The organism is Leptolyngbya sp. FACHB-671, assembly GCF_014695745.1.
Taxonomy (GTDB): Bacteria; Cyanobacteriota; Cyanobacteriia; order Elainellales; family Elainellaceae; genus JAAUTN01.
Map to the genome: position 1 here is coordinate 115,343 of NZ_JACJOV010000095.1, position 57,422 is coordinate 172,764.

Annotated in this window: 53 protein-coding genes, 1 tRNA gene and 1 pseudogene (2 of these 55 running past the window's edge); 30 read left to right on the forward strand and 25 right to left on the reverse strand. The window is 50.0% G+C overall.

All coding sequences use genetic code 11. The annotated features are described in order from the left end of the window. Window positions 1–842: the 3' portion of a glycoside hydrolase family 57 protein gene (locus H6F93_RS13250; RefSeq protein ID WP_190681345.1), read on the forward strand. Its footprint begins 1,393 nt before the window's first position; the window shows 842 of its 2,235 coding nt (coding positions 1,394–2,235); its start codon lies off the left edge, out of view; it ends in the stop codon at window positions 840–842. A 129-nt stretch (window positions 843–971) separates the two neighbouring features. Here H6F93_RS13250 and H6F93_RS13255 read toward each other — a convergent pair whose 3' ends face one another. From H6F93_RS13255 to H6F93_RS34650, 3 genes are all read right to left on the reverse strand, one after another. After that, window positions 972–1,178 (reverse strand): hypothetical protein, encoded by a 207-nt coding sequence (locus tag H6F93_RS13255; RefSeq protein ID WP_190646311.1) that lies wholly within the window; start codon window positions 1,176–1,178, stop codon window positions 972–974. 331 nt (window positions 1,179–1,509) lie between these two features. Further along, the gene (locus H6F93_RS13260; protein WP_190681347.1) at window positions 1,510–1,785 is read right to left on the reverse strand and encodes a hypothetical protein; all 276 of its coding nucleotides are present in this window, start codon (window positions 1,783–1,785) and stop codon (window positions 1,510–1,512) included. Window positions 1,786–2,028: 243 nt separating this feature from the next. After that, window positions 2,029–2,163 carry a hypothetical protein gene (locus H6F93_RS34650; protein WP_277882846.1) on the reverse strand — a complete coding sequence of 45 codons (135 nt, stop codon included), beginning with the start codon at window positions 2,161–2,163 and terminating at the stop codon, window positions 2,029–2,031. A gap of 660 nt (window positions 2,164–2,823) precedes the next feature. On the opposite strand from H6F93_RS34650, the gene H6F93_RS13265 reads away from it, so the two are divergent. Both H6F93_RS13265 and serS read left to right on the forward strand, forming a co-directional pair. Then, window positions 2,824–3,774 carry a pentapeptide repeat-containing protein gene (locus H6F93_RS13265; protein WP_190681349.1) on the forward strand — a complete coding sequence of 317 codons (951 nt, stop codon included), beginning with the start codon at window positions 2,824–2,826 and terminating at the stop codon, window positions 3,772–3,774. 123 nt (window positions 3,775–3,897) lie between these two features. Then, on the forward strand, window positions 3,898–5,175 hold the full coding sequence (gene serS, locus H6F93_RS13270; protein WP_190681351.1) for a serine--tRNA ligase: 1,278 nt from the start codon (window positions 3,898–3,900) through the stop codon (window positions 5,173–5,175). Window positions 5,176–5,249: 74 nt separating this feature from the next. Here serS and H6F93_RS13275 read toward each other — a convergent pair whose 3' ends face one another. Together H6F93_RS13275 and H6F93_RS13280 are read right to left on the reverse strand one after the other, a co-directional pair. Further along, window positions 5,250–6,008, reverse strand: coding sequence for a carbonic anhydrase (locus H6F93_RS13275; RefSeq protein WP_190681353.1), 759 nt, complete (start codon window positions 6,006–6,008; stop codon window positions 5,250–5,252). 318 nt (window positions 6,009–6,326) lie between these two features. Continuing rightward, a complete protein-coding gene (locus tag H6F93_RS13280; RefSeq protein ID WP_190681355.1) occupies window positions 6,327–6,761 on the reverse strand; it encodes an HHL1-like protein in 435 nt (144 codons plus the stop codon). A 371-nt stretch (window positions 6,762–7,132) separates the two neighbouring features. Between H6F93_RS13280 and hbs the strand changes: the two genes are divergently transcribed. Continuing rightward, window positions 7,133–7,423, forward strand: a complete 291-nt coding sequence (gene hbs / locus H6F93_RS13285; RefSeq protein ID WP_190646305.1) for a non-specific DNA-binding protein Hbs — start codon at window positions 7,133–7,135, stop codon at window positions 7,421–7,423. 152 nt (window positions 7,424–7,575) lie between these two features. On the opposite strand, the gene topA is transcribed toward hbs, so the two are convergent. Then, window positions 7,576–9,834, reverse strand: coding sequence for a type I DNA topoisomerase (gene topA, locus H6F93_RS13290; RefSeq protein WP_190681357.1), 2,259 nt, complete (start codon window positions 9,832–9,834; stop codon window positions 7,576–7,578). Between the two features lie 319 nt (window positions 9,835–10,153). Between topA and H6F93_RS13295 the strand changes: the two genes are divergently transcribed. Beyond that, window positions 10,154–10,942, forward strand: a complete 789-nt coding sequence (locus H6F93_RS13295) for a TspO-related membrane protein (protein ID WP_190681359.1) — start codon at window positions 10,154–10,156, stop codon at window positions 10,940–10,942. Here H6F93_RS13295 and H6F93_RS13300 read toward each other — a convergent pair. Beyond that, on the reverse strand, window positions 10,939–12,276 hold the full coding sequence (locus H6F93_RS13300; RefSeq protein ID WP_190681362.1) for an ATP-dependent DNA helicase: 1,338 nt from the start codon (window positions 12,274–12,276) through the stop codon (window positions 10,939–10,941). The genes H6F93_RS13295 and H6F93_RS13300 overlap by 4 nt on opposite strands. Window positions 12,277–12,535: 259 nt before the next feature. Here H6F93_RS13300 and H6F93_RS13305 point away from each other — a divergent pair. Then, window positions 12,536–12,608: transfer RNA gene (locus H6F93_RS13305), tRNA-Phe, on the forward strand. 26 nt (window positions 12,609–12,634) lie between these two features. Here the strand turns inward: H6F93_RS13305 and H6F93_RS13310 are convergent. After that, complete coding sequence (locus H6F93_RS13310) at window positions 12,635–13,078, reverse strand: DUF1810 domain-containing protein (RefSeq protein WP_199313688.1); 444 nt, start codon at window positions 13,076–13,078, stop codon at window positions 12,635–12,637. An 888-nt stretch (window positions 13,079–13,966) separates the two neighbouring features. Between H6F93_RS13310 and H6F93_RS13315 the strand changes: the two genes are divergently transcribed. The 3 genes from H6F93_RS13315 to H6F93_RS13325 all read left to right on the forward strand — a co-directional run bounded on the left by H6F93_RS13315 (window position 13,967) and on the right by H6F93_RS13325 (window position 16,451). After that, window positions 13,967–14,173: a hypothetical protein gene (locus H6F93_RS13315; RefSeq protein WP_190646301.1), complete on the forward strand. Its 207-nt coding sequence runs from the start codon at window positions 13,967–13,969 to the stop codon at window positions 14,171–14,173. Between the two features lie 194 nt (window positions 14,174–14,367). Beyond that, a complete protein-coding gene (locus H6F93_RS13320; protein WP_524537944.1) occupies window positions 14,368–14,883 on the forward strand; it encodes a hypothetical protein in 516 nt (171 codons plus the stop codon). A gap of 128 nt (window positions 14,884–15,011) precedes the next feature. Beyond that, window positions 15,012–16,451: an MFS transporter gene (locus tag H6F93_RS13325; RefSeq protein ID WP_242043437.1), complete on the forward strand. Its 1,440-nt coding sequence runs from the start codon at window positions 15,012–15,014 to the stop codon at window positions 16,449–16,451. Window positions 16,452–16,496: 45 nt separating this feature from the next. On the opposite strand, the gene H6F93_RS13330 is transcribed toward H6F93_RS13325, so the two are convergent. The 5 genes from H6F93_RS13330 to H6F93_RS13350 all read right to left on the reverse strand — a co-directional run bounded on the left by H6F93_RS13330 (window position 16,497) and on the right by H6F93_RS13350 (window position 20,011). Then, entirely contained in the window at window positions 16,497–16,919 is a 423-nt protein-coding gene (locus H6F93_RS13330) for a DUF3037 domain-containing protein (protein WP_190681364.1), read from the reverse strand. Next, window positions 16,897–17,679, reverse strand: a complete 783-nt coding sequence (locus H6F93_RS13335) for a HipA family kinase (protein WP_190646299.1) — start codon at window positions 17,677–17,679, stop codon at window positions 16,897–16,899. Before H6F93_RS13335 ends, H6F93_RS13330 begins: the two co-directional genes overlap by 23 nt. Before the next feature lie 165 nt (window positions 17,680–17,844). Then, window positions 17,845–18,330, reverse strand: a complete 486-nt coding sequence (locus H6F93_RS13340) for a zinc ribbon domain-containing protein (RefSeq protein WP_190681366.1) — start codon at window positions 18,328–18,330, stop codon at window positions 17,845–17,847. Window positions 18,331–18,444: 114 nt separating this feature from the next. Then, window positions 18,445–19,086, reverse strand: a complete 642-nt coding sequence (locus H6F93_RS13345; protein WP_190681368.1) for a 2OG-Fe(II) oxygenase — start codon at window positions 19,084–19,086, stop codon at window positions 18,445–18,447. A gap of 4 nt (window positions 19,087–19,090) precedes the next feature. Next, a complete protein-coding gene (locus tag H6F93_RS13350) occupies window positions 19,091–20,011 on the reverse strand; it encodes an RluA family pseudouridine synthase (RefSeq protein WP_190681370.1) in 921 nt (306 codons plus the stop codon). Window positions 20,012–20,149: 138 nt separating this feature from the next. Here H6F93_RS13350 and H6F93_RS13355 point away from each other — a divergent pair, with 138 nt between their 5' ends. The 6 genes from H6F93_RS13355 (at window position 20,150) to H6F93_RS13380 (ending at window position 32,397) form a co-directional block, all read left to right on the forward strand. Then, window positions 20,150–23,620, forward strand: a complete 3,471-nt coding sequence (locus H6F93_RS13355; protein ID WP_190681372.1) for a two-partner secretion domain-containing protein — start codon at window positions 20,150–20,152, stop codon at window positions 23,618–23,620. A gap of 321 nt (window positions 23,621–23,941) precedes the next feature. Beyond that, window positions 23,942–25,507 carry an L-type lectin-domain containing protein gene (locus H6F93_RS13360; RefSeq protein ID WP_190681619.1) on the forward strand — a complete coding sequence of 522 codons (1,566 nt, stop codon included), beginning with the start codon at window positions 23,942–23,944 and terminating at the stop codon, window positions 25,505–25,507. Window positions 25,508–25,648: 141 nt separating this feature from the next. Then, window positions 25,649–27,559 carry a ShlB/FhaC/HecB family hemolysin secretion/activation protein gene (locus H6F93_RS13365; RefSeq protein ID WP_190681374.1) on the forward strand — a complete coding sequence of 637 codons (1,911 nt, stop codon included), beginning with the start codon at window positions 25,649–25,651 and terminating at the stop codon, window positions 27,557–27,559. Beyond that, complete coding sequence (locus tag H6F93_RS13370) at window positions 27,511–30,192, forward strand: CHAT domain-containing protein (RefSeq protein WP_190681377.1); 2,682 nt, start codon at window positions 27,511–27,513, stop codon at window positions 30,190–30,192. Before H6F93_RS13365 ends, H6F93_RS13370 begins: the two co-directional genes overlap by 49 nt. A gap of 50 nt (window positions 30,193–30,242) precedes the next feature. Further along, window positions 30,243–31,007 carry an MBL fold metallo-hydrolase gene (locus H6F93_RS13375; protein ID WP_190681379.1) on the forward strand — a complete coding sequence of 255 codons (765 nt, stop codon included), beginning with the start codon at window positions 30,243–30,245 and terminating at the stop codon, window positions 31,005–31,007. Between the two features lie 85 nt (window positions 31,008–31,092). Then, window positions 31,093–32,397, forward strand: a complete 1,305-nt coding sequence (locus tag H6F93_RS13380) for an ABC transporter substrate-binding protein (RefSeq protein WP_190681381.1) — start codon at window positions 31,093–31,095, stop codon at window positions 32,395–32,397. Between the two features lie 133 nt (window positions 32,398–32,530). Here H6F93_RS13380 and H6F93_RS13385 read toward each other — a convergent pair whose 3' ends face one another. Both H6F93_RS13385 and H6F93_RS13390 read right to left on the reverse strand, forming a co-directional pair. Beyond that, window positions 32,531–33,454: an EamA family transporter gene (locus H6F93_RS13385; RefSeq protein ID WP_190681383.1), complete on the reverse strand. Its 924-nt coding sequence runs from the start codon at window positions 33,452–33,454 to the stop codon at window positions 32,531–32,533. 16 nt (window positions 33,455–33,470) lie between these two features. After that, window positions 33,471–34,973 (reverse strand): phytoene desaturase family protein, encoded by a 1,503-nt coding sequence (locus H6F93_RS13390; RefSeq protein ID WP_190681385.1) that lies wholly within the window; start codon window positions 34,971–34,973, stop codon window positions 33,471–33,473. A 221-nt stretch (window positions 34,974–35,194) separates the two neighbouring features. Between H6F93_RS13390 and H6F93_RS13395 the strand changes: the two genes are divergently transcribed. The 3 genes and pseudogenes from H6F93_RS13395 to H6F93_RS34655 all read left to right on the forward strand — a co-directional run bounded on the left by H6F93_RS13395 (window position 35,195) and on the right by H6F93_RS34655 (window position 36,424). Next, window positions 35,195–35,362, forward strand: coding sequence for a hypothetical protein (locus H6F93_RS13395; RefSeq protein WP_190681387.1), 168 nt, complete (start codon window positions 35,195–35,197; stop codon window positions 35,360–35,362). Window positions 35,363–35,853: 491 nt separating this feature from the next. Further along, window positions 35,854–36,261, forward strand: a pseudogene (locus H6F93_RS13400) (FKBP-type peptidyl-prolyl cis-trans isomerase); the annotation flags it as partial. Window positions 36,262–36,301: 40 nt separating this feature from the next. Continuing rightward, a complete protein-coding gene (locus tag H6F93_RS34655) occupies window positions 36,302–36,424 on the forward strand; it encodes a hypothetical protein (RefSeq protein WP_277882847.1) in 123 nt (40 codons plus the stop codon). A gap of 4 nt (window positions 36,425–36,428) precedes the next feature. Here H6F93_RS34655 and H6F93_RS13405 read toward each other — a convergent pair whose 3' ends face one another. The 3 genes from H6F93_RS13405 to tmk form a co-directional block, all read right to left on the reverse strand. Then, on the reverse strand, window positions 36,429–37,235 hold the full coding sequence (locus tag H6F93_RS13405) for a glucose 1-dehydrogenase (RefSeq protein WP_190646284.1): 807 nt from the start codon (window positions 37,233–37,235) through the stop codon (window positions 36,429–36,431). 122 nt (window positions 37,236–37,357) lie between these two features. After that, complete coding sequence (gene holB / locus H6F93_RS13410; protein ID WP_190681389.1) at window positions 37,358–38,317, reverse strand: DNA polymerase III subunit delta'; 960 nt, start codon at window positions 38,315–38,317, stop codon at window positions 37,358–37,360. Next, a complete protein-coding gene (gene tmk / locus H6F93_RS13415) occupies window positions 38,275–38,958 on the reverse strand; it encodes a dTMP kinase (protein ID WP_190681392.1) in 684 nt (227 codons plus the stop codon). The genes holB and tmk overlap by 43 nt, the downstream gene beginning before the upstream one ends. A 469-nt stretch (window positions 38,959–39,427) precedes the next feature. On the opposite strand from tmk, the gene H6F93_RS13420 reads away from it, so the two are divergent. Then, window positions 39,428–39,775 carry a hypothetical protein gene (locus H6F93_RS13420; protein ID WP_190646281.1) on the forward strand — a complete coding sequence of 116 codons (348 nt, stop codon included), beginning with the start codon at window positions 39,428–39,430 and terminating at the stop codon, window positions 39,773–39,775. Between the two features lie 148 nt (window positions 39,776–39,923). Here the strand turns inward: H6F93_RS13420 and H6F93_RS13425 are convergent, their stop codons facing one another. The 3 genes from H6F93_RS13425 to H6F93_RS13435 form a co-directional block, all read right to left on the reverse strand. Next, window positions 39,924–40,346 carry an FHA domain-containing protein gene (locus H6F93_RS13425; RefSeq protein ID WP_190646280.1) on the reverse strand — a complete coding sequence of 141 codons (423 nt, stop codon included), beginning with the start codon at window positions 40,344–40,346 and terminating at the stop codon, window positions 39,924–39,926. A gap of 321 nt (window positions 40,347–40,667) precedes the next feature. Further along, window positions 40,668–41,102 (reverse strand): FHA domain-containing protein, encoded by a 435-nt coding sequence (locus tag H6F93_RS13430; RefSeq protein WP_190646279.1) that lies wholly within the window; start codon window positions 41,100–41,102, stop codon window positions 40,668–40,670. Window positions 41,103–41,437: 335 nt separating this feature from the next. Continuing rightward, on the reverse strand, window positions 41,438–43,894 hold the full coding sequence (locus H6F93_RS13435; protein WP_190681393.1) for a heavy metal translocating P-type ATPase: 2,457 nt from the start codon (window positions 43,892–43,894) through the stop codon (window positions 41,438–41,440). Window positions 43,895–44,234: 340 nt separating this feature from the next. Between H6F93_RS13435 and H6F93_RS13440 the strand changes: the two genes are divergently transcribed. Further along, the gene (locus H6F93_RS13440; protein WP_199313689.1) at window positions 44,235–44,759 is read left to right on the forward strand and encodes a pentapeptide repeat-containing protein; all 525 of its coding nucleotides are present in this window, start codon (window positions 44,235–44,237) and stop codon (window positions 44,757–44,759) included. A 200-nt stretch (window positions 44,760–44,959) separates the two neighbouring features. After that, window positions 44,960–45,799, forward strand: coding sequence for a pentapeptide repeat-containing protein (locus H6F93_RS13445; protein WP_190681397.1), 840 nt, complete (start codon window positions 44,960–44,962; stop codon window positions 45,797–45,799). Between the two features lie 166 nt (window positions 45,800–45,965). Here H6F93_RS13445 and dnaK read toward each other — a convergent pair whose 3' ends face one another. Then, window positions 45,966–47,888 carry a molecular chaperone DnaK gene (dnaK, locus tag H6F93_RS13450; RefSeq protein WP_190646275.1) on the reverse strand — a complete coding sequence of 641 codons (1,923 nt, stop codon included), beginning with the start codon at window positions 47,886–47,888 and terminating at the stop codon, window positions 45,966–45,968. 142 nt (window positions 47,889–48,030) lie between these two features. On the opposite strand from dnaK, the gene H6F93_RS13455 reads away from it, so the two are divergent. After that, a complete protein-coding gene (locus H6F93_RS13455; RefSeq protein WP_190681399.1) occupies window positions 48,031–48,294 on the forward strand; it encodes a hypothetical protein in 264 nt (87 codons plus the stop codon). Continuing rightward, window positions 48,246–49,415 carry a tRNA dihydrouridine synthase DusB gene (gene dusB / locus H6F93_RS13460; protein ID WP_524537945.1) on the forward strand — a complete coding sequence of 390 codons (1,170 nt, stop codon included), beginning with the start codon at window positions 48,246–48,248 and terminating at the stop codon, window positions 49,413–49,415. Before H6F93_RS13455 ends, dusB begins: the two co-directional genes overlap by 49 nt. Window positions 49,416–49,420: 5 nt before the next feature. Here the strand turns inward: dusB and chrA are convergent, their stop codons facing one another. Further along, window positions 49,421–50,686, reverse strand: a complete 1,266-nt coding sequence (gene chrA, locus H6F93_RS13465) for a chromate efflux transporter (RefSeq protein WP_190681401.1) — start codon at window positions 50,684–50,686, stop codon at window positions 49,421–49,423. A gap of 107 nt (window positions 50,687–50,793) precedes the next feature. After that, on the reverse strand, window positions 50,794–51,099 hold the full coding sequence (locus H6F93_RS13470) for a PadR family transcriptional regulator (protein WP_190646271.1): 306 nt from the start codon (window positions 51,097–51,099) through the stop codon (window positions 50,794–50,796). A 197-nt stretch (window positions 51,100–51,296) separates the two neighbouring features. Between H6F93_RS13470 and H6F93_RS13475 the strand changes: the two genes are divergently transcribed. The 6 genes from H6F93_RS13475 to H6F93_RS13500 all read left to right on the forward strand — a co-directional run bounded on the left by H6F93_RS13475 (window position 51,297) and on the right by H6F93_RS13500 (window position 55,867). Continuing rightward, window positions 51,297–51,938, forward strand: coding sequence for a DUF3318 domain-containing protein (locus H6F93_RS13475; protein ID WP_190646270.1), 642 nt, complete (start codon window positions 51,297–51,299; stop codon window positions 51,936–51,938). 285 nt (window positions 51,939–52,223) lie between these two features. After that, the gene (locus H6F93_RS13480; RefSeq protein WP_190681625.1) at window positions 52,224–52,673 is read left to right on the forward strand and encodes a MarR family winged helix-turn-helix transcriptional regulator; all 450 of its coding nucleotides are present in this window, start codon (window positions 52,224–52,226) and stop codon (window positions 52,671–52,673) included. A gap of 20 nt (window positions 52,674–52,693) precedes the next feature. Beyond that, complete coding sequence (locus H6F93_RS13485) at window positions 52,694–53,491, forward strand: ABC transporter ATP-binding protein (RefSeq protein WP_190681403.1); 798 nt, start codon at window positions 52,694–52,696, stop codon at window positions 53,489–53,491. Further along, on the forward strand, window positions 53,448–54,299 hold the full coding sequence (locus H6F93_RS13490; RefSeq protein ID WP_190646267.1) for an ABC transporter permease: 852 nt from the start codon (window positions 53,448–53,450) through the stop codon (window positions 54,297–54,299). Before H6F93_RS13485 ends, H6F93_RS13490 begins: the two co-directional genes overlap by 44 nt. A 419-nt stretch (window positions 54,300–54,718) precedes the next feature. Next, complete coding sequence (locus H6F93_RS13495; RefSeq protein ID WP_190646266.1) at window positions 54,719–55,219, forward strand: hypothetical protein; 501 nt, start codon at window positions 54,719–54,721, stop codon at window positions 55,217–55,219. A gap of 72 nt (window positions 55,220–55,291) precedes the next feature. Beyond that, window positions 55,292–55,867: a sugar O-acetyltransferase gene (locus H6F93_RS13500; RefSeq protein WP_190681406.1), complete on the forward strand. Its 576-nt coding sequence runs from the start codon at window positions 55,292–55,294 to the stop codon at window positions 55,865–55,867. A 14-nt stretch (window positions 55,868–55,881) separates the two neighbouring features. Here H6F93_RS13500 and H6F93_RS13505 read toward each other — a convergent pair whose 3' ends face one another. Continuing rightward, window positions 55,882–56,910: a YhjD/YihY/BrkB family envelope integrity protein gene (locus tag H6F93_RS13505; protein WP_190681408.1), complete on the reverse strand. Its 1,029-nt coding sequence runs from the start codon at window positions 56,908–56,910 to the stop codon at window positions 55,882–55,884. Window positions 56,911–57,317: 407 nt separating this feature from the next. Between H6F93_RS13505 and H6F93_RS13510 the strand changes: the two genes are divergently transcribed. Continuing rightward, a protein-coding gene (locus tag H6F93_RS13510) for a tetratricopeptide repeat protein (protein ID WP_190681410.1) crosses the window boundary here: on the forward strand, window positions 57,318–57,422 show its 5' end (the start). The gene runs 1,761 nt beyond the window's last position; the window shows 105 of its 1,866 coding nt (coding positions 1–105); the start codon lies at window positions 57,318–57,320; its stop codon lies off the right edge, out of view.

The window sequence follows — 57,422 nt, forward strand, 5'->3', positions numbered from 1 at the left end:
AAAACCGCGCCTGGGACTTGCTCACCGAAGCCCGACAGGTGCTAGCCAACCACCCCGAAGCGACCGAAGAAAATAACCCCGAAGCCTGGGAAGCCCTCTACGCAGCGGAAGGCTCTGACTGGTTCTGGTGGTTTGGCGAAGGGCATTCCTCTAACCAGGATGCGATGTTTGACCAGCTTTTCCGAGAACATTTGGCGGCACTGTATCAAGCATTAAATGAGCCAGTTCCCTTCAACGTGCGCCAACAGGTTGAAGTTCATGCTGAAAATGGCGATCGCCAGCCCCGCAGCTTTATTCACCCAACTGTAGATGGACGCGGAGACGAGCAAGACTGGGACAAAGCTGGGCGCATTGAGATTGGTGGCGCACGCGGTACCATGCACCGCAGCAGCCTCGCCCAGCGGCTTTGGTATGGCGTTGATCACCTAAATTTCTATCTGCGTCTCGACTTCAAGGCAGCTACTCGCCCCGGAGTAGACATTCCCCCAGAGCTACACCTGCTCTGGTTCTATCCCGGTCGCACCATGCACAACAGCCCAGCACCCTTGGCAGAATTGCCGGATGAGCCACCCGCAAACTACCTGTTTCACCATCATTTAGGGGTAAATCTGCTTACACAATCGACCTGGTTTCAGGAAGCCGGAGAAAATTTCCAGTGGCATTCGCACCCCTGCCGCGCTAAAGCTGCTGTTGACTCTTGCCTGGAAATTGCTGTGCCTTGGGCAGACTTGCACACCGTTGAACCGGACTGGTCTTTGCAGCTAGTTTTGATCCTGGCGGAGGACGGCTGTTATCGAAACTATTTGCCAGAAAATACTCTGGTGCCGCTGCAAGTGCCTTAGGATCGTGGACTAAATAACCTGCACAACCGTCCTACTGTAGGGGCATGGCAATGCCATGCCCCTACTCAAGAATTACGTGGGGTGGATGTCCCACCTGTCGGGACGGGCAAGATGCCCATCCTACAGTACTTAAACCATGATGCGATTGAGAACACACATCACCTTATCCGGGTAACGGGGAACTGGAATCGGTTTGCTCCAGGCGCTTGCTTCGGCAACGCCAAGGGTATGTTGCCGAAGAATGTGTGCTTTGACATTGTCTTCAGTGCCGATCACAAGTGTAGTGAGAATGCGCGGATCGGGGTTAATTTGAATCAGAGCAGAATTATCAGTCATGGCAGTTTTACTCCACTAAGGAAACGGGTTGAAGAGATACCCAAAACCAAAGCCACCCTGCTGCTTTTTTGCCATAGCAAAGTCAGGGTGGCTAGTGGAGTGATAAACTGCCCTCTAGCCCTCCGAACTGTTGTCGCAGTTTTGAGGGTTAGTCGCCTGGGGCTGTTGACGCAGCTTCCAGGTGACGCTTGGATAACGGATATGTTTTTGTACTGAGGAATCAGACTACTTGAGAATAGAGCTTTTCGCAAGTGGTTCTTGATACAGGTTTACAGGCTTGAAGTTTTGAATAGGGCGATCGCCTAGCTCTTCAAGAGAACTAACCTACCACTTAGAGATGGGTTAATACCAGGATGCCGCGAATGTGATTAGGCATGACCACAAATGTATCCAGATTAAGGTTTGAAAAATGGAAAGGTAAGCGTTGCCAACAGGCGTAAACCCTTTGACCCAATTGATTCAACCACATCTCACTATTGATGATTTCACCAAACAAACAGTTCCGCTGGTAGGGACAAATAGTAATGAAATACGTGCCTGCGGCGGTGTAATCATATCCTTCCAGCCGAATCGATCGCCGATGATGTTTGTCCGGGTCATATTTCATGAAATTCACCAATGCATCCGATCGGTAGAATTCCCAGTTAGGAGAGGTGATATATCGACAATAAATTGAAGTTATTTCAGTCTATTCTCTAACACCATGGGTTTGAAGTAACAGTAGAAAAGAATGCTTTGTCACCTGCTACATCCAATAATTTTAATGTTTATGCAGTGCGTCGGTCATGAACTAACTGAGTTGATGTAATTCAATTGGTGAATACATAAGTTAACTTCTGGTTGCATTGGGTCAACAGGCGATCGCAGTTCCAGCAAGGTTATCTATAACCATCAAATTTTGCCGTTGAACTGCCTCATTTCTAGGCAGGGGCAAATAGATGTAGGCTACAGCCCGCATGTTTCTCAGTTCTGTTGGGTCAAACATTCGCTTTACTCAAGCTACTACTTTTGTAAAGTATATTCAACGCAAGTATGAATATATATCAAAACTGATGCTGTTTTTTGATTGAATGTTTCACAATTAAAGCAAAAGATGGCTTTGGAATAGCCAGCTTATAAATTAACTAGCGCGCTCTAGAAAAGCCGTTCTTCCTATGTTTTAAACTTGGAAAACGGCGGGTGTAGAGGAGTGTGAATGCGATCGCCCACAAACGACTGCTCACAGCAAAGATCAGATCTGATTTTTAATTTCTTCAGCAAGAAAACATAGAACTTAACGTCAGCAGACTGTCGAATTGACGCTACAAGACTGGTTGACTGGCAAGCCTTTTAGGATGCCTATTTGCTCGAAAATTTACAGGACATAAAACGGCTTTTGACCGTTCTGGTGGAGGCAGAACGCTGTGCAATTCGCGTTTATCCGAAATCTGCAACATGACTTTTGGCAAGGTTTATCGCACTTATGAACTGGTGCTGGCGATCATCACGTTCATCACGTTCATCAAGTCCAACTAGGTCTGATGGTTGTGTTGTTTGTGGATGGAGGCGTTCTCACGGAGCATCTCTACTGTGGCTAGCCTGAGCGATCGCTAAATCAACCAGATTAATGCATTCATTAAAAGAATTTTAGGTTAGAGGTAATAATATGGACGCTCATGAACTCCTGGAACGATACGCTGCTGGGGAGCGCAATTTTGACACTGTAGACTTGAGCGGAACCTACCTGAGCGGCGCAGATTTGCGCGGCGTAGATCTTAAAAAAGCAATCTTATGTGAAGCAGACTTAAGCGGTGCCTATCTCGTTGGGGCAGAGCTAAACGGAGTTGTTTTGCGAGAGGCGAATCTAAGCGGCGCTCGCTTGAGCGGTGCACATCTAAATGGAGCAGATTTATCCAAAGCCAATTTAGTAGGCGCAGATTTGAGCAGCACAACGCTGTGGAGAGCAGTCCTAAAACGGGCAAACCTCGCTGGCGCAAACCTCAACCGGGCTAGCCTCAACGAAGCAAACTTGGCAGAAGCAAACCTGGCTACGGCAGACCTAAGAGATGCAAAACTAACCGGGGCAAATTTGACTGGGGCAAACTTAAGCGAGGCAACGCTGGTAAAAGCTACCCTATGCAAGGCAAAGCTGGTGTTAGCCAGCCTGTGTGGGGCTAACCTGGAGCGGGCAGATTTAGCTGAAGCGAATTTGTCAGATTCAGATTTGAGTTGGGTGAATCTAGATGGTGCAAATTTGCGGGCGGCAAATCTAAGTCGGGTCAACCTGGGAGAAGCGGAGCTAACAGGAGCTAACCTATATCGAGCAAATTTAACTGCTGCAAAGCTAATTGTGGCAATCTTGCGCGGGGCTAACTTGGAGCGAGCAGAGCTAATTAGTGCAAACCTATCAAGTGCGGATCTGAGTTGGGCAAATCTGGATGACGCAAACTTGAGCGGGGCCAACCTGCATCGAGCCATTTTGGAAGATACGCGACTGAGTTCAACCATCTTGCGCGGCGCAGACTTGAATGAAGCAAAGCTAAATTCAGAGATTCATGCTCTCAATTTTTTGGATTTTAGCTGGGCAACTATGCCCGACGGTGCAGTTCACAGCTAAATTGGAGTCTAGGTGTCATTAGTCCTTTGTCCATAGGTTATTGGTAGCTTTACAAATCACCCATGACAAGGGACAAAGAACTAGTGACAGAAGACAAACCGTTTAAGAAGCTGAGAAAAATCTGTGCTTGACCTGAAGCAAATCCGGGAAAAACCAGAGCAGATTCAGGAACGTCTGAATTTGCGAGGAGGTTATGATCTAAAGCCAATTTTGGAACTCGACCAGCAGCAGCGAGAGCTAGAAATGAAGCGATCGCAGCTTCAGGCTCGAAGCAACGAAATTGGCAAACTGGTGGGTCAGAAAATGAAATCGGGCGCTGACCCCAAAGGCGAGGAAGTTCAGGCACTCCGAGATGAGGGAAACCAGGTTAAAGCACACTTGAGTGAACTGGAACCTCAAGAAAGAGAGCTGAAAGCTCAGTTAGAAGCGTTGCTGCTGACACTACCCAATTTGCCCAGCGAGTCTACCCCCCTTGGCAAAAGCGAGGACGAAAACGTCGAGATTCGGCGTTGGGGCGACGAACATTTACCTAAAAACTCAGACATCCTGCCTCATTGGGAAATTGGCGAAAAGCTGAAGATTCTTAACTTTGAGCGATCGACTAAGGTGGCTCAAAGCCGGTTTGTGACGCTGATTGGAGCAGGGGCAGCGTTAGAGCGGGCGCTGATTCAGTTCATGCTCGATCGCCAAATTCAGGCGGGCTACGTGGAAGTGATTCCCCCGTTTCTAATCAACAGCCAGTCACTCACAGCATCGGGTCAGTTGCCCAAATTCTCTGAGGAAAGCTTTAAGTGCGATCGCGACGACCTTTGGCTCACCCCAACTGCTGAAGTCCCCGTCACCAACCTCTACCGGGACGAAATCCTCTCTGCTGAAGAGTTGCCCATTCACCATTGCGCTTACACCCCTTGCTTTCGTCGTGAGGCAGGCAGCTACGGGCGAGACACTAGAGGCTTGATTCGCCTGCACCAGTTCAACAAGGTAGAGCTATTCAAGTTTGTTCACCCTGATACCTCCGAGCAAGAGCATCAGACCCTAACGCAGAACGCGGAAGCAATTTTGCAAGCGCTTCAGCTTCCCTATCGGGTCATTGAGCTATGTACGGGCGATCTGGGTTTCTCTGCCGGAAAAACCTATGACCTGGAAGTTTGGCTTCCCTCATCGGGCAAATACCGAGAAATTTCAAGCTGCTCCAACTGTTACGACTTTCAGGCGCGGCGCGGCAACATTCGGTTTAAGGAACCTGGTAAAAAAGGAACCCAATTTGTTCACACGCTCAACGGCTCTGGGTTAGCAGTTGGCCGCACAATGGCGGCTATTCTGGAGAACTACCAGCAGCCTGACGGCACGATTCGTCTGCCAGAGGTGCTACAGCCTTATTTAGGACGCGAAACGCTGTAGGGCAGGTTTAGTTAACAAAGCGACGGTTAAGGGCAGAGATTCTGGCAAAATCTGCCCCTACTGAAGCCCTCAAACTAAGGCAAACTAAGCTTGTGGTGGCTTTGCTTCGTCCCAGATCCTCGATAGATCCGCTCAGATTGCTCCGGAGGTAGCCATCTGGCTCCTGGGAAGTGAACTTCAGGAGTCGCTTCATCCTCGACGTAAACCGTAAACTGACTTTGCGGCGGCACGTAGGCATGATGAACTGGATCGTAAGCAAAGACTTCGCCCGTTTCGATGTGGTAGATCCAGGCGTGGAGGCTGAGCTTATCCTGATAAAGCTTGGAGCGCACCACCGGATAAGTCCGCAGGTTCTCAATTTGGGTGAGCACGTTTTCAGCAGTCGCCAACTCTAGCAATTCCTCGCCGTGGCGATCGCTGTAATTTTCTTTCAGTACTCGCCGCGTTGCCTCAGCGTGTTTTAGCCAGTCACAGACCAGCGGCATTTCATCCTCAAGCTCGTTTAGCTTCAAAAGCCCCTTCATCGCGCCACAGTGAGAATGCCCGCAGACAATGATCTGCTCAATTCCCAAGGCATGAATTGCATATTCAATTGCGGCTCCTTCTCCCCCATTTGCGGCCCCATAGGGAGGAATAATATTACCTGCATTGCGAACCACAAACAGCTCGCCCACTTGAGCTTGAGTAATCAGATTAGGATCAACCCGCGAATCAGAACAGGCGATAAATAGCACTCGCGGCTTCTGACCGTGCGCGAGTTGCTCAAACAATTCTTGGTGCTGGCTAAAATAGCTGGTCTGAAAATCACGCAGACCTTTGATTAGTTTTCTCATGGCCCTCATCCCCGTAGGAATCCATCCTACCGTTTTGGCACCCTATTTTTCTGTTTGTGTAGCGAATCGTAGGAGCAGATTTTGCTTTAGCCCCAATTAACTAAACTTATGCTTGTGTCTGAATACTCATATCGAATCCTGCAAAATAACCGCAATACTGTGCGAGAGTACTGTACGGACGGGTTTAGCAGATAGACCTTGATGAGTTGAGGTTCAGTGGGATAAACCTCCCTCTAGCGAAATTACAACTAACGACAAAAGGGGCATTTTGCAAAACACCCCTTTGAAAGGTACAGCTAAACTGGGTCAGTTCACTCCCTAGCCGCGCTTTAGCAACGAAGAGAAGCGGTCTTTCACCTGGTTTAAAGCAGAGGCAATTCCGCCTGCTGCACCAGGCTGGGGTGGTACCGCTAGCTGAATTGGTTCGTCTTTGAACTCCTTCAGGCGATAGCCATATTCCAAATGCTGCTGATGCTTCCGCAAGACCGGATAGAGGCGGAAAGCTCCCTGAAGCAGGTCTGCTTGACTGCCAAAGATGGCCTCGCTGATCTGGCTGGAGCGCTTAACGGCGATCGCCCCCACGGGATACCAGCCTTTCTTGCCTTGAATGCGAATATAAACCTCAAATTCTGGAATTCCGTCAGCCCGCATCCGGTCAAGCTCTTGAGCTGCTTTAGCGCGTTCTTGCGATCGCTTAGAGACTTTAGCTTGAGACTGAGTCTGCGTTTTTCCAAACCCAAGATTGGTTGTCATAAACTCTATGCTATAAACCTTAATAAAAGTTTACAGCCTTTTCAGAAAATCCGACAGATTTGCATGAGGGGTTATTGGTAATTACTCCTCATACACCTTCTAGACCCTTTAGAATGAGTATTGCCGATTCATCTCAAGCAGGCAAACTGCTTGCCCCGCAGGAAATCAAGGTTTCCAGGTCTGTAGTTGCCTATGTCAAATCGCTCATCTCACAGTGAGTAATTGGCTGCTGATTGGTCAAAACCATTAACCACTGCAATTACCCCTGAAACCCGCTCTATATAAAAATTTCTGCGGAAAATGAGTCATTTCTGTACATTTGCACTACAATTCACTTCAAACAGTTGAAATGCTTGTGAGGACTGTATTTCATGAATAAAGGTGACTTGATCGACGCGGTTGCAGAAAAAGCAGGTGTAACCAAAAAAGAGGCCGATCAGATTTTGACGGCTTTGTTTGAAACCATTCAGGACGCTGTAGCCGAAGGTGAAAAAGTGACACTAGTTGGCTTTGGCACCTTTGAACCTCGCGATCGCAAAGAGCGTGAAGGACGTAACCCCAAGAGTGGAGAAACGATCAAAATTCCAGCAACCCGTGTTCCTGCATTCAGTGCAGGCAAACTGTTCAAGGAAAAAATCTCCTCGAACGGAAAAGTTGCATAACATTCGCTGTTTTAGGATTGCTCCAGTTGCCATTGCTTCAGAAAAGCAATCTTCCTAATCTGGAGTTTCCTAATGCAGCTTCAAAGCTGGTTTATGAGAAGGGGGATGCTGGCTTAGCCAGTATCCCCCTTCTCACTTCAATACAAATTCGCTCAGGTATTTAACACACCAAACTTGGGCGACCAAAAGCCATCCTTCCCCTGAAAAAAGGCTACATCCTTACACTTCCCTCTGCGGTTCTCAATTAAGGAACAGCGCAACATTACTTTTGCTTGTCCTTCTCTAGTGTAGGTATAGCGCTCTAGTAATGCACCACAAACTGGACAAGGATAGTCTGTAAAGGATTCTGGATCGGGAGTGCGTTGACTATAGGGCAACTCATATTTCTTAGCTTTTGAGTTCCAAAACATGACAGTGGCACAACCTGGTTTGATGCACTTGAGAAAGTGATTAGCCTTCAGCTTTTTGGAGCGAGAAGGGACTTTATGCATTAGCTCACCACAGCTTGGACAGGCAACCTTAGAAACCTGCTGAGCTGGGTTAGTTTGGACTGTTTTCGTTTGAGCTGTTTTCGTTAAAGATTTCTCAGGTTGAGCGGAAGAATTCTGCTGAGAGGGAGTCAGTTGGGCTTCTTTAAAGTGAGTTGCTTTAAGATGAGTTGCTTTAAAGTCATTTGACCCGATCGCCTGTCGTGCTTTCACGATCGCAGGTGCAAAATAATCTCGATGCCAGCTGGTGAGATAGGTTTGCCAGTCTTGTTGCCCAGAGGCGATCGCATCTAGAGCCGTCTCCATCTGCGCTGTAAACGCGGGTTGAATCAGGTCAGGCAAAAGCTTTTCTAAAGCAGCATCCAGATCTAAGCCCAATGCGGTTGGCTGGAGTTTGCCCTGCAAAAGCTGCACATAGTCCCGCTCCCGAAGTGTTTTGATGGTCGGTGCGTAGGTGCTGGGTCGTCCAATTCCCTGGCGCTCCATTAACTGCACCAGTTTTGGTTCGCTGTAGCGGGGTGGCGGTTGGGTTTGCTTTTGATCTGCCTGAGCTTTTTGAAGCTGTAACACTTGCCCGGTCTGAAGTGGCGGCAGTTGAGCGTCAGCACTGAGGTTATTCCAATAGCGGGTATAGCCTGCAAACTCTAAAACTTGCCCTCTAGCTTCCCAAAAAGCGGTGCCTGATTGCGTCACCACACGAGTTTTTTGTAAACGCGCCGGACAGCACTGAGAGGCGATCGCCCGATTCCAAATTAGCTCATACAGGTTCGCCTCATCTGCTGACGCTGCAAGCGGTGGAACGCGATTCACATCTGTTGGACGAATGGCTTCGTGGGCTTCCTGGGCACCCTTAACAGCACGATGTTTTGCAGTGCGTTGAGGCACGTTGGTCGGGTCATGCTGCTCTAGGTACTGCCGCACTGCTTGACAAAAAGGTGCAGCAAGGACGACCGAATCGGTTCGCATGTAGGTGATGTAGCCCGCTTCATAAAGCGACTGCGCCACTTTCATCGTTTTTTCGGGGCTAAATCGCAGCTTAGCGCCTGCTGCCTGCTGGAGAGTGGAAGTGATAAAGGGTGCAGGGGGTGATTGATAGACGACCTTTCCTTCCACCTTAACAACCTGGTGAGGCGTAGAGCGGGCGATCGCCACCAGTCGGTCTGCTTCTGCCTGAGTCGTGACTCGTTCCGACTCCTGTTTAGGCTTGCTGTCCTCATTTGTAGAAGCATCGTCTGAAGATTCTGCTGGAGGCTGACTTGAGGCTTGTCCAACTCTGCGCTGAGCCGTAGGCTTGCTGCGATAAAAAGCCTTGAACCCTTCCCGATAGCTTACCCAAACGCTCCAATAGTCTTCAGGCTTAAAGGTTTGGATTTCTCGCTCTCGCACACAGAGCAGATGCAGCGTCGCGCTTTGTACCCGCCCCATTGACTTCGCGCCGTTGTTGAGCTGCCACACCACATGCCTACTGCCTTTGTAGCCCACCAGCTTATCCAAACAGTCACGAGCCCGACCTGCGGCAATTAAGGCTTGATCTAAGGTGCGAGGATGAGCGATCGCCTGTTGCACTGCTGCTGGCGTAATTTCGCTGTATACGACTCGCCTGGGGTTCTTTAGCCGCAATTCTTGCTGGAGGTGCCAGCCAATTGTTTCACCCTCGCGATCAGGGTCAGTTGCAATGTAAACGGCGTTCGCCTGCTTTACCGCTTGCCGCAGTTCAGCCAAGACTTTCTTTGCTCGGGCATCTCTCGGTTCATAGCGGCAGTGAATTTGAGTTCCCTCTAGATCAAACCCCAGCGCGTCCTCTCCATCATTTGCCAATTCTCGAATGTGCCCCATACTGGCTTTCACAATCCAGTTGGGACCCAATATTTGACCTAGCTTTTTCAACTTGCCAGGACTTTCAATTAGCAGCAGATTTGCCATCTTCTCAACCACTTAAACCTGTCGCCTGACTCACTTGCCTTCGTAAAGCCGCTTCCAGAGATGAAACGAATCACGTTCCTACGATTTGGGGACTTGCCCAATCGACAAGCTAGTAAAAGTAAGTTCACCTGTACTATAGCATTCTGAACCTGATCAGGAATGAACTTGCAGAATGTTTCTTTGCAGCAGATCCAGTTGGGAAAGAGGCGAATAGAATTCGCCTCTTTCCCCAATCCCAAAACGCACTCGATCGCCACTTGGATAGGTGTGATTCATTGGAGAACAAGGCAGGATTAGAAGTAAAACTTAGTTGCAGCGTATGAAAGCATCTTCATCCGATCACTCTAGAATGGGACTGGCAATCGCCACGCTCCTTGCCATTCTTGCCACACTCACCGTGAATGCTCTATCAAACTTCTTTCCACCTGAGGGGTTAAACATTGGTGAAATTGCCAATACTGTCCTGCAAGGGGTACAAATCACGCCAGCAAACTATGCCTTTGCGATTTGGGGACTCATTTACCTGGGGTTAATTACCTATGGCGTTTACCAGCTTCATCCGAGTCGCCGGAGTGAACCACGGATTCGTCGTGCCAGTGGTTTTCTGATCGTTGCCTGCCTTGCTCAAATTATTTGGGTGTATCTGTTTACCACACAACTGTTTTGGTTGTCCGTGGTTGCCATGTTGGGCATTTTGGTGTCACTCATCGCTGCCTATCTCCAGTTGGGAATTGGTCATATCAGAGCTTCCAGAAGTCACAGATGGCAAGCGTTTGCACCTTTTAGTATTTACCTTGGCTGGATTTCGGTGGCAACGGTGGTGAATGTTGCCTCTGCGCTCTACAGCAACGGTTGGACAGGATGGGGCATCAGCGATGTGAGTTGGACGGTGATTATGCTGATCGCGAGTGCGATTATTGCTGCTATTGTTGCGGTTCAACGTGCAGATGTTGCTTTCACTTTAGTGTTTGTTTGGGCATACGTGGCGATCGCCATTCGTCAACTCAATACTCCTGCTATTTGGATTACCGCAGTAGTGGGAGCGATCGCCCTGATCGGGTTACTCACCTTTAGCAAGATGAATAGGCGCAAACTGGTGAATCACTAGTAAATAAATAGCCGCTGAGCAGCCCGTGTTACAGCAACATAGAGTAACTGATTGCGTTCTCTAATGTTGCGATTCCTCAAAGCGTTAGGCACATCCACAAACACGTTTTGAAAGGTCGAACCTTGTGACTTGTGAATCGTTAGACAGTAGGCATAACTCAAGTCTGCGAACAGTGCCTTCAAATCCCAAAACTCACGCCAGCGCTTTTCCTTGGCATAGAAATCTAGTTTTTGCACAAACTCAAGCTGACTCAACTCATGTAACACAGTTAAATTTCTCTCTTTGCCTTCATCCGTGATTACTTGCAGATACCAGACGTGCCACGGGCCATCCTTTCCTGCTGCAACCCCCTGTACCTCACACTCACCAGAGTTCTGTAGGAGCAGGCTGTCATAAAACATATAAGGCGCATTGGCAACCAGCCGTTCTCCTGGCACAAATCGTGCTGCATCCGCACCATAAATTGCTGCCCGAATCTTTTGGTTTAGCTGATCTACTCTCACGTTGGTGTAAGCCACTGCCCGCACATAGTCCGGGTCTTTGCGGTAAGACTCACTTTGAAAGGCTCGAATCAACAGTTTTTCCCACTCTCTCGCCTTCACCACAAACACACCTTCGGTGCGATCGCCATTGGTATCTGTCTCAAACCGGGGAAGCTGTCCACGAGTTAAGTCATTGCGAATCGTCTCAGCTAGAACGGCGATCGCACCACCATAGCGCACCACCTCAGTTAGTTCTGAACGCTCATAGATTTTGCTAAACACCAGTGATTCATGTTCATTGATGGGTGGCAACTGAGCAATGTCACCCACAAACAAAATTTGAGTCCGCTTATATAAATTGGTTACTGCCTCCATCAACAGCAGCCACATGTCCTCACTGATCATGGAGGCTTCATCCACAATCACCAAACGATACTTATCAAAATTATTTTCACCGTTGTAGTCCGGGCGAAAAATCTGTTTTCCTGTGTTCTGGTCAATATCTGGCTTTAACCCCAGCAGTTTGCAGCAGGTCATACAGTCAACGCCCAACCCCCACTGGTCAGACATTCGCTCCAATACCTTCGTCGCTTTGTTGCTAAAGGCTGTAAAGACGATGGTGTAGGGTTCACGCTGCTTTTTTTTGAGAGCGCCTTCCCGAATGCGTTTGATCAATGCCTGAAGCAGCGTTGTCTTTCCCGTTCCGGCATAGCCCGTCAGCAAATAGAGCTTTCGCTTACTGCACACAAAATCTTCCAGGTCTTGCAGCGCCTGCCACTGCTCCTGATTGAGCTTGACACCGGACAAAACTTCTGGAATCTCTGTCGATAGCTGCTCCGTTGGCTCAGACATTTTCCTGGCTTAGAACGTTCTTGACCGATGATGCTACTGACTCAGTTGAACAAGCTTGCTTGACGATAGCAAGCTATCCCAATTTAAAGCACAAACTGCTCAATGGACTTTTAAGCCATCACTAGAGCAATCCTGTCAAAAATCTAAGATTTGGGATGGCAATTAGATGAGGCGATCGCCCGTGTTAAATTTTTTGGGCGCAAACTCTTGCTAAGCATTGGCAAGTTTGTTACCCTAGTTAGGCGCTGAAGAACAGCTAGCCGGGATAGCTCAGTTGGTAGAGCAGAGGACTGAAAATCCTCGTGTCCGGGGTTCAAATCCCCGTCCTGGCATATTCAAGTGAATTAGAGCAGGTTGATTAGAGTAAACGAAGCGTTTTTTCGTCCCGTTCGCCTTGAAAAAATCTGTCAAGCAGTTGGTCAAACACCGATTTTTCAGTCGAAACATACGCAAACAGCGTTGCACAAGATTTTAGCTTCATATCGTCGGGAGAACCGAAGATCTCGTATGCAGTTCGTCCCTCTACACTCAGAACTGCCTCAACACATTCAATCAAGCGTGAGCCGAGAATAGGGTGGCTCAAGTATGCCTTGGCTTCCGCAACGCTTTTGATTGAGTATCTCTTGGAGGTTGGACTGGACCCTAACCCATCAAACTGGGGAAAAACGTACCACATCCAGTGCGATCGCTTTCGACCACTTTTGATTTCAGAGAGTGCCTGTTCGTAGTTGGCTTGCTGGGCTTGCAAAAAGCGGTTCAAATCATAAACATCACTCATTGCACCAAATTTAATATCTGTCATAAGCATCTCCTAGCATCTGATAACTAATCTTTCGCCAGCTTGCATGACGAAAGGAAAGAACAATAGACGGATTTAAGTTGTCAAATGTTTAAGCATAGTGACGCAACATGTTGAGAACAGTTTGTGGATTATTTATCATAACTCTTCCTCTAAATGACGAGTGTTTTAACACTTTCCGTCTTATACCAATTCTCCAGATTTAGATTACACATAGATACTTCTGTAGGGGCGTTTCGCGAAACGCCCCTACCCAATCTGTTGCTCTACTTTAGAGGATTGGTATTAGGAGAATGCGATCGCCCTCCACCCCTTACCTCTCAACCTCAAAACACAAATTTCCAACTTCAGAGCACGGAAGTTTGACTTCAAAGCATGAAACTTTGACCTCTGAGCCCGAAGTTTTGACTTCTAAACACGGAACTTCGACTTCAAAGCATGGAATTCCGACTTCAAAGCCTGAAACTTTGACTTCAGAACCCGAAGCTTTGACCTCTGAACTTGAAATGCCGTGATCAGAACTGCGATCGCCGAGCTCAAAACTCCAAGCCTGTAAACCTGTATCAAGAACTACTTGCGAAAAGCTTCATTCTCAAGTAGTCTGGTTCCTCAGTACAAAAACATATCCGTTATCCAAGCGTCACCTGCTGTTGCGACCAACAACAACAGGCGACTAACCCTCAAAACTGCGGTAACAGTTCGGAGGGCTAGAGGGCAGTTTATCACTCCACTAGCCACCCTGACTTTGCTATGGCAAAAAAAGCAGCAGGGTGGCTTTGGTTTTCGGAGGCAAATCTCAGGGGTTAGGAACTGGGGGTTAGGGGTTAAAGATGTTCTCCCTGGCTCACGGTTCCTAGCTCCTAGTCCCTCAACCTGGAGTTTTACACTGCCATGACTGACCATTCTGCTTTGATTCAAATCAACCCCGATCCGCGCATTGTCACTACGCTTGTGATCGGCACTGAAGACAACGTGAAAGCACACATTCTTAGGCAACATACCCTGGGTGTTGCTGAAGCAAGTGCATGGAGCAAACCCATTCCAGTTCCCCATTGCCCTGATAAGGTGATGTGTGTTCTCAAGCGCATCATGCTTTAAGGGACCCTATTGAAAGCTTGATGTCTCTTTATCCCTCTCCAGGCTTAACCCAATGAAGTTGGCTTTTAGTGAGCTATATCTACAGTGCTTTAGTTTGGGGCTTCACGCTTTCGATAGACGTAATTGAGGAAGCAGAATCATTAAGTTGTTGCTAGTTCCTCGTAATTTAATTGAGGTAATTTAATTAAGGTGAGATGATGAATTATCTTGTTGCTGTTTTATCCGATCGCATTCAAGCTGAGGCAGCTTATTCTGCTTTAGAGAACGAAGGTTTAGCCAATACTCAAGTTGATATTTTGGGTAATGGCTATAAAAGTGCAGACGAGTACGGACTCATTAACCCAAATCAGCAAGCCCGTAAAGGCGCAAAGCGATTGGCGTTCTGGTCAGTTCCGTTTGGATTTGTCGCAGGTTATGCATTTAATGTTCTAACAGGGATTGAGATCCTTTCAACGTCTCCTCTCTTGAACCACATTATTGGGGGACTGTTGGGAGCCGGTTCCGGTGCGTTGGGAGCCTATTTTGTGGGGGGTGGAGTTGGCTTAACCGTGGGCAGCGGAGATGCATTGCCCTATCGCAATCGCCTTGATGCAGGCAAGTACCTGATTGTGGTGAAAGGAACGGAAGAGTTAACTCGTCAAGCTACTCGTATACTGCGCCAGTTTGAGCCTGAGAACATTCAAGGATACACTGAGCCAACTAGCGCATAGCCTGAGTGACTTAGATGAGGTTGTAGCAAGTTTGTACTGTCTGTCTAACACGTCTATCTAGCACGTTCAACAGTTGACTCAGTACCCCACTACCTGGTTTTCTTCAGGTAGCACTTAATCACAACCTTATGAGTCTCAATCCATCCCCTTCAGCATCTCCCCAACCCACCCCTGCTAAATGGTGGGTCATGTTAGGGGTTGGGTTGGGCGTTTTGATGTTTACCCTGGATACCAGTATTGTCAATATCGCCTTGCCGACACTGGTGCAAACCTTTCAGACCACGTTTGCCACCATTCAGTGGATTGTGTTTAGCTACCTGCTGGTGGTTACTACTCTGGTCTTGGGTGCAGCGCGGCTGGGAGATATGATTGGCAAAAAGCGACTCTATCTGGGCGGGCTAATTGTATTTACCATCAGTTCACTGTTGTGTGGGTTAGCTCCAGATGTAGGCTGGTTGATTGGTTTCCGGGCACTACAAGGGATGGGAGCCGTCATGATTTCTGCCCTCGGAGCGGCGATCGTTACAGAAGCATTTCCAAGTTCAGAGCGGGGGCGGGCGCTGGGTATTATTGGCGCGGTCGTATCCTTGGGCATTGCGCTTGGACCGACGGTTGGGGGTCTGCTGATTGGGCTGTTTGACTGGCGCATGATTTTTTTAGTCAACGTGCCAATTGGTATCTTTGCTAGTTTTGTGGTTGTCCGCTACGTTCCCGCCAACCCGCATCCCTTTGTTGGGCAACGGTTTGATTGGGTTGGGTCGATCGTGATGACAATCGCCCTAGTCGCCTTTGCACTAGGAATGACCCACGGACAGGAGGCTGGATTTGTTAACCCAGTGACTTTGGGGCTACTTGCGATCGCCGGCATCAGTCTGGCAATTTTCCTCTGGCTAGAATCCCATATTGCCTCACCCATATTAGATTTACACCTGTTCTACAATCGTCAATTCAGCCTCAGTTTGTTGACTGGCATTCTCGTATTTATTGTCATTGCCGGAACGATTTTTATCATTCCTTTCTTCCTAGAACTGGTGTTGGATTACTCTACAACTCATACTGGCGTGTTGCTGGCAGTTTCCCCCATATTAGGTGGCATCGTCGCCCCATTTTCTGGGAATCTGTCCGATCGCTTTGGCACCCGCATCATCAGTTTGGTGGGATTGGTGCTGATGGTACTGGGTTGTTTGTGCATCAGTACATTCAATGCTGAAATGACCGACCTAGATTACATTATCCGCGTCGCTCCATTTGGAATTGGGTTGGGGATGTTTCAGTCGCCCAACAACAGCGCTATTTTAGGGTCGGTGCCTGCTGAACGGCTTGGGATTGCGTCGGGCTTACTGTCCCTGACTCGCACACTGGGGCAAACGACAGGCGTTCCACTATTAGGAGCCATTTTTGCCGGAATGGTGTTGGCGCAATCTTCTACTGCAATGGTGACGGATGCTCCCGCTGAAGCATTAGTGTTTGGGGTGCAAAGCACATTCAGGATTGCTGCTGCTATTCTGGCGATCGCAGCTTGTTTAATGTTTGTGTTGTGGCGATCGCAATTCCAAAAGACCGAGTGATAGACCTAATCAGCGATAGAAACCTGTAGGTCTAGAACATCACTGCTAAATCGTACGGGTTGCAGTAATTTTGTTTTGCTTGCACGGTCGCACCATTGTGTCGAGGAGATGCTCGATGACCTTGGGCAAGTTTGTGCAAAGCCCCGTATGAACTCGCGATGTCTGGATCGCAGTGCTGCGAGGAGCCACAATCCAGTAAAAGCGCTCCCTGTGAGGGAGTTGACCAATGGGTCCAGATAACTCTCCCCCCGCACAAATCAGTGGAATAGCTGCGAGATAGTCTCGAATAGTTTCAATATCAATGGTGGGGTCAAGTGCCATCAGCCGTTGCTCGTCAAGCTCAATCCGAGATTCTAGGAATTTGTGGCTCGCGCATGAAACGACTACCCCAGCGTTGACAAACTCTTCACGCTCGACCCTGGGAACCACGCGGATAATGGCGTAATCATACGTTAAGAGCTTGTGCACGAACTGCTTCCTCCAGAAAAACGCGCGGTGCTTCCAACCGCTTCATTAAGTACTCGATGTAAGCTTCTCGATATTGATCACTGTCAACAAATCGAGCATCTCCCTCCAGCCAAGCCTCAGGAATCAGTTGCACGATCTGCTCGATGATGCTTGATGTCAGCCGCTCAGTTATTTTCGCATCTACCTCTTGAAGAACGCTAGCGCCGTGGAGCAAAACATGGTCTTTGATCGCAGGAAAAGGAGAACGGCTACGTTCTAAATAATTGCTCCAGGTGTGATGGAAGTAGAGGGCAGCACCATGATCGATTAGCCACAGTCGTCGGTGCCACATCAGCATATTGGTGTTGCGCGCTGTCCGGTCGATGTTCGTCACGTAAGCGTCAAACCAGACAATTAAAGAGGCGAGAGCAGGGTCAGGTTTCGCGGCAATAGGGTCAAATGTGATCGAACCGGGCAGGTAATCGAGTGCTAGATTCAGACCCACACTTGCTCGAATCAAATCCTGTATTTCTGGGTCAGGTTCAGTGCGGGCAAGTTCAGAGTCGAGGCTGACCAAGACGATCTCAGGAACGAGCAGTCCTAGAGTCCGAGCAATTTCTCCTGCAACTAGCTCAGCAATCAGAGCTTTCGCGCCCTGTCCAGCCCCTCGAAACTTCAGCACATACATACCGTCATCATCAGCTTCCACAATGGCTGGCAGCGATCCACCTTCACGTAGGGGAGTGACATATCGGGTAGCAGTAATGGTTCGTAAACTCATCTTTTGTAACAACGCTCCAAGCTATCTTTGGTAGAGCAGTCAACTCATTAATGCAGCTTTAACAAGAGTGAAAGTATGAATTTCGTAGAGGCAATGCAATGCAATGCCCCCATAGAGGGAATTGAGATTCGTGAATCATACCCGCATTCGGCAACGCCATCTCTACTATCTGCGATCGCGATCCCAGCGGTAAATCGCATTTTGTAAAAGCTGGAGCCGATTTGAATTTGGGTTGCGCTGCTGCTCATATTGAATCAACCTTTCCACCAGCTTCTTATCCCCTTTTGCTCGCCTGAGAAGCTGCTGCTGGAGCTGTTTCTCCACTCCCCCGCTGCTGCTAGCGCCGCTCTGAGTTACAGCGTAAACAGCGCCAACCGCTAGAGCGATCAGAGGAATCACATACCAACTCCAAGTAAACCCTTGAGCGGATAGAAAAGCTACCAGCAGAAAAATTGCAACAGCGGCTATCAACCCTCTTTGCCAGGTCTTGGACTGAGAATTTTTATCCTCATCACCCCTGTCTGGAAGCAAATGCATGTAGCTTGCAGCTTCAGACCAACCTGTTTCCTTATCCGAACCACACTCAGGGCAAGCACGAGCCTTAAGTGGCACATCCGCTCCGCAGTTAGGACAGGTGAAGTATTTTGACACGCTTACTCGCGCTCCCTGATCAATTTCTGGTAAACGTTCATCTATTCCTTAGCATAATCTCCATTTGGTTCAAGGATTGCTATTGAGTAGGTTTCAAGAGCGATCGCCCTTCAATTACCTTTCAGATAGCGATCGCCGCTTCTTTCCACTCACTTTTGCAGCTTGGGGAATAGCTCTTGACTCTAGCGTGAATTCTGGAATGCTTTGCCGTTCAGACTCACTGAGGCTGTATTGTTCGCAAACTAGGCTAAGCCGATTCGTGGAACTGGTGACTGGATTAATGGAGTGCGTCAGGTCACCCTGAAACCATAGCAACATATTGGTTTGTGGCTGAATTTGAGCAACTTGACGTTTACCGTTTTGCAAAACTAACTCACCGCCCTGTAAATCCTGGGGCACGCGCACATACAAAACACTCACCAGTGCAGGTGGCTCAACCGTCTTGCAATAGGAGCGTAGCGATCGATCAATGTGTGGATCGACTCGTGAACCTGCTTTGAGTAGGAGTGGGTTGAGATAAAAGGCGTTGCATTCGGGCTGAAGGGCGATCGCCAAATATTGCTTAAAGAATGGAAACCGTTGCTCTACTTCTGCTAGACCAGAACGCTGAAACACGAGTGAGAATCCTTTGGTGTTGACGAAATCTCGGTTCAGGTTGTTAACCGCAAAGTAAGGACAGGCGAGAATTTGCCCCTCTAACTCACTCAGGTAGCTAACCGGAAAAACTGAGTACTGCTGACGATAGTAAGTGTTCATTCGATTAACTCAAGGCAGATGGGGCAGGGCAAGTGTAGCTTACAGGTTGACCTGTTGTGGGGTGAACAAATGATAACTGTAGCGCATGAAGATGATAGCCGCAGTCGCCAGGAATAGGTCTACTATGTGTCGTCGAGCCTGAATCGGCTAACGCAGAGGATAGGGGAACACCACCAACACCGTATAGTGGGTCGCCTACCAGCGGAAAGCCGCTTGCTGCGAGGTGAATGCGAATTTGGTGGGGTCGCCCTGTGAGAATGGTGACTTCCAGGAGTGTATTGTTTTCGTTGCGTCTAAGGACACAGCACTCACTGTGAGCAGGCGGTCCATCTGGGGTTGCGGCATAAAGATAGCCCAGCAGAGGGTAAGGAATTTTGCCAATCGGTTGGGTGATGGTGAAACGATCTGACATGGTCGTTCCACTCGCCAGAGCACGATAGGTTTTACGAATTTGGCGATCGCGCATTTGCTGACTTAGACTGGCTCGTGCAGAGGGCGATCGCGCCAACAACATTAACCCTGAAGTTCCCCGTCCTAGACGATGAATCGGTACGGGTGGCGAATCTAGATAGCGCTGCTGAAGCTGCCACAGGAGTGTGTTTTGCAGGAATCCGCCTCCAGGTAAAACCGGCAACCCCGATGGCTTGGCAATCACCAGCAAGTCTGCATCCTCGTGCAGCACAGCAAATTCTAAAGGAACTTCTGGTTCCTGCCAGGGTGGACGATGATAAGTGAGTTGGTTTCCCGCTTGCAAAACGGCTGTAGCGGTTGCCGGCACTCCGTTGAGCAGCACTTGACCGGACTCAATTCGCTGTTCCCATTCGGTGCGGCTGGAATGTTGATAGCGCTGGGTGTAATAGTCCAACACCGATAGGCTCTCGGTGTCGCGGTTGATGCGATCGCAATAAGTCCAGCCTTCGTTCACCCAAACAACTCTCTAACGCTTACCCTGCTTCAACCATTTTTAACGCTCTAGACTACCTAATTTTACGCCTTGCCTATATTCTGATGATCAGTGCATCGGGCTGGTCACATTAAATACCGTCATTTTGAGGTTGCCAGAATGCGTCATAGCGCGAGTAAAAGAAACGGTAGACTAGAATTTGCGCGTGTTTTGGCGATCGCCACCAGCATTATTATCTCTGCCGGAGGGATAGTTGATGATCGCGTTCTGGCTCAAATTACACCCGATAACACCTTAGGTTCTGAAAATTCTCAGATTTTTCGCGATGCCTCTGGTCGGCTGATTAACATTGGCGGCGGCGCGGCTCGAGGCGCAAATTTATTTCACAGTTTTACAGAATTCAACGTGGGCGGACGGCAGCAGGTTTATTTCACCAACCCGGTTGGAATCGAAAATATTCTCAGTCGCGTCACCGGAAATGACCCTTCCGAGATTTTAGGTACACTGGGGGTCAACGGCAACGCCAACCTGTTTTTGCTCAACCCCAACGGCATCCTGTTTGGACAGAGTGCCCGTCTGGATATTGCAGGCTCCTTTGTTGCCACCACTGCCGATCGCTTCTCCTTCAACAACGGATTGGAGTTCAGCGCAGTTGATCCAGAATTGCCGCCACTCCTGACGGTCACGTTAAATCCAGGTGTGCAGTTGGGTAGAAGCGTTGCAGGCGGCACGATCACCAACCGAGGCAGCTTAACTGTCGGGCAAGATCTGTCACTCATTGCAGAAACTCTAAACCTGAGCGGACAACTCCAGGCAGGTAAAACACTCACTTTGCGAGCGTTAGATACTGTTTGGATACGCGATCGCCCCAGTCAACCCTTCCTTGCTTCAGCACGAGGAAATTTGCAGGTACAGGGCGATCGCCGAGTCAACATCTTTGCACTCAATCACTCCAACAGCGGCTTTTTTGCAGGTGAAGATTTAGTGTTACGCTCTGCCAATTCCGTTCAGGGAGACGCTCACTATACCGCAGGCAATAACTTCCGCATTGAACAGTTAAATGGGCAGTTGGGCAGTTTATCTAGCCCCTACGATCCAGTCATTCGAGCCAATGGAAATGTAAGTTTTACCAGCTACACAGGTGCCTCTCTACACATCTTTGCAGGCGGCGCAGTAAACATCGGCAGGGTTGAAATTACGGGTGCAGATGCAACAAACTCGATTAATGAAACGGTAGTTCTCTCTGACGGCTCCACTTTACAGGTGAATGGCGCGGCGCAGCCTACACTGGATATCCGTGCAGGCACCACGGCAGTTGGAACTCCTTTAGGTGTGACAGGAATACCCTCTCCTACAGGGTTAAACTCATCTACTGCTACATCAGCCAATATCACTATTGACGAAATTATCCTGAATCAACCTGACGGATTGATTTTTCTCACTAATCAATATCAGCCCAACAACTCACTCAATGGCACGATTGAGATCGGATTTATTAATGCGATCGCCCCAACCCTCGCCAGTTCCGTCACTGTAGATGCTCGTAATGGAATTATTTTGAACGACATTGTAGATGTATCTGGAGTCGATCCAGCAACAAACTTGATCACGGGTGATGGTGGCAATGTGACATTTCTAGCTGATGGTAATATTCGCTTAAATGAAGGGGCTGCCATTTTTTCGGAGGGGCTATTAGGGGGAAATATTCAACTCAACAGTGAAGGCGCACTCACGATTCGTGGCACTGGCGACTCTACCACTTTTGCGATCGCCAGCAACACGTTTACAGATGTAGCTGGGGCAAACAGCGGTGATATCCAAATTACGGCTCAGTCCCTTTCTAGCACTAACGCTGGAAACATCGCCGCAATCACCTTTGGTGCTGGAGAAGCCGGAAACGTCACGATTAACACCGATGATTTTGTCTCCCTCAATAACAGTGAGATCGTTAGTGTTGTTGAACTAGGAGCAACAGGTAGCGGAGGTGATATCAATGTAATAACGCGATCGCTCTCCCTCAGCAACGTTTCAGGCTTAGTGGCAGTCACACTTGCGGATGGACAGGCCGGAAATGTTAATATCTTCACCAGCGAATCCACTTCGCTCAACGACAGCCAAATCGCCAGCTTTGTCAATCCTGAAGCAACCGGACAGGGAGGCAGCCTAAATCTCAACACCCAGTCTCTTCTGGTCACCAATGGCGCTCAGGTCAACGCTAATACGTTGGGGCTAGGAGATGCGGGGCAAGTCAGAATCAATGCGGCTGACTCCATTGTTTTAGATGGCATCAGTGCAAATGGAACCGTGAGTGGTGTGTTTAGCAATGTCTTTAATGAAAGGGATCAAGCTGGAAACATCGTTGGACTAACAGAGGGAAATGGCGGCAATATTGATATCACGACGCGATCGCTCTCCGTTTTGAATGGCGCTCAAATCAACGCCAGCACTGAAGGTAGAGGCGATGCAGGCAATATTAATCTTGATGCCAACTCCGTTCTCGTCACGGGAAGTGGGTTTGACAGTTTTCAAAACATCCTTTCTCCCAGTGCAATCGTGAGTGAAGTGTTGTTTGACGCAGACGGCGCAGGCGGCAATATTGGAGTAGCCGCAGCCAATCTTGAAGTGTCCGATAGCGGTCGAATTAGCGCCAGTACCGATGGCTTTGGTAATGCTGGAAGTTTAGATCTAGATATTACCGATTCTGTTACCTTAACAGGTGCAACCAGCGGACTTTTTGCAGATACCATTGCAGGCTCTAGTGGCAATGGCGGCAGCATTTTTCTCACCAGTCGCCAGGTGCTGATTCGAGACGGGGCAAGCATCGCAGTTGGCAGTGAAGGATTTGGCGTTGGCGGCAATATTCAACTTGAAGGCAACTCGCTATTTCTCAACAGGGGCTTAATTTCTGCTCGAACTGCCAGCACTACAGGGGGCAACATCACCCTAAATTTGGCAGATACAGTCGTGTTGCGCCGTGAAAGTGAGATTTCCACTACCGCAGGTACAGCGCAGACAGGCGGAGATGGCGGCAACATCACAATCAACACAGACTTTTTGACGGCGGTGGCTTCTGAAAACAGCGATATCACCGCCAATGCGTTTCAGGGACAAGGCGGCAACATCAACATCACGGCGATCGGCGTGTTTGGCATTGCTCCCCGCGAAGCGCAGACCGAACTTAGCGACATCACCGCCAGCTCAGAGTTTGGCGTAGACGGTGTAATCGAGATTAACCGTCCTGATGTAGATCCGAGTCGCGGCACCGCAGAACTGCCCGCCGATGTAGTGGATGCCTCTCGTCTCGTCGCCCAGGGTTGCTCAGCCGGAAATACAGCGATCGCCAACCAGATCGGTGAATTTACGATCACTGGACGGGGTGGCTTACCTCCCAGCCCTACCGAGCAACTCAACAGCGACGCAATTCTGGCAGATTGGGAAACGCTGGAAGAACCCACCAACCTTTCAACCACAAGTTCACCCATTCCCCCGACCCATTCTGCATCAGCCTCCACGGAATTGGTAGAAGCTCAAGGCTGGGCGATCGCCTCCAATGGTCAACTCATCCTCACCGCCCAAGCAACCGCGGTTCCTCATTCTCCCTGGGTTAATTCTGCGACCTGTCGGTCATAGGAATTGAGAATGGGGAATTAGCAAAGATTTACCCAACCCCCAACCTCTAACTCATAAGCTCCGACGTTTACGAAAGCTTTAAAGGAACGAAGTCAATTGTAGTCTTTCGCTGAAGCTCAGTATTAACACTGGAACATGTTGTGAAAATGACGTAGAAATGCAATATGTGAATCCGTGTATACGGCAATAGGCTTCTGCATTTACCGCTTCAGTTTTTTAATTTTTCTGGCAGGCGATCGCCCAATTGCATCGTTTCGCCAAGCAAACGCAACCCCATACGAAAAACAGACTTTGACCTAAAGCGTTAACTGACAGCGCTTTTTGATATCTATTGCTGCGATCGCCCTTCGTCTGGCAGATGGCATCGGATTGGTGCGTTTGCTCATCCACATTTTATCTCCTCTCTTCATCCTGCTAAGGAGCTTTACCGTGAGAAAACGCGACATAGTTAAAGTGGCGATCGCCACAACGGGTACAACGGTGGGACTCGTCGCACTCCCTACATCCGCCGAAGCAGTCACCTTTGACTTCCGCGACTTTTTTGATACCTCAAGCCTGACGCTTAACGGCAATGCGACAGTAGTAGACAATGTTCTACAGCTAACCCCTGAACTTCAAAGTCAAAGAGGTAGTGCGTTCCTGTCCAATCCCTTTAGCATTACAGCGGATACCTCCTTCTCAACCCGCTTCGACTTCTCCATTACGGGCGAGGGAGACGATAATTTTGGCAGCGGCGATGGCTTTACCTTTATGGTTCACAACGACCCAAGGGGCAGCAACGCTTTGGGCGTAGGCGGAGGTGGGTTAGGTTATAGTGGCATCTCGCCCAGTGTGGCGGTAGAGTTTGATACTTATGTTAATTCTGCAGTGGGTGATCCAGGAAGTGTGGGTGGTTCCTCATCTAACGATCATGTTGGCATAAACACCAATGGCTCAGTGAGATCTTTAAACCTGATTACCCTTCCAGAATCTTTTAACTTTGATCAGGCAGGAACATTTACAGCCAACATCAACTACAACGGACTCACTAACCTTCTTGATATCGTCATTGCCAATGATGAGGCTCCTCTGCAACAGCTTAGTAGCACCATTGATCTGTTTGATCTAGTCGGTTCACAAGCCTACTTCGGCTTCAGCGCAGGAACTGGCTCAGCGACAAACACTCACAGCATTCTCAACTGGACACTAGATACCGATGTGGCACCCGTTCCGGAACCCACCGAACGCACATTTGAATTTTCAGGGACTTTTGGCGAAGATGTCTTCGACACCTTTGAAACTTTCAATGGTGACACTTTTACTGGATCATTTTCCTTCTTCACCAACACGCCCGACTTAAATAATGCAGTTGGACGAGGCACCTACGCTTTAACGGATGTCAAACTCACCATATTTGATGATGAGAGCGGCGACGAAACAGATCTGATATTTGGCGAGACAACCGAGGCATTTATAGATTTAGACAGCTATATCCTTCGGGTACGTCCGGCAAGGGTAATTCGTCGCAGGGCTCCCAGGAGAACATCGTTTGCACTCCCACTCACAGCAAACGAAAATTCAAACTCTCGAACTTGTATAGCTGACACTGAGCCTGACTGGGCGAGTTTCGTGCTGACTTTTGATGATAATTTGGAAAACCCAGATGTGCCGCCTACCCGACCCCCTCAAGGTAATTTAGTGCCGAGCCAGTCCTTCTTCGAGTTCTTTGGAGAACTGTCTGGTCCGGACGATCTGTGCTTGATTGATCGAGTAGAAGTCGTTGAAGTGGACGTGACCGATCCAGACGCAGAGCCAGAACCCGTACCAGAGCCAGGAACCGCTTTGGGCTTAGGCGTGTTAGGTCTGGGCTGGGGTTTAAGGAAGCGGTTTGGACGCGCCAAGGGCTAATCAACAGCTATTGCCATCGCTGCAGCTTAAGAACACCAAAATTCTTACCTCCTCCCTCTATACGAACTCTGCCTTCCGCGTTTATTCTGATAGCGATGGTACTGAGGTTCATTTAAATACTGGGAACCAGTGGGAGGGAAAATGCCTCGCAGCGGTTGGCAATGGCGATCGCACTACCTCAGCGGTCTGGCGTTTGTTGTAGTGGGAACCACTTCAATTGAGCTATCTGAAGCAGGTCATCCTATTCGGCTAAATTTTGCTGCGCGGGCGATCGCCCAGGTAATTCCCGATACTTCAGCAAAAGCTGAGTTACCCAAAGCAAATTCATTCCCCACTCAAGAGGGGAAACCAGAATTTTGGCTTCCTTCTCTCAACGAAGAAGAGTTGGAGACGAGGGTAAATGATGCCCATCAGCCGATCGAGTTAGCCCAGGTTCCTGAGCCACCTTCCGTGGAACCGTTACCTGAACCTGAACCGCTTCCACTCCTGCCGCCGCCCGAAGAGTTACTAGAAACACCTCCCGCGCCTGCCCCCGATGAGCTACCGGGAGAATTGCCAGAAACAATCACGGTTAGTGCTTTTGAGGTGGTTGGCAGCACCGTTTTTGATGAAGAAACGCTGGCGGCTGCAACTGAGCCTTTTACCAATCGCCCCATTTCCTTTGCCGAATTGCTTCAGGCACGATCGGCAGTGACACAACTGTATATTGACGCGGGTTACGTCACCTCTGGGGCACTGATTCCACCTCAGACCTTAGAGGATGGAGTCGTAACCATTCAGGTGATTGAAGGCAGCCTCGAAGAGATTGTCGTAACCGGAAATCGCCGTCTCAACTCCAGCTACGTCAGAGAACGATTGGAGCTGGCGGCTGAGCCACCGCTCAACGTTCCTCGATTGCTAGAAGGACTGCAACTACTGCAACTTGACCCGCTCATTCAAAACATTTCAGCAGAACTATCGGCGGGTTTGCGTCCGGGCACCAGTCTGCTTCAGGTGGAAGTGACAGAGGCAGACACTTTTGGGGTGCAGCTAGCGTTAGATAATGGGCGATCGCCCACCGTTGGCAGTGTTCGCCGTCGTATCCAGGTGAGTGAGGCAAATTTACTTGGCTTGGGCGATGGCTTGAGCATTGGCTACAGCAACACTGAAGGTAGCGATGGACTGGATGCCAACTATACATTGCCGCTAAATCCTCATAACGGCACGCTCAACTTCAGCTATGGCACTACTTCTAGCGAAGTGATCGAAGATCCGTTTAACTTTCTCGATATTCAGTCAGAGTCGCGCTACTACGAAATTACCTACCGCCAACCGCTCACCCTCACGCCAACTGAAGAATTTGCCCTGAGCCTGACCGCCTCTCGCCGTGAAAGTGAGAGCGAATTTTTGGAAGAACTGATCGGAGAACCACTTCCCTTTCCTTCTCTAGGGGCAGACGAGCAGGGAAGAACCCGGGTTTCAGCTCTGCGATTTTCCCAGGAATGGACGCGCCAGGAGAGCCGTCAGGTGTGGGCAGCGCGATCGCAATTTAGCCTGGGACTGGATGCGCTTGACTCCACCATTAACGAAAATGCACCCGATAGTCGCTTTTTTACCTGGCGAGGACAGGGGCAATATGTGCGGTTGCTGGCACCTGACACGCTGCTGCTGGTGCGGGCAGACATTCAGCTTGCAGATGAGGGTGTAGTGCCGCTGGAGCAGTTTGGCATCGGTGGTCAGCAAACCGTGCGGGGCTATCGGCAAGATTTTCTACTCACTGACAACGGCGCGCTGTTGTCGGCGGAGGTGCGTCTGCCTATCTGGAGAGTCCGCGACATTGACGGACTGCTGCAAGTGGTGCCATTTTTCGACATCGGCACGGGTTGGAATTCGGGCAGTGAAGATCCCGATCCGAATACACTGATTGGCTTGGGTGCAGGTTTGCAGTGGCGGCAGGGCGATCGCTTTACCGCTCGAATTGATTTTGGGCTTCCGCTGGTTTCAGTTGACTCTAGGGACGTTACATGGCAGGAAAGCGGAATTTATTTTTCGATCGTTTACACGCCGTTTTGAGCGGGGAAAGGGGAAAGGGCGATCGCATCCTCTCAATTGCTCCTTTCGCCCATTACTTTCTGCTGGCTATTCTGACGACTCTTTGCGTCGTGGTCTTCCCGCTTGCCAAATTGCCGGGAACTGCTGCTGTTGGGCAGGATTTGCCCGGTCAGAGGCAAGGTTCTCCCACGGAGCTATTGCAGGCTGAAAGTCTGGTGCAGCAAGGGCAACGTCTATATGAAGCGGGGCAGTTGAGCGAAGCGGCGGCAGTGCTTCAGCAGGCGATCGCTACCTACCAAACGGGAAATCCGCTGGGTCAAGCGATGGCGCTGCGAAATTTGTCGCTGGTCTATCAGCAGTTGGGAGACTGGGGAGCGGCAACGGAGGCGATCGCTTCCAGTCTCAGCTTGCTGGAGTCGAACGATGAGCCCAACTATCAGGCGGCGTTGGCGCGATCGCTCGACATTCAAGGACGTTTGCAGTTGAGTCAAGGTCAGGCAGAAGCCGCCCTTGCTACATGGGAGCGGTCAACAGGAATCTATCAAGAGCTTGAGGATCAGGCTGCTGCCCTGCGGAGCCAAATCAATCAGTCCCAAGCGCTACAGTCGTTAGGATTTTATCGACGGGCGATCGCCCTACTCACGCCACTGACGCAAACGCTGGAGGAACAGCCCGATTCCTTAACCAAAGCAGTGGGGTTACGAAGCCTGGGCGATGCACTGCAGGTAGGCGGAAATTTGCCCCAATCCCGTGAGGTGTTGCAGTCTAGCCTGTCCGTTGCAGAACGGTTGCAAGATTCAGAAGCGATCGCAGCCGCACAATTCAGTTTGGGTAACACTGCCCGTGCTCAGCAGGAATTAGAAGTTGCTCTGGAGTTTTATCGGCAGGCGATCGCCACCTCCCCTTCTAACCTGACCCGCGTCCAGGCACAAATCAACCAGTTCAGTTTGCTCGTTGAAACCGACCAGATTCCAGCGGCACAAGCTCTGATCCCACTAATCCAATCTCAGTTAGGTGAATTATCCACTAGCCGCGCCAAGATTTACGCTCAGGTCAACTTTGCTCAAACTTTGAGCCATTTGGGACAGACAGAATCCACACAGCCCAACACCTATCCCGCTCAACTCTTAAGTATTGCTCGCACTGAAGCTCAGAATTTAGCAGACACTAGAGCCGAATCTTTTGCCCTGGGCAGCTTGGGAGCACTGTATGAGCAGACCCAGCAGTGGGCGATCGCCACCGACCTAACCGAGCAAGCATTAGGCTTGGCGCAAAATGCCTCAGCTTCAGACATTGCCTATCGCTGGCAGTGGCAGCTAGGACGAATTCTCAAAGCTCAGGCTGATACCGAAGGGGTGGAAAGTCAGAAATATCAGGGGGCGATCGCCGCCTACAGCGAAGCCGTTAGCACCCTGCAAACGCTGCGAAATGACTTGGTTGCAATCAATCCAGAAGTGCAGCTTTCTTTCCAGGAGAGCATCGAACCGATTCACCGAGAACTGGTCAGCCTGCTGCTGAAACCGGGCAGCGGCGATGCCAATACGGCAAATCTAGAGAAAGCCCGAACTGTAATTGAATCGCTGCAACTGGCAGAGCTAGACAATTTTTTGCGTGAAGCCTGCCTGGATGCCCAACCTATCCAAATCGACGAAATCGATCGCCGTGCTGCTGTAATCTACCCAATTCTGCTGGCAGATCGGCTAGAAGTTGTCATTAGCCTGCCAGGACAAACCTTACGCCACTACAGCACGCCCCTTTCCAACAGCGAAGTAGAAAGCGTCGTAGGACGGTTGCGCCAAGCGCTTGTCGTTCGCACCAGTCGCCAGTTTTTGCAGCTTTCCCAACAGGTTTACAACTGGTTGATTCGCCCCGTCGAGGCAGATCTAGCAGCTAGCGAGGTGAAAACCCTGGTGTTTGTCCCGGATGGCGTGCTGCGAAATATTCCAATGGCGGTGCTGAACGATGGTGAAAAATTTCTAATTGAGCAGTACAGCGTTGCCCTGACTCCGGGTTTGCAGTTGCTTGATCCGCGTCCAATTCAACTCCAGCAGCTCACCGTTCTTACCGCAGGGCTGTCTGAGTCACGGCAGGGATTCTCAGCATTGCCCAACGTTTTACCGGAGCTAGAGCAGATTCAGTCGGAGGTTCCCAGTCGCATCCTGATCAATCAGGAGTTTACCAGCAGCGCATTTCAGCAGGCGATTAACTCAGCCCCGGCACCCGTGGTTCATCTGGCAACGCACGGCAAGTTTAGCTCTGAGCTAACCGAAACTTTCATTCTCACCTGGGATGATCGAATCAATCTCAACCAGCTTAATAGTCTGCTGCAAGCCGCCGACTTGGGCAACGCCAGACCGATTGAGCTACTTGTTCTCAGTGCTTGTCAAACGGCAGTGGGCGATCGCCAAGCCGCACTGGGACTAGCCGGAGTAGCTGTCAGAGCAGGCGCACGCAGCACCCTGGCAACTCTATGGCAGGTCAGCGATGAGGCAACCGCTCTGCTAATGAGCCGCTTTTATTCCGAACTGGCAAACAACACCGTTACCAAAGCCGAAGCCCTGCGCCGCGCTCAGATCTCCATCTTGGAAATTGAACGCTTCCGCCGACATCCCTTCTATTGGGCACCTTATGTAATGGTCGGCAACTGGCTATGACGTGTCGTAACAATTCCTTACAATAGAGTCAGTTACTTCACGAAAGCGTCATGCACTTAACCTGGTTAGACAGCAATTCCTGGCTGATTGAGATGGGCGGAAAGCGAGTTTTGCTTGATCCCTGGCTAGTTGGTCCGCTAGTGTTTGGCAACATGAACTGGCTGTTTAAGGGAGAACGGCGATCGCCTCGCCTCATTCCTGACTCCATTGATCTGATTTTGCTGTCCCAGGGGCTAGAAGACCACGCCCATCCCGCCACACTTGAGCGGCTCGATCGCCAAATACCCGTCGTTGCTTCTCCCAGTGCCGCAAAGGTTGTGCAAGGTTTGGGCTATACCCAGGTGACAACTCTAGCGCACGGAAAAACCACAGCAGTCGAAAATCTGGAAATCCGCGCGACCCCCGGTTCACCCATCGGTCCTCTGCTAACTGAGAATGGCTACTTGCTAAAAGACTTAACCGCAGGCACCAAGCTTTACTACGAACCGCACGGATACCACTCCCCTTCGATCAAAGAATTTGCTCCCGTTGATGTAGTGATTACTCCCGTCGTCACTTTAGAAATACCGCTGCTTGGTCCCGTCATTCAAGGTAAAAAGACTGTTTTAGAGGTTGTGCAATGGCTACAGCCCAAAGTGCTTTTACCCACAGCAGCAGGCGGAGATGTCCAATTTGAAGGCATTTTACAGTCGCTCTTGCGCGCAGGCGGCAGCATTGAAGAGCTGCGATCGCTCTTAGCCCAGCATCAGCTCTCTACCCAGGTAGTTGATTTGCAACCGGGCGAGCGGTATGAGCCCTTGGCGATCGCTGTCTAGAAAGAGTTACAGGGTCACAACTATAGCCTCGTCCGTTCCACCCATAGTTGCGTAAGCTCTAAAGGAATGGACTTTCTTCATCGGCATGACTTTTTCTCCAAAAAGAACACTTTCTAGCATTGCCAGCGCGTTAATTGCTATTTGCCTCAGTGTTTGTCTGATTGCTCTAACGGGCTGTGCAGCAACCGACCCTGACGCAGATGGCGTGATTCATTTGACGCTTTGGCACGGGGTTAACCCGCCACCCAACCGAGATGTGCTGCAAGAGTTGGTAGACGAATTTAACCAGACTCATTCAGCCATCCAAGTGGAATCGCTCTATGTTGGGCAGGGTGACCAGCAAATGCCCAAAATTCTGGCGGCTGTCGTGGGCAATGCGTCGCCCGACATGTTGTGGTACGCGCCAACGATTACGGGTCAGCTGATCGAACTGGGAGCGATCCGGCCGATCGAGGAATGGTTGGCGGAGTCGCCTATGCGGGAACAGATCGATCCGGCGCTGTTTGAGTCGATGCAGTTAGAGGGTCACACCTGGTCTGTGCCATTTGGGACAAACAACGTAGGAGTTTTCTACCGTCCCAGTTTGTTTGAAGCGGCAGGAATTACTGAGCTACCGACGACTTGGGAAGAATTCCGGCAGGTTGCCAAAACGCTGACTCGCCAAGTGAATGGACAAACGCAACACGGCATTCTGCTACCTCTGGGAAAAGGGGAATGGACGGTATTTAACTGGCTGCCGTTTATGTGGAGCGGTGGCGGTGACATTACCGCTGACGATGCGGCTGATCTAAATCTGGTGAATCCGGGGGCGATCGCTGCTCTCCACTTTTGGCGCGATCTGATCGATGACGGTTCAGCCATTCTCTCGCAGCCCGAACGTGGCTATGAGCTAGATGGCTTTTTGGCAGGACGAGTCGCCATGCAGTTGACTGGCCCGTGGACGCTGGGTCAGCTTCAGGCAACTGGAGTCGATTTTGCGGTGATGCCAATCCCAGTGCAGGAAAGAGCAGCAACCAGCGTCGGTGGAGAAAACCTGTTCATCTTTAACACTACGTCTGCCCACGAACGAGCCGCTTTTACCTTTGCTGAATTTGTCGCCAGTGAGCAGTTTCAAACCCAGTGGGCAATTGGTACAGGCTACTTGCCCGTCAATTTGCGATCGCGCCAAAGTCAGCCCTACCAGGAATTTATTATTGAGCAACCTGCCGTTGACGTGTTTCTTAAACAGGCTGAGAATGGGCGATCGCGCCCCATCTTTGCAGGCTACAGTCGGGTTTCCGAAAACTTAGGACGGGCGATCGAGGCAACGCTACTAGGACAAAGCACTCCCGAAGCTGCCTTAGAAACGGCACAGCGGCGATTAAATTTGCTTTACAGCAATTCCAAGTAATACCACTTTTCTAACTCTGGGTTACACATCAATCATCCCTGTAAGGGCGTTTCGCGAAACGTCCTTACCCAGGCTGTTGCCTTACTTTAGGGAATTGTTATCACTTACATTCCCGGAGTTGGCGCTGACATCATCACCCAAACAGTAGCCAAACCCCGCCCAAAGTGATCAAAACGCCCAAAATTGCTCGTGGACTGACGCGATCGCCCATCCACATCGCCACGGGGATCACAAACAGCGGACTAGTAGCACTGAGCGCTTGAGCGATCCCAGCGGCAGTAAATTTGAAAGCGGTTTGCTGAAGCCAAATTGCTAGATAGGTACTGAAGAATGCAGCAAGGGTCAGAATTGCTAGCAAACGGGGCGATCGCAGCGGTCGAAAACCCTGCTTGCCACGCTGCTGAATCACTGCCCAGACCAACAGCACTACTACCCCCGCCACCAGCCGAATCAACGAACTCCAGAGCGGACTAATTTCCGTTCCTGCCAGAGCAGCTCTAGACATCACAGAACCGCCTGCCTGCCCCAAAGCTGCAATCATGCCAAACCCTATGCCTCGCAGCGGACGAAAGTTACCTTGCCCTCTGTCGGATAAACGTTCCACTCTATCGGGCACCCGTTCCACGATCACCCAGGAAACGCCTGCAACTGTCAGTCCAATTCCCAAATAAGACAAAGCGGTTAATTGTTCGCCTAAGAAGATCAGCGCCAGTAGCGCTGTGAGCGGGGGTGCCAGTGCCTCCATCAGTAAACAGCGTCTAGCTCCGAGGCAATTCAGCGCTTCAAAAAAAGCCGTATCGCCAAACCCAATTCCGATTACTCCACTTAGAATCAACAACCCCACAGCCGCAGGAGTTGTATCAGGCAAAAAATCACCGCGCAGTCCTAGCGTCAGCAAAATCAGTACAACGGCGATCGCACTTTTGCTCAGATTCAGCACCAGCGGCGACAGTTGCTTGCCCAAGCTGATGTAAACGACGGAGGCGAGCGCCCAAATCAAGGCTGCACTGAGAGCAGCCAGTTCACCCCGAAAATCAACAATAAGCGAATTTAACACTGCAACCCTGACTGAATTAGTGAAGCAACTCTGCGGTTTGCTGCGGCTTGATCAGCGTGTTAGCGCAGAGAATCCCAGAAGCGGCTACCGCTGGAACGCCGATTCCAGGCATGGTGCTGTCACCGACACGATAAAGTCCAGGAATTGGGGTCTGATTGCTGGGAAACATCCCCTGTCCCGCAGCGATCGCCGGACCGTATGTCCCCTGATGCCGACGCAAAAACCGAGCATGGGTCAGCGGCGTACCGATTAGCTCTAGAGTAATTCGCGATCGCACATCGGGAATCACTTGCTCTATCGCCTGAAAGAGAGATTGCGATCGCTCCTGCTTTTGCGCCTCATAGCCTTCGCCCCGTTGCCAGTTCGTGTAAGGCTCCAAGGTGTAGGCATGAATTACATGATGTCCTGTTGGCGCAAGGCTAGCATCCCACACCGAGGGAATCGAAATCATGCAGGTGTTTCCGGGGACGGTGATGTCCTGCTCAGCACTGTGGACAACCACATGGTGTCCCGTCAAGTCTTCCAGTCCGTCTGCCCGAATTCCCAGGTGCAGGTGCATAAAGCTATCCACTGTTGGCGTGGCGAGTGCCGCACGACGGTAATCGGCAGGTAAGTGTTCGGGCTTCAATAGTCTGGTGTAGGTGTCCCACAGAGTCGCGTTGGAGATCACGATGGGCGCTTTGAGCGTTTCTCCTGACTTGAGCCGAATTCCAACTGCCTTGCCCTGTTCAACTAGAATTTCTTCAACGTGAGCATTTAGCCGCAGTTTGCCGCCCCAGCGCTCCAGTCCACGCACGAGTGCCTGCACGATCGCCCCACTGCCGCCCACCGGGTAATCAATTACAGAGTGCGATCGCTCCCCAAACATAAAAGCAACTTCAGGGGCGATCGTGCCGTGCGCCTTTAGCCCCGACAGCAAAAAACATTCCAGATCGATCAGTCGCCGCACCCAGGGATCGCGCACCGCTTGATCCATTAAATCCCCAACCGATCCTTGAATTACGCCAAGCTGGGGCAATAGCTTCAGCAATGCCAACGGATAACGACTCAACAGCACCGGAATCAAATTTAGGTCTGCCCGTAGTGCCAAAGTAGGAATTTCGCGCAGCGCTTCATAGAGCGAAAGCAGCCGCTGTTCTAATTTGGCGAACTGCTGCGCCCCGGAAGGTGTGACCTGGGCGATCGCTGATCGATAGCGCTCTGCATTGCCGTATACAGGAAAGGTGCCATCAGGAAAATGGTAGTGACCGAATGGGTCATAGGGAACAGCGGCTACTGGCTCCTCCAAGGCATCGAGTACCTGACGCAGGGGATTAAGAGAGTGGCGATCGCTCAGTCCACAGTAAAACGACGGCCCAGAATCAAACTGAAACCCCTGCCGTGAAAAACTGTGAGCCGCACCACCCGGAATTGCATGGCTCTCACACACCAAAACCTTTCGCCCGTAGCGCGACAGCAATGCCCCAGCGACTAGTCCACCCACACCGCTACCAATTACAATTACGTCCGCGTCCTGCATACTCCTCAGTGGTTTGTTTTCCTTTGGGATTGTAACGACATCGGCACACTACCCGCACACAGGAATTCGTCAGTAATTTATCGGCAAAAACGGCTTGTAGTTCCTGGCTAAGTCCAAGGTTCGTGTAATTACCGCCAACTCTTTCCCTAGCTAACTCAGCCTAAATCGAAGCCAACTCAACAAATAGCAAAGCCAGCCTAGCCAGCGACGAAGCCAGCCCAATGAACCGTGAAGATAGCTTAATCAAAAGTGAAGCTAGCCTAGTCAGAAGTGAGGTTAGCCTATCCAACGACGAAGCCAGCTTAGTCAGAAGTGAAGCCAGCTTAGTCAGAAGTGAGGTCAGCTCAGTCAGAAGTGAAGTTAGCCTGACCACAGATAAAGCTGGTTGACTGACAAATCTTCTGATGTAGGTTGGGTAAAACAACGTGAAACCGAACACCCACCTGGATTCTGTCGGGTTACGCATTCGCTTCACCCAACCTACGATATGCCCGTAGTTTCGGGAGTTTTGCCAGTCAACCAGGATAAATCAAGCTCACGGGTGGTCAGTTTGGCAATGAAGCGGCTCAACCCCCTTTGTTTCAAGCAAAAATGAGCAGGACCTCAAGAAATATCAGCGTTCTGTCAAGACACTGTTAGCTACCCTTAACTCAAGCAGCATAAGCATTTCCAATTCTGCAGAAGCTCAACCTTGGGATAGACTGATATGTCCGCTAAGTGAGAATAAGCACATCTAACGACATTCAGACCACGCAACTCTTTAAATTGACATTAACGCAACTGGGAATTATTCACTTCCTTCGCTAAGGTGGTTGGAATGTTTCGACGTTCAAAAACTCCAGGACAAGGAGAAGAGTCCATGACACACGCAAAGCAAGGTGACACTGTAAAGGTTCACTACACAGGCAAGCTAGAGGACGGCACAGTTTTTGATTCTTCGGTCAATCGTGAGCCACTAGAGTTTTCCATCGGCACAGGTAGCCTCATTCCTGGATTTGAGCAGGCTGTCATTGGGATGACCCCTGGCGAATCCAAAACCGAGCACATTGCGGCGGAGCAAGCCTATGGGGAGCATCGCGAAGATATGGTCTTGGTTGTCGATCGGCAGCAGATGCCCGAAGATATGCAGGTTGGGGTCGGGCAACAGTTGCAAATCCGCCAGCAAACCGGACAAACCATTCCCGTTGTAGTAACTGACGTTTCTGATTCACAAATTACGCTGGACGCAAACCACCCGCTCGCTGGGGAAGATTTAACCTTTGACATCCAGTTGCTTGAGATCGCTTAAGAAACCAAGATTAAATAACTTGCGTAGGTTGAGTTGAAGAATGAAATTCAATGTCCTGGGGATGTTAGGTTCCACTTTGCTTCACCAAACCTACCAATTTTGTACTGTGGGGGCGAACGGTGGTTCGCCCTTACGCTTTCTAACGCTGACCGTTCGCCCCTAATTTTTTATGCCGACCAAGGGGTGCGGAAATCGGCGTAAAGAGTCAGTCCACCGTCTACAAACAGTGTTTGCCCAGTCACATAGGCTGCTTCATCGGACGCTAAGAATGCTGTAATTGCTGCCATTTCTTCAGCGGTGCCTGCCCGTCCCATTGGGATGTGACTCTCTACGATCGCCCTTTCTTCAGAATCGTTAACCCAGGACTCGTTAATCGGAGTAATCGTTGCACCAGGAGCGATCGCATTCACCCGAATTCCGCGATCGGCGTATTCCAGCGCTAACGAACGGGTCATATTCTCCATGCCTCCTTTGCTGATCGAGTAGCTCAAGTAGAGGGGACGAGGAATAATTTCATGGACGCTGGAGACGTTGATGATCACTCCAGGTCGTTGGTGCGCCAGAAAATGTTTCAAGGCTTGTCTAGCACAAAGATAGGCTCCACGCAGGTTCACATTCAGCACTCGGTCAAAGTCAGCCGCTTCGATTTCGTGAGAAGGTGACTCGGTTTGAATACCGGCATTGTTGATAAGAATGTCAAGGCTGCCCAACTGCCCAACTACTTCGTCTACCATTTCGATGATGTCTTCCTCTTTGGAGACATCTCCCTGCACCGGAAAATCCTTGACTCCGCAGCCTTTGACCTGACTGCACACGTCGTCAATCATGGCTTGCGTTTGTTCTGCATCTTCTGGGCTTTTGCGGTAGTTGAGCGCGACGTTTGCCCCTTCCTGAGCAAACCGAACGGCGATCGCTTGCCCAATTCCAGACGTTGCCCCCGTCACCAAAACATTTTTGCCCTTCAATCCCTTCATAAAACGGCTCCTCAAATGGTTGGCTACAAGGTACTTTGACGTACCTCGGCAGAGTAGCCTTTTTGTATAAGACTGCCATCTTTCGCAGGGGCAAGTTAGAAAGGGCAAGTTAGAAACCCTGTTTAGAGATCCACCATTGCCATCAGCGTCACCTCCCAAACCAGACGCGGCTGGACGCTGTTTAAGAGGTGACGACGGGCTGTTTCTAGCTGCTGCAACAAACCTGGCTTAGCTTGAGCCTGCCAGTAGCGATGCTGAAGATAGGTAATCAGCCAAAGCTGGGTTTCAGTATCTAACGTTTTGTCAATTTGCCGCGCCAATTCTAAAGCTGCCCGCACCGAACGAGGAATCTGGGTGGCTGCGTCGAGCAATTCTGAGGGGATAGCTTGGAGCTGCTGCCAACTGGCGATCGCCTCTCCGGGACTGCCTTGGGCGATCGTTAGCACCTGTGGCTGCTGCAAAATTTCTGTTTGTCCCGCTTGAGTCAACACCTGAGCCAGATTTTCCTCGCTCAGTCGGTAAAACGGAATCCTCTGACAGCGAGACACCAGCGTCGGCAACAAAGCATCAATGCTGGGCGCAAGCAAAATCAGCGTTGCCTGTCCTGGCTCCTCCAGCGTTTTCAGCAACCCGTTTGCCGCAGCTTCTGCCATCGTTTCTGCTTGATTTAGCACCACCACTGAGCGAGGCGCTTCTAAAGGCGGACGACCCAGAAATTGAGCAATTTGCCGCACCTGCTCCAGCCGAATCACAGGTGGACTCTTGCGCTTGAGTCCCGCTTCGGCTGCCTCAGCCGGACTCAGCAGCTTACCCTGATGCAGATAGGTCGGCTCGACCCAGAGCAAATCTGGGTGGTTGCCCTGCTGAATTCGATGGCGCAGGGAAGCAGTAGACTTCTGCGGATTAAACAGCAGTAATTCAGCAAAGCATCGTGCCGCCAAACTGCGCCCGACCCCCTGTGAGCCAGCAAATAAGTATGCGGGAGCAATGCGGTTCTGCACCACCGCACGGGTCAGTAGCTCAACTGCTGGAGCCTGACCTATGAGTGGAGTAAAAGCGCTGGATACCACTGCATTAACCATCTCTGTAACACCGCCTGAACTTGTTCACTGACTTCCGCTTCGCTGCGACTCGCATCGATCCGCACAATTCGGTTGGGGTTGGCGCGAGCTAGTTCGGTGAAGCCCTGCTGCACCCGTTGATGAAATGCCAGACTGTCTTGCTCGATCCGGTCGGCAGTACCCCGGAGTTTAGTACGCGCTAACCCTTGCTCTACATCCAGATCAAACCACAGGGTTAGGTTGCTCTCTAAGCCCCCTGTGGCAACTTGATTAAGCTGCTGAATCAGGTTTAAGTCCAATCCCCGCCCATAGCCCTGGTAAGCCACTGTGGAATCAGTGTAGCGATCGCATAGAATCAGCGCTCCCTGCTGAAGCTGGGGTCTTAGCGACTCTTCGACATGCTGGGCGCGATCGGCTGCATAGAGCAATAGCTCAGCCCGATCTTGAATCGGGGATTGGGACGAATGCAGCAAAAGTTGGCGAACTGACTGCCCCAAATTAGTACCGCCCGGTTGCCGAGTGACAACCAGGTGAGAAACGTAACCTTGAGTTTGTAGCCGGTTGAACCAAGGGCTATCCAGCAACCAGGACTGCGATCGCCGCAGTTGCGTTGTTTTTCCACTCCCTTCCACTCCCTCAAATACGATTAATTTGCCTTGCATTTGATCATCAGCACTTGTTTAAATTCATCGGTCCTCAGTCCACCAGCTTCAGCAACTAGACAGAAGCGTAGTTGAACAATTTTCGCTAAGGTCATACAGAAGTAGTAGCTTAACCGATCGAAAGAACCTAAATTCTTTAGAAACTTGCTGCTAATTAAATTAATTAGTAGCCTGAAGAGCAAGCTTGATGAATGTAAGTTTCTTATAGCCCTTGAATTGTCTCTAGAGCAGCCAGACAATTTGCAAGGCAAATCTCCCCCAAAAGGGGGATGGCTAGTAGAGTTTGTTCGCCTGTTTTCCACATCCCTATTCATAAGGATCAGGGGCTAGTATGCTATAAGTGGCTTCAAGCCATTCAGCAAATATCGGGAAAAACCTGATTTTGCTTTTGTTATGTCTGACTCTTGACTATAATCTTGAATTCAGGCTCGTATGAGTTGTTTACGTTGTCGCACGCCCGGGGTTTCCTATGGCTCGCTACACAAGTCTATTTACAATCGAAGTTCCCTTTGAGCACCTTCGGCAGTTGCTGACCGACATCCTAACCTCGTGTAATTTGGATGTGATCTATGACACAGGAGACTATCTGATGGCGCGTGAAGTGCCGGGTGGTGTTTCCTTTGCCAAATTAGTGACGGTAGAAGTGCTGATCGACAGATTTCCGACCACTGAGGAAGAGGTGCGGATGAGTTTTGTGGTCAAAAACGAGGAATTGCCTTTACAGACAAACAATCACTGTCGGCAGATGTTTGACCTGGTCAACCAGGCGATCGCCAATAACGGAAAGTGGCACTTGGTTGAAAGTGCCGCAAGCTAAATGCATCAATTAAAGTGCATTAATTTAAGTCAAAAAACGGGCAAGCTTTAATACCGCTGTTAAACATTGCCTCAAGTTGTCCTAAAAACAAGCATAAAAATAGTTCAGGCATTAATGCCTGAACTCGCTTAGTTTAAATTTTTAATCCTTAGTCCTCAGGATCTCCAACCATGCCAGGGCTGATCAAAGTAATATCATACTCATCGGGCGGCACCGTAGAAATTGCGTCTCGCTTAAGCAAGTAATAGATGGCATGAACATTTGGGCCAAACACGATCTTATCTTCGTCTGTCAGATCATGCGCCTGTAACTTTCGTCCATTGATCAGTAAGCCATTAGCGCTTGGCTTGCCCTTAAGATTGCCGTCCACAATTCGGTAATAGTAGCTGCCATCCTCATTGGGAAGCTGTACAAGCGTGGCATGACGACGAGAGACAAACTGAGAAACCAATCGAATATCGCACTTGGGATCTCGACCAATCGAGTAGACGGGGCTGTCTAGAGTAAACTCCCGCCGACCCTTGTCGTCTTCAATAATCAGTAAATGGTTTTGGTGTGGTTCTGAAGCCATTGAAAAATCGGTAGTGCGACTAAATATATTTCAGGAACACAGAATTTGCCAAATAGGTAGACCTGGAATAAACGGCTGAACCGAAAAGTAAAGAACTTTTATCCTGACTTATCGATTACTTGTAACTACCAGCCCAGTTTAAACGGTCAAACCCCTTTCAAGCCAATGTTTAGGCTAAGTAGTGTAAACAAGCATTGAAATTCCCCTTAATTTGACCCAAGGGTGAATGCAAAGTAGAACTACTTCAGCAAAGGTGAATCGTCGAAAATTGTTGAAATTAGACCGTCAAGATTGAGCTGTCTGAAGTTTGCGGTTCTATCGTTAACGAGCAGCATCTTCAAGCTCACCTGCCGTGCGCGGGTTGATCAAGGTAATGTCATCAAACTCGCCCGGAGGAATCGTCATAATTGCATCCCGCTTGAGTAAATAGTAAATTGCATAGACTTGTGGTCCGAAAACGATTTTGTCTTCGTGCTGCAAGTCTCGCTTGGGTAGCCTGCGCCCATTGATAAAAATACCGTTAGAGCTAGGCTTTCCCTTGAAGTTGCCGTCCACGATCTGGTAGGAGCAGGTGTCATCGTCATGCATCACCCGTTTAAGGGTGGCATGATGACGCGATACAAAATGCGAAACAAGCCGAATATCACAACTTGGATCTCTGCCAATCGAGTAAGTCGAGCCATCTAGATGATATTCTTGACGACCCTTATCATCCTCAATGATTAACAGATGGATTTGTCGCGGTTTTGAAGCCATTGAGAAATTGCTAGCGTGACTAACGAGTTAGGACAGAAAACCAGGGAAAGAGGTGCCAGGTTGGAAGTTGATATTTATGAAGCTAGATGGCGTTCTTCTGTTACAACCCAGTTAAGCTTGCTGAATTAGCTTACTTTCTCTACTCAATTCGTGCTATGGATTCCGCAGAGGGACAAACTTCAGAGTTTCCGAAATTGTTTAACCGTAGTTATATCCATTTCTGATCTAGAGTTCAAGTCTCTCAGCCGGATTGCCCTTGATTCTCAGATTAGTCTAACTGCCAGACGCTTACATTTAGAGTTAATTCCCGTTAACGTCTGCATTCTCAAAAACTACTAGATATTGCGGGTAGTGCGGCGTAGCAGCAGAGAGTTAGTGACTACGCTAACAGAACTAAACGCCATGAACGCTCCCGCTGTAGCAGGACTAAGAATTACTCCTAAAGAGGGTAACAAAACCCCTGCCGCAATCGGAATACCCAGAGTGTTGTAGGCGAATGCCCAAAACAAATTCTGACGAATTTTATTGAAGGTAGCACGGCTGAGCTGGATTGACTCGACGACATCTATCAGGCGATCGCGCATCAGCACAATTTCAGCCGCCTCAATCGCCACGTCGGTCGCTGAGTTGAGCGAAATTCCTACATCTGCCTGAGCCAAGGCTGGAGCATCGTTAATGCCATCACCCACCATTGCGACAAATTGTCCTTCAGCCTGGATTTGGGCGATCGCCGCTGCTTTACCGTCGGGTCGTACCTCTGCCAGCACATCTTCAGCTACCAAGCCGAGAGGAATGGCGATCGCCTCAGCCACCGCTCGCTGATCGCCTGTTAACAGCACCACCCGCAACCCCATTCGTCGAAGCCGCTCGACCGTTGCTTTTGCATCCGGGCGCAGCGTATCTTGAACGCCAATTAGCCCCGCTAATTGGCCCTCTATCGCTACATACACAACCGTCTTGCCTGCTGCTGCCAAGACTTGCGATCGCTGTTGAGCCGCATCAGTCACCTCAACCGACTGCTGAGTCAGCCAACTTTGAGTACCTAAAACAACCTGTTGTCCCGCCACTTGAGCAGACACCCCAAATCCTGGCTCAGTATAAAAGTTTTGGGCAGGCAAAGATGCAACTCCTTGCTGCTGTGCCTGCTGCTGAATCGCCTCAGCCAGAGGATGTCGTGCGCCGCGCTCAACTGCTGCTGCAACCTCCAGTAGACCAGCCTCCGAAATCTCTGATAGCGGCAAACAGTCTGTCACGATTGGCTGCCCAGTGGTCAGGGTGCCAGTCTTGTCGAATACAACGGTCTGCAACTGATGCACCTTTTCCAGCACATCACCGCCTCGAATCAGTAAGCCTCGCTCAGCCCCAATTCCCGAACCGACTAAGATTGCCGTCGGTGTAGCCAATCCCAACGCACAGGGGCAGGCAATTACCAGAACCGCGATCGCCAGCTTTAAGCTCAACAACAGCGGAGATGCAGCCGACACAGCCTGAGCCATCGACGAATGCGCCATTCCACCATGTCCACCCATGACCCATTGCCCATGACCCATGACCCATTCCCCACCCCATAGGGGAATGCCAACGAAATACCAGAACAAGAAGGTCAACAGCGCGATCGCCATCACACCGTAGGTAAAATATCCAGCAACGGTATCAGCCAATCGCTGAATCGGGGCTTTACGGGTTTGGGCCGCTTCAACCAGGGCAATGATTTGCGATAGCGTCGTGTCTTTGCCTGTACGAGTTGCCTTCAGGGCGATCGCACCCGATTGATTCAAGCTGCCAGCTATTACTAGATTACCGGGCTGCTTTAATACGGGCATTGCTTCACCCGTCAACATCGCTTCATTGACCGTCGTCTGCCCAGCCACAACCTCGCCATCGACCGGAATTTTTTCGCCCGGCAAAACCTGTAGCCATGCGCCAACCTGCACCTGCTCAGCAGGAATCTCAATGCTATTTTCAGGATGCAAAGCAAAAACAGCAGAAGATTCGGGTGCAGGCTCAGAGATTTGCGTTGTCCGTTCGCCTGTGTCCTTAATTAACCTCGCCAAGGTCGGCTTCAACGCCAGTAGAGACTGAAAGGCGATCGCCGCTCGGCTTCTAGCCTGCTGCTCTAGCGTTCGTCCCAGCAAAATGAAGCCCAGCAGCATCACTGGCTCATCAAAAAAGCACTCCCAGCCCAACTGCGGAAAAAACAGCGCCACCGTGCTAGCTGTGTAAGCCGTAAGCGTGCCCAAGCTAACCAGCGTATTCATATTAGGAATGTTGTGCCGCAGCCCTTTCCAGCCATCTATCAAAATTGGGCGGCCGGGAAAGATCAGCGTTAGGGTTGCCAGCCCAAAATGAAACCAAATATTGCTAAGGAGAGGAATCGTACCCCAACTAAAGTGGTCAAGATGCCCAATCGTGGACAGCAGCAGCAAGGTTGCCGCGATCGCCACTCGCTGGAAATGCTGTCGCGTTTCTAGCCGCTGCCGTTCCGCTAAGTCAGGAAGATTCTCAGAAGAGGTGCCTGCTGTCCCTTCGACTGCACGAGGTTGAGTAGGAAAGCCAATTTCCGTTACCCGCTCTGCTAGTTTTGCAGGGTCTACCTGTCCTGGCTCACACTCTACCGTCGCCACCTCCGTCACCAGGTTGACAGTTGCCGAAACAACACCAGGGTGCTGAACAAGCTGATTTTCGACTGCTTTGACACAGCCTGCACACTTCATCCCACTGACATCTAAAGTCACCGTGTAGCGGGTATCAGAAGCAGTTGTGGTAGTAGACAGGGGTGGGCTAACTTGCATACTCAACGCAATGAGGGTTACGCCCCTGTGAAATCACAGGGTTTCTCTTTGAGAGTAGGCGAATTAGCGCCAAAATGACTACTGCATCGCGATTTCTTCTGAGTTAGTTAAGAATGTTCTGCTGAATGCTCTACGGGAAATTAGGTTGGTTCGGCTGGGCGATCGCCTCCAGAAACCCCAGAATCTAAAAAGAACGTTAACCTTAGCGCTGAAGCCGCCTGTGTTTCGTAAACTATTGTAAATAAGTACAAATACTTAACTTTTTGTTTTGAACGAGCAGTTCCATCTTCCCTACGGAAGGTGGCGGTTGTGGTGTCAAAAAACTTCTAGTATGCGTAGGATGAGTGCTGAGGAGCTGTTAGCTGAATACGCTAGTGGCCAACGAGATTTTCAGGAAGTAGATTTGAGTCAGGCTTATCTCTTTGAGTGCAATTTACAAGATGCTGACTTCCAAGGAAGTAACTTAAGCCTTGTCTACATGCCTTATGCCAACTTAGGTCGAGCCAATCTGCAAAAAGTTATATTGCATGGCGCTGAACTTAGTAATGTCAGATTCCAGTCTGTTAATTTGACCGATGCAGACTTGACGCAAGCGAACCTATTTCGTGCCGATTTACGTAATTGTCAATTACAGCGGGCCAATCTACTCAGCGCTAATTTTCAAAGTGCTGATTTGCGTAACGCTGATCTCAGCTTTGCTGACCTGAGTGGAGCAAGCTTGGATAGTAGCAACTTAGACCAAGCAAAACTGATTGGCGCAAAGTTGAGCCGCTGTACCCTGTTTCGGGCTCAGTCCGTTGACTTGGATGGGGCTGAGGTAGACAGCACAACAGTTTTTCCGGATGGACACCGGTTTGAATTTTGAGGCTTGAATTCTGCGCCTCAGACGCAGAGTTAGCGAAATCCAGCAAACTTCCCGAAATCCAATGCAATTCCTTGTAGAACAACAAAATAGAAACGCAAACGCGCCAAAATGAAAATGCGGGCGATCGCCCCGTCAATTGGGGCAACATAAGAGCAACATCACGTTCAAGGTGGTGTTTTGAGTCACGCAGGGCAGTAAGTATGGATGCTGAGGAGTTGCTAAGCCAGTATGCAGTCGGGGTAAGAGACTTTCGCGAAGTCACTCTGGTTGGGGCAAATCTGAGCGGACAGGACCTACGCGAAGCGAACTTGCGACGGGCTAACCTGAGCAAAGCAGATCTACGAGGCACAGACCTAAGTGCGGCTAACCTACGCGAAGCCAATCTGTTTGGAGCAGATTTGACTCAGGCGACTTTAAATGAAACCAATTTGATTGGGGCAGATTTGACTCAAGCAGATCTGACTGAAGCAGATTTGACCGAATCTGGACTAAGAGGCACAAAACTCAATGAAGCCAACCTCAACCATGCCAACTTGGCAGGCGCAAATTTGGGCGAAGCAAGCCTGAACAAGGCTAATCTACGGGAAGCTAACTTGAATGAAGCCAATTTGAGTCGGGCAAAACTCATTGCCGCAGATTTGACCAGCGCAATTTTAGAAGGCGCAAACTTCACCAACGCGATTTTGAACGAAGCAATTTTAGAAGGGGCAAATCTGATTGGGGCCCTGTTCAACGGAGCTAGTTTAGAAGAAGCAGATTTACGGAATGCAGATCTAAGCCGTGCCAGAATGATGAGCGCAAATCTAATTAACGCCATATTGACTCACACCAGCATGCGGGGCGCAAACTTGAGTTGGGCATCTCTGCGAGGTGCAAATCTGCGAGGCGCAAATTTGTATCGAGCCAGATTAAGCTGGACAAACTTGAGCGAGGCAAACCTAACAGAAGCGGTTTTAATCAATGCCAATATGACTCAGACGAATCTGCATAATGCCGATTTGACAGGCGCTATTATGCCAAACGCCAGTACTCATAAGTAGGCTAGCTACAGGTACACAAAAAAGGGAGGGCCGAGCCCTCCCTTTTTTAATTCAAGCGCTCAGCGTTACACCAAATCCAAGAATTAGGATTACAGATGGAAGGGCACCCCCCTCCGCGAAGTGCCCTTCCATCTGTAGCCTCTTTATTAGAGAAACGCTGTTACGACTACTTGGTCTCTGAGAACTCAGCGTCGATCACATCATCGTCGCCACCTGTAGGAGGTGGGACATCCGCACCATCTGCACCAGGGGCACCACCGCCGCCAGGAGGTGTAGAGCCATCACCACCTTGCTGCTGGTAGAGGTTACTGCTGATGCTGTAGAAGGTTTGCTGAAGTTCACTGGTGAGTGTCTTGATCTTCTCGTAGTCTTCACCTGCACTGGCTTCGCGCAAATCCTTAATCAAGCCCTCAACCTTAGTCTTATCAGCCGCAGGTACCTTGTCTCCAAGGTCAGCAATTTGCTTCTCGGTTTGATAAACCAGCGAGTCTGCCTGGTTCTTGATGTCGATCTTCTCACGGCGCTCTTTGTCTGCCGTTGCATTAGACTCAGCCTCGCGTACCATCCGCTCGACTTCATTTTGAGGCAGGGTGGAAGCACCCGTGATGCTGATGGACTGTTCTTTGCCAGTCCCTTTATCCTTGGCGCGAACATTAAGGATACCGTTTGCGTCGATGTCGAAGGTTACTTCGATTTGGGGAACACCACGAGGCGCAGGGGGAATGCCGTCTAGACGGAACACACCCAGGTCTTTGTTGTCGTTTGCCATTTCCCGCTCACCTTGCAGGACATGGATTTCAACGTTGGTTTGACCGTCTGCTGCGGTGGAGAAGACCTCTGACTTCTTGGTTGGAATGGTGGTATTGCGAGGAATGATCTTGGTCATCACGCCGCCCAGCGTTTCCACACCCAAGGAGAGGGGACTTACGTCAAGGAGCAGGATGTCTTTCACTTCGCCTGCCAACACACCCGCCTGAATTGCCGCACCAACTGCAACCACTTCGTCTGGGTTAACAGTCTGGTTCGGGTCTTTGCCCAAAATTCGTTTGACTAGATCCTGTACAGAAGGAATTCGGGTAGAACCACCTACTAGTACGATTTCGTCGATCGCACCCTTATCCAGCTTGGAGTCACGTATGGCTGCTTCCACAGGGACGCGGCAGCGATCGATTAGGTCAGCACAGAGTTCTTCAAACTTGACGCGAGTCAGGGTCATGTCCAGGTGCTTTGGCCCGTCCTGAGTCGCAGTTATGAAGGGCAGGTTGATCTCCGCCTGAGTCACGCTAGAAAGCTCAATCTTCGCTTTTTCTGCAGCTTCGGTGAGACGCTGTAGAGCCTGCTTGTCTTTACGCAGGTCAATTCCTTCGGTTCTTCTAAATTCTTCAGCCAGGTGGTCTACGATTTTCTTGTCAAAGTCGTCGCCACCAAGGTGAGTGTCTCCAGAAGTTGCCAGTACTTCAAATACGCCGTCACCAACCTCTAGGATGGATACGTCGAACGTACCACCACCTAAGTCAAAGACGAGGACTGTTTCATTGCTCTTCTTATCTAAGCCGTATGCCAAGGATGCAGCAGTTGGCTCGTTGATGATTCGGAGGACTTCAATACCCGCGATTTTTCCTGCGTCTTTAGTAGCTTGCCGCTGGGAGTCGTTGAAGTAAGCCGGAACGGTAATCACCGCCTGAGTCACGGTTTCACCCAAATATTTGCTGGCATCTTCGACGAGCTTGCGTAACACCTGAGCCGAAATCTCTTCGGGTGCAAACTGCTTACCAGCGGTCGGGCAGTCAATTTTGACATTGCCATTGACGTTGAGGATTTTGTAGGAAACCTCTGTCGCTTCGTGAGTAACTTCGTCAAACCGGCGACCAATGAACCGCTTCACTGAATAGAAGGTGTTCTCAGGGTTCATCACTGCTTGACGCTTAGCGATCTGACCGACTAGGCGATCGCCATTTTTTGCAAAGGCAACAACCGAGGGAGTAGTCCGAAAACCCTCTGCATTGGCGATTACAGTGGGTTTGCCACCCTCCATTACTGCCACGCATGAATTGGTTGTTCCTAAGTCAATGCCAACAACTTTTGCCATAATTTACTCCAGTTCTACGATGGGGTCTGGTCAATTCCAGATTCATTAAGGGTTTTCAGTTCCCTCGCTTGAGACTGGGGAGATCCGCAGTCACCCCCAACTCTCCTCATGCGGCACAGGTTCATTACTCTATATACTGCGTATGTTTTCCTATTCTCATGAAGGCGTATTTACCGAACCAAGGCTTGGACGGTCGTGCCGCATTGCACCAAGCGAGACACTGGGAGACAGAGGAATAACCCTGCTTAGCGCTCTCAATGACTTCAGTTTAGATGCTGCGATCGCTAGCCGAATTGGGGCGAACCGTAACCAGACAGGTGTGTTTGCCGCCAATTTCCAAATTTCAGAGGAAACTCAATGGCAAAGTCAGGTTGCGATCGCCAAAACAGTAGAATTGATCTGGTGAAAACAAACGCAGCGTGCGATCGCCGCCCCCTCATGGTTCATTTGTCTCCTGAATTGAAGTCCCGACTGTCCACCCCTTTGAGCATCGGCTCCTTTGAGGTCAACAGTCGCGTTTTGCAGTCGCCCTTATCGGGCGTAACCGATCTCGTGTTTCGGCGGTTGGTGCGACGCTATGCACCCACTTCGATGATGTACACCGAAATGGTTAACGCTACCGGGTTGCACTATGTGAAGCATTTGCCCAAGCTGATGGAAGTTGACCCCAACGAACGCCCAATCAGCATTCAGCTTTTCGATTGCCGTCCTGACTTTTTGGCAGAAGCGGCGCAGATGGCGGTTGATGAAGGAGCAGATACCGTAGACATCAACATGGGCTGTCCAGTCAACAAAATTACTAAAAATGGCGGCGGTTCCTCTCTACTACGAGATCCTGAGACAGCAGAAGCGATTGTCCGGGCAGTAGTGAAAGCCGTCAAGGTGCCTGTCACCGTCAAGACCCGCATCGGCTGGACAGAGAAAGAAATCAACGCGGTCGAGTTTGGTCAGCGAATGCAGAATGCAGGCGCACAGATGCTCACCTTGCACGGACGGACTCGCGCCCAGGGCTACAACGGTCCTGCTAAGTGGGAATGGATCGGTCGCGTCAAGGAAGTGCTTTCGATTCCGGTGATTGCGAATGGAGACATTTTTTCGGTCGAAGCAGCCGTTCGTTGTTTAGAGCAAACCGGAGCCGACGGTGTAATGTGCTCACGCGGAACGCTAGGATATCCGTTCCTAGTGGGTGAAATCGACCATTTTCTCAAAACTGGGGAGTTGAGGGAGCCACCAACCGCTACAGAGAGGCTTCAGTGTGCGCGAGAACATCTGCAAATGCTGTGGGAATATAAGGGCGATCGCGGCATTCGTCAGGCCCGCAAACACATGACCTGGTACGCCAAAGGTTTTCCAGGAGCAGCCGAACTGCGCGGTCAGTTGTGCAACATTGAAACCGTTGAGCAAGGCTGTAGGTTAATCGATCAAGCGCTAGAGCAGCTTGCAAAAATTCCTACTCACTACGACGAGAGTTTTAACGAATTAGCTAACCAAGCAGAAACTGATTCTCCACTGGCAATTGCAGGGTAAGGGAACTACAGGAAAGCCCCTGCAATCAGTCCCACTAACGCACCTGCTGGAACTAACTGCCAGGTCGGGCGCTTGAAGCGAATCAGGGCAATCAAGGCAACCACGCCGACTACCGCTGCAACAATCGTTCGCCCTGGCGTTTCTTGGAGGATTGCTGCCTGGGCAAGAGGAATGGCAGCGGCGGCGATCGCCCCCAACACAGCAGGCATAACACCCTTCAAAAAGCTGCGAATCCAAGGATTGCGCCGAATTCGAATCAGGAACGGAGCAGCCCCCATAATGAACAGGAAGGATGGCGTGAAAATGGCGATCGCCGACACTAACGCACCTAAAGCCCCCGCCACTTTGTAGCCAACAAATGCAGCAGTAATCACAACTGGGCCAGGCGTAAGTTCACCAATGGCAACCCCGTCAATGAACTCGCTTCGAGTCAACCACTGAAACTGGTTAACGACCTCAAACTCTAGCAGGGGGATGATTACCAAGCCACCGCCAAAAACAAAGCTGCCAACTTTGAGAAAGAATAACGTTAGCGGCCAAAAATATTCCTGAATTCGTTCCAGTCCCCAAAAGCTGGACAGCGCCAAAGTTTCAGCAGGTATGGTGGCGATCGGGAATCCCTGCATAATCGGAGTTAGGGGAAATAGCCAGCCGCTCGTGCGATTAGAGGGAGCAGCAGGGGGATCGGGTCGATACACGATTAGACCGACGATACCTGCCAGGATAAATTGCAGCAGAACGTTGGTCTGGAAGAGTAATGTGACGAGGAGAACGGTGAGGGCGATCGCCACGCCTTTCCAATCCTTAATTCCCTTCTTGGCTAATTTCCAGCAAAACCCGAAAATGATGGCAATTACGACAGGCGAAATGCCCAGAAACAGATCATCAATCTGAGGCACACCCTGAAAGCGAAAGTACGCCCACGACAGCGTTAGCACAATTAAAAAAGCAGGCAAGATGAAACAAATGCCTGCGACCAGTGCCCCCAATTGCCCCGCCCGTATATAGCCGGTGTAAATTCCCATCTGGGTCGATGCTGGACCAGGCAACATTTCACAAACCGCAACTCCTTCAAGAAATTGCTCTTCTGTGAACCAGCCTCGCCGCACCACTGCCTCATCCTGAATCATGGCAATGTGCGCTTGCGGTCCGCCAAAGCCAATGGTGCCAAGTCTTAGAAACAATCGAGCCAGTTCCTTCAGTCGGGCAGCCAGACTGGATGCAGGCAGGCTAGCTTCTGCCACAGAGTCGTGATTGGTATGCTGATCCATTGCTGCGAAACCCTTAGAGGTAATTTACTCGTTGCCATCACAAAATCTTCACAGAAGCAGTGTATCGGATTTCGATAGCGAAAATCTAGACTTATTCCAAACGAGAATTACAGTTCCTCGAACAATTCGCCAAACAGTTCCCGCACCTTCTTTTTGGCATCTTCTAACTGCATTTTTCCTAAGTCGGTTGCTCGATAGAGCCGTCGATTTTGCCGTCCCGATCGCTCCTCCACGGAAGATAGATATCCCTTCCGCTCCATATCGTGCAGCATGGGGTAGAGCGTTCCAGCACTAAGCTTGTAGCCGTGACGGGCCAGTTCTTCCATAATGCCTACCCCAAAAATCGGCTCCTGAACTGCGTGATGGAGAATGTGAAGCCGGATTAAACTGGAGTAAAACTCTCGACCATCCATTGGGTGGGCTTTGCTAGATTAAGTACGGTGTAAAACGAATTTCCCTCTAAGTAGGTAGCGATCGCACCATTCGTGTGCTGATGAAGACCGCTATACTCCAAATTAGTACCTTATCAATTTGTGTAACTAGTCAGACTAGTTAGACTGGTTTTAGACTAGTTAAATTAGATCTATATTGAATATCCCAAGGCTAGATCATGACCTCATTTGCCACCTCTACTGTCAGAGCTGACCTGGGCGAGTTGCGGCGGTTGAAAACCCTGCTGCCTCCCGAACTTAGAAGCTGGGTTTCTATTGAAGCGTCTACTGCTGTCAACCCACCGCTGATTACCTGCGAAGAAATCGGCAAAGACCAGGTTGAGGTTCAGGTAGATCTAATCAAGTGGGATCAACTGGCGCTAGACCAGAGAAATCTGCTGTTTTGGCATGAAATTGCCCGCATCCAGAACGACACGATTCCCAGAGATGGCTGGGAAATGGCTGCTCTGGCAATCGGTCTGGGTGGTGCTGTGGGTGAGCTTTGGGTGCAGGATGGTCTGCTACTGTTTTTGGCACTGGTACTCTGTGGAGTTTCCGGCTATCGCCTCTACCAGCGCAACAGCGGTGAGAAGGTGCTGAACGAAGCGATCGATGCAGATGAAAAGGCGATCGCCCTTGCTACTCGCTTTGGCTACACCTTGCCCAATGCCTACAAAAGTCTCGGTAGTGCGCTCAAGATCTTAATTGAACAAACTCCCAAGAAGCGCAACCGCAAGAAATACGAAGCTCGGCTCGAAGCGCTGAAGCAAAGTGCAGCTAGAGCAAAGGCAAGAGCCAAATCAATGCGAACTGACGCTTAGTATTTTTGAACTGACTGTTCATTTGATTCTAAAGATTTGAGGGACACAGCAGTGCTGTGTCCCTTTGCTTTGGGTCCGCTCCAGCGGACTTGTTTAACAGTCGTTAGTAGCCTCTAGGAGGCTAAGGATTAACTTTCACTACAAGTTGTCTGACTAATAGTTAGCCTAGCGAAATGTTTGCTAGGCTATTTAATAGCTAGCTCAATTGAGTTGTATCGGTTCAGCTTTAAGGGTTTGTTCTTTGAGTCCTGTTCTTTCGATAAGGTCGCGATCGCCCTTTCTCCCATGCTCACCACATCCACTTCAGAGCAATGCGCCGCAAAAATCATGGAAGTCGTCCCAGGAGTAATTCGCTTTATTCGGGCAGATATGCGACGACAGGGGCAAGCCTCCGTATCCCTCTCCCAACTGCGCGTATTGTGGTTTCTGAACCGTTGCCCCCAGTCTTCTCTTTCTGAAGTGGCTGATGATCTGGATGTCACTCGTCCCACAATGTCCGCAATGATTGAGCGGCTGGTACAGCGAGGATTTGTGAATCGGGTAGAAGATCCTGAAGAGCGCCGTCGCGTTCTGCTAACCCTGACTGCTACAGGTTCCCAGTATTTAGAACAAGTCTCTGAAGCAACTCGGTCTAAAGTAGCTGGAGTTTTGTCACCGCTTTCAGACACCGAGCTTCAGCAACTCATGCAGGGCATTGTCCTTTTAGAAAAAGCATTCCGCGATGTTAAAGACTGAATCCACGTAGAGGAGGTGCGATGGCCATTATTGAGACTCGTCAACTGACAAAGCAATTTGGACAGACAGTGGCTGTTGATGCTTTGTCCATCGCTGTTGAGCCAGGTGAAGTGTTTGGGCTGCTTGGTCCCAATGGTGCAGGAAAAAGCACCGTCATCAAAATGCTAACCACGCTATTGCCGCCTACTTCTGGTGCTGCTAGTGTGGCTCAGTTTGATGTCACCCAACAGATGCCACTGGTGCAGCGGTCAATTGGCTACGTTCCGCAGGCTCTTTCGGTGGATGGGACGCTGACAGGCTACGAAAATTTGCTGATTGTGTCCAAACTCTACGACATTCCTCGCTCTCAACGGTTGGGACGGATTCAGGACATTTTAGGCTACGTGGGTTTGGAGGATGTTTCAGACCGATTGGTGCGAACCTACTCTGGCGGCATGATTCGACGATTGGAAATTGCTCAGGCATTGCTGCACCGTCCGCGTGTGCTGTTTATGGACGAACCAACTGTAGGGCTTGATCCCGTTGCCCGCAATTCCATGTGGAATTTGGTGAAACAGCTTTGCCGCGACTACGAGGCCACGATTTTCCTGACGACTCACTTCATGGAAGAGGCAGATAGTTTGTGCGATCGCCTTGCCATCATGCACCTCGGAAAAGTCGTTGCAACAGGCACTCCTGATCAACTCAAAGCTTCGATTAACAAACGAGATGCCAGCCTCGACGACGTATTCATCTACTACACCGGGGATTATTTAGCATCAGCAGGAGACTACCGTGACACCTCAAAAACCAGGCGCACTGCTCAGCGGCTCGGCTAGACCGACTCAGACTCACTCAGCCAACCCCTTTTCTAGCCTCGGCAACTTCATCTATAAAACGCTGACGGTGACAGAGCTAGAAGTTCGCAAGCTGCGTCATGATCCGACTCAATTGATGACGCGAGCGGTACAGCCTTCCTTGTGGCTACTGATTTTTGGACAGGTATTTAGCCGGATTCGGGCAATCCCAACCGGGGATCTGCCCTACCTGGACTTTATGACACCCGGAATTCTTGCCCAAAGCATTCTATTTATGGCAATTTTCAACGGGCTGTCTGTCATTTGGGAGCGCGATTTGGGCATTTTGCACAAACTGCTAGTTAGTCCGACTCCCAGAGCTGCGCTAGTAGTGGGGAAGGCGATCGCCGCTGGGGTGCGTAGCCTTTCTCAGGTCATCTTGATTTACATCCTGGCTTCCCTGCTTGGCGTTGGAATCGATTGGAATCCATTCGCTCTGCTGGGAGTCCTAATCGCCACTCTGCTCGGGGCTACCCTCTTCTCCACGCTGTCGCTGATCGTTGCCTGCATCGTCAAAACCCATGAGCGCTTTATGGGAATTGGTCAATTTCTCACCATGCCGCTGTTTTTTGCCAGCAATGCTATCTACCCAATCGAAATCATGCCGCATTGGTTGCAGGTGATTTCATACGTTAACCCTTTGACCTATCTGGTAGATGTCTTGCGAAGTCTGATGCTCACGAGTGAAACCAGCACCTACCCGATTGCAACAGATCTAGGCATTTTGTTGGCTGCAACTGCCCTTTTGACTATAATTTGCGCTCGTCTTTATCCCAAGCTCGTAACTTAGGAATGTGAATTAATTAAACTACTTAATTCCCCTGCTGTAAGGGCTTGGCAGTGCCAAGCCCCTAACTGAAATCCCGCACTTTACTAGATTCATGCTCCTTGATGTCCAGTTTGGTGAGTTTGTGGAGTGTAAAAAGCTTTAAATCGCTCTTTCAAAAAAACAAGCATCCAGCTCGATTAGAGAAGCGTACTTATTCAAAGGGCGAATTTTAAGCAGAGATCTATCAGATTGGGTTGTGGAACTTAGTCCCTTAGTCCGCAGTCTCTAGGCTCAAGCAGTTGAGTGTTGGTCAAACCGTCAGCAAACGTTTCGACCCTTCTGAATGCATCTCGTTTCAACTTTGCTAGACAAGCTTGACTGCATAACTAAGACGTCACTATTTCGCCCATCACCCACAAACACAATATTCATTGCTGACTATGAAGATCCAACCGCTGGCAGCAGGGGTGTTAGGGCTGATCGCAACTGGAGGCATTGTCTATGGTGCAGTCAGTTCTGTCCAACCTGCATCAGATGCTCCGACATCGAACACAGCCAGCTCTGACTCCTCATCACCGTTGCCCTCGGAGTTTCCAATCCTAGAAACTCCAGTTGCTTCCGCACCTGCCGATGATTCCTCTAGCGCTTCCGCACCAGAGCCAGAGCAGTCTCCAGACACGCCACTTTACCAGCAGCTAGAAGGCACCTGGTCATCTGACATGATGACAGTAACTTTCAGTTGGGATCAAGGAGTTTACTCAGGCGTGTTGCTAGATCAGCCGTTTACCAAATCCCTAGAGTTTGTCCGAGAACAAGAAAATGCCGTGGTTTTCAAGGCAAGTGGCAGTGAAATGATCTGCGAGTTTCAGGCGGATGGAGCGATCGCCCTGGTGACGCGAGGCGAAGACAATCCACCGATTGTGCTAAGAAAATCTAGCTAACTCATCTATTAACTCATCCGTAAGTTCTGAAGCCAAATGTAGAATTTACAGATGCACGGGTGAGGAAACGCAATGCAGCCTAACAAGACCGAAAAGCAAAAAATGTTGGCGGGTGAACTGTACTGGGCTGCTGACGCAGAGCTAGTTGCAGGGCGACGGCGAGCGGCTCGGTTGACTCGTGACTACAACGCAACAACCGAGGAAGAACAGGAACGGCGATCGCACCTCTTACAAGAGCTATTTGGACAAGTAGGACCAAAAATTTACATTGAGCCTCCGTTCCGCTGTGACTACGGCAGCAACATCTACGCAGGTGAGAATGTGTACATGAATTTTGGCTGCATTATTTTAGATTGCAGCACAGTTCGATTGGGTGACAATTTGCTCTGTGCGCCCAATGTGCAAATTTATGCTGCCCATCATCCCGTTAGTCCGGCAGAGCGCCTAACGGGGCTAGAACTAGCGTCTCCTGTAACGATTGGCAATAACGTTTGGTTGGGCGGTGGAGTGATCGTTTGCCCCGGTGTGACAATTGGCGACAACACCACTATCGGCGCAGGCAGTGTCGTCACGAAAGACATTCCCGCTAATGTGGTGGCGGTGGGCAATCCCTGTCGGGTAATTCGGGAGTTGGGGGTTGAGAATTAGGGATTAGGGAATTTTTACCGGCGCTTTCTTCTGGGATTGTGGGGGAATGGGGAGCGGTGGGGCGATCGCTTCATGCGGCGGTCGCCTCGATGATCGCGATCGATACGGTCGGCTTCTTCCACCATTTTTTTGGAAGGGATGCCCTGTTCAGCCCGCGCATCATCCGTGATGGCGACAGCGTGGTCGTCGGGGACAATCCTAGAACCGTAGCGTCTGGCATAGACCTGCGTTAGCTCTGCCCCAAAAAATAGAATTTGAGCGGAGTAATAGACCCACGCCAGGATGATAATCACCGAGCCAGCCGCGCCGTAGGCTGAAGCAAATCCGCTGTTACCCAGGTACAACCCGATGAGGTACCGACCAATGGAAAACAGCAATGAAGTCAACACCGCCCCAATGGCAACGTCTCCCCAGGTAATTTTCACGTCTGGCAAAAATTTGTAAATCATTGCAAACAGCAAAGCTGTCACGCCAAACGAGATGAAAAAGTTGACCAGTTGCCAGAGTCCATCAACCCCTGGCACTAAGCCGCTCAGATAATTGTTTAGGGCAGCCAGAACCGCACTGATGACGAGCGACACGAGCAACAAAAAGCCGATGCCAAGCACCATGCCAAAGGACAAAACTCGCTTACGTACCATTTCAAATACATTGCCATCGGGTCGTTCTGTCACTTCCCAAATGGTGTTCAGTGCGTCTTGAAGCTGAGAAAACACGCCAGAGGCACCAAATAGCAAAATTGCGATACTGATGATCGAGGCAAGGAAACCAGTGTTTTCTCCAGGCTGGTGGGCATTGTTGATCGCCGTCTCGATAAATTCGGCTCCTTCTCGACCCAGCAATCCTTGAATCTGCCCTACAAGTTGTCCTCTGGCAGCTTCTTCGCCAAGTACGGCTCCGGCGATCGCAATCACGATAACTAGTAGTGGTGCTAGGGAAAATACGGTGTAGTATGCCAGAGATGCGGCTAACCGTGATGCTTTGTCCTTATTCCACTCTGAAAATGCTTCCTTTAAAAGTCTCCAAATTTTCTTTAAGCTCACAGCCGCCCATCCTTTGAGGTGAAATAAGCCTTGGCAAAAATTGCAATCCCTCTGGCAATTGACTTATACCGTTTTTGTATAAAGCCATGTATTCGGGAGCGTGCCCTGCGTACGCGCGACACACTTCAAAATACACAGCTAAAGAAAATTGGTATTGAACCTCTTGCAAAAGGCTGAGGATTACAGTTCTCGTCTGTCTCCTATTTACTACGAGGTGCCTACTAGAAGGAATCTTCCGCAGGAGCGAATGCATCAAAATCCTTGCTAACTTAAGACTGGTTTGGTTGAGATGAGTTGAGACTATCAGCCCAAGTTATCGAGCGGGGTAATGCCCCTCTTGTAGCTTGTCGTGTAGGAGTCTCAAACTGCTATGCAATAATTTTCACAGTGCCAGGGTGTTAAAGATAGTGAGCCAACTATTGGGTGGTCGTTATCAATTCATCAAAATTTTAGGATCAGACGAGCTAGAGCAAACTTATCTGGTCGGGGATACGCAATTTCCAGGACATCCA

Bases quoted from the DNA above. Each gene is read 5' to 3' on its own strand.
- H6F93_RS13255 (WP_190646311.1), bottom strand. From the start codon at position 1,178: ATGACTGATAATTCTGCTCTGATTCAAATTAACCCCGATCCGCGCATT.
- H6F93_RS13260 (WP_190681347.1), bottom strand. From the start codon at position 1,785: ATGAAATATGACCCGGACAAACATCATCGGCGATCGATTCGGCTGGAA.
- H6F93_RS34650 (WP_277882846.1), bottom strand. From the start codon at position 2,163: ATGTTTGACCCAACAGAACTGAGAAACATGCGGGCTGTAGCCTACATC.
- H6F93_RS13265 (WP_190681349.1), top strand. From the start codon at position 2,824: ATGGACGCTCATGAACTCCTGGAACGATACGCTGCTGGGGAGCGCAAT.
- H6F93_RS13275 (WP_190681353.1), bottom strand. From the start codon at position 6,008: ATGAGAAAACTAATCAAAGGTCTGCGTGATTTTCAGACCAGCTATTTT.
- H6F93_RS13280 (WP_190681355.1), bottom strand. From the start codon at position 6,761: ATGACAACCAATCTTGGGTTTGGAAAAACGCAGACTCAGTCTCAAGCT.
- hbs (WP_190646305.1), top strand. From the start codon at position 7,133: ATGAATAAAGGTGACTTGATCGACGCGGTTGCAGAAAAAGCAGGTGTA.
- topA (WP_190681357.1), bottom strand. From the start codon at position 9,834: ATGGCAAATCTGCTGCTAATTGAAAGTCCTGGCAAGTTGAAAAAGCTA.
- H6F93_RS13295 (WP_190681359.1), top strand. From the start codon at position 10,154: ATGAAAGCATCTTCATCCGATCACTCTAGAATGGGACTGGCAATCGCC.
- H6F93_RS13300 (WP_190681362.1), bottom strand. From the start codon at position 12,276: ATGTCTGAGCCAACGGAGCAGCTATCGACAGAGATTCCAGAAGTTTTG.
- H6F93_RS13310 (WP_199313688.1), bottom strand. From the start codon at position 13,078: ATGACAGATATTAAATTTGGTGCAATGAGTGATGTTTATGATTTGAAC.
- H6F93_RS13315 (WP_190646301.1), top strand. From the start codon at position 13,967: ATGACTGACCATTCTGCTTTGATTCAAATCAACCCCGATCCGCGCATT.
- H6F93_RS13320 (WP_524537944.1), top strand. From the start codon at position 14,368: ATGATGAATTATCTTGTTGCTGTTTTATCCGATCGCATTCAAGCTGAG.
- H6F93_RS13325 (WP_242043437.1), top strand. From the start codon at position 15,012: ATGAGTCTCAATCCATCCCCTTCAGCATCTCCCCAACCCACCCCTGCT.
- H6F93_RS13335 (WP_190646299.1), bottom strand. From the start codon at position 17,679: ATGAGTTTACGAACCATTACTGCTACCCGATATGTCACTCCCCTACGT.
- H6F93_RS13345 (WP_190681368.1), bottom strand. From the start codon at position 19,086: ATGAACACTTACTATCGTCAGCAGTACTCAGTTTTTCCGGTTAGCTAC.
- H6F93_RS13355 (WP_190681372.1), top strand. From the start codon at position 20,150: ATGCGTCATAGCGCGAGTAAAAGAAACGGTAGACTAGAATTTGCGCGT.
- H6F93_RS13365 (WP_190681374.1), top strand. From the start codon at position 25,649: ATGCCTCGCAGCGGTTGGCAATGGCGATCGCACTACCTCAGCGGTCTG.
- H6F93_RS13370 (WP_190681377.1), top strand. From the start codon at position 27,511: ATGGCAGGAAAGCGGAATTTATTTTTCGATCGTTTACACGCCGTTTTG.
- H6F93_RS13375 (WP_190681379.1), top strand. From the start codon at position 30,243: ATGCACTTAACCTGGTTAGACAGCAATTCCTGGCTGATTGAGATGGGC.
- H6F93_RS13380 (WP_190681381.1), top strand. From the start codon at position 31,093: ATGACTTTTTCTCCAAAAAGAACACTTTCTAGCATTGCCAGCGCGTTA.
- H6F93_RS13390 (WP_190681385.1), bottom strand. From the start codon at position 34,973: ATGCAGGACGCGGACGTAATTGTAATTGGTAGCGGTGTGGGTGGACTA.
- H6F93_RS13395 (WP_190681387.1), top strand. From the start codon at position 35,195: ATGAACCGTGAAGATAGCTTAATCAAAAGTGAAGCTAGCCTAGTCAGA.
- H6F93_RS34655 (WP_277882847.1), top strand. From the start codon at position 36,302: ATGAAATTCAATGTCCTGGGGATGTTAGGTTCCACTTTGCTTCACCAA.
- H6F93_RS13405 (WP_190646284.1), bottom strand. From the start codon at position 37,235: ATGAAGGGATTGAAGGGCAAAAATGTTTTGGTGACGGGGGCAACGTCT.
- holB (WP_190681389.1), bottom strand. From the start codon at position 38,317: ATGGTTAATGCAGTGGTATCCAGCGCTTTTACTCCACTCATAGGTCAG.
- tmk (WP_190681392.1), bottom strand. From the start codon at position 38,958: ATGCAAGGCAAATTAATCGTATTTGAGGGAGTGGAAGGGAGTGGAAAA.
- H6F93_RS13420 (WP_190646281.1), top strand. From the start codon at position 39,428: ATGGCTCGCTACACAAGTCTATTTACAATCGAAGTTCCCTTTGAGCAC.
- H6F93_RS13425 (WP_190646280.1), bottom strand. From the start codon at position 40,346: ATGGCTTCAGAACCACACCAAAACCATTTACTGATTATTGAAGACGAC.
- H6F93_RS13430 (WP_190646279.1), bottom strand. From the start codon at position 41,102: ATGGCTTCAAAACCGCGACAAATCCATCTGTTAATCATTGAGGATGAT.
- H6F93_RS13435 (WP_190681393.1), bottom strand. From the start codon at position 43,894: ATGCAAGTTAGCCCACCCCTGTCTACTACCACAACTGCTTCTGATACC.
- H6F93_RS13440 (WP_199313689.1), top strand. From the start codon at position 44,235: ATGAGTGCTGAGGAGCTGTTAGCTGAATACGCTAGTGGCCAACGAGAT.
- H6F93_RS13445 (WP_190681397.1), top strand. From the start codon at position 44,960: ATGGATGCTGAGGAGTTGCTAAGCCAGTATGCAGTCGGGGTAAGAGAC.
- dnaK (WP_190646275.1), bottom strand. From the start codon at position 47,888: ATGGCAAAAGTTGTTGGCATTGACTTAGGAACAACCAATTCATGCGTG.
- H6F93_RS13455 (WP_190681399.1), top strand. From the start codon at position 48,031: ATGTTTTCCTATTCTCATGAAGGCGTATTTACCGAACCAAGGCTTGGA.
- dusB (WP_524537945.1), top strand. From the start codon at position 48,246: ATGGCAAAGTCAGGTTGCGATCGCCAAAACAGTAGAATTGATCTGGTG.
- chrA (WP_190681401.1), bottom strand. From the start codon at position 50,686: ATGGATCAGCATACCAATCACGACTCTGTGGCAGAAGCTAGCCTGCCT.
- H6F93_RS13470 (WP_190646271.1), bottom strand. From the start codon at position 51,099: ATGGATGGTCGAGAGTTTTACTCCAGTTTAATCCGGCTTCACATTCTC.
- H6F93_RS13475 (WP_190646270.1), top strand. From the start codon at position 51,297: ATGACCTCATTTGCCACCTCTACTGTCAGAGCTGACCTGGGCGAGTTG.
- H6F93_RS13480 (WP_190681625.1), top strand. From the start codon at position 52,224: ATGCTCACCACATCCACTTCAGAGCAATGCGCCGCAAAAATCATGGAA.
- H6F93_RS13485 (WP_190681403.1), top strand. From the start codon at position 52,694: ATGGCCATTATTGAGACTCGTCAACTGACAAAGCAATTTGGACAGACA.
- H6F93_RS13495 (WP_190646266.1), top strand. From the start codon at position 54,719: ATGAAGATCCAACCGCTGGCAGCAGGGGTGTTAGGGCTGATCGCAACT.
- H6F93_RS13500 (WP_190681406.1), top strand. From the start codon at position 55,292: ATGCAGCCTAACAAGACCGAAAAGCAAAAAATGTTGGCGGGTGAACTG.